The organism is Streptomyces sp. NPDC054863, from assembly GCF_053610825.1.
Window position 1 is genome coordinate 1 of record NZ_JBSGZD010000015.1, and the last position, 57,671, is coordinate 57,671.

Annotated in this window: 49 protein-coding genes and 1 pseudogene (1 of these 50 running past the window's edge); 32 read left to right on the top strand and 18 right to left on the bottom strand. The window is 71.4% G+C overall.

Annotation, left to right across the window (positions count from 1 at the left end; all coding sequences use genetic code 11):
• The 3 genes from ACWGIG_RS05245 to ACWGIG_RS05255 all read right to left on the bottom strand — a co-directional run.
• Positions 1–1,862: hypothetical protein (locus ACWGIG_RS05245; protein ID WP_453320164.1), on the bottom strand; the 1,862-nt coding region annotated here is incomplete at its 3' end.
• Positions 1,859–2,614, bottom strand: coding sequence for a TIR domain-containing protein (locus ACWGIG_RS05250; RefSeq protein WP_453320165.1), 756 nt, complete (start codon positions 2,612–2,614; stop codon positions 1,859–1,861). The genes ACWGIG_RS05250 and ACWGIG_RS05245, both read right to left, overlap by 4 nt.
• Positions 2,615–2,664: 50 nt before the next feature.
• Positions 2,665–3,924, bottom strand: coding sequence for a helix-turn-helix domain-containing protein (locus ACWGIG_RS05255; RefSeq protein ID WP_453320166.1), 1,260 nt, complete (start codon positions 3,922–3,924; stop codon positions 2,665–2,667).
• Positions 3,925–4,223: 299 nt separating this feature from the next.
• Between ACWGIG_RS05255 and ACWGIG_RS05260 the strand changes: the two genes are divergently transcribed.
• From ACWGIG_RS05260 to ACWGIG_RS05285, 6 genes are all read left to right on the top strand, one after another.
• Complete coding sequence (locus ACWGIG_RS05260; RefSeq protein WP_453320214.1) at positions 4,224–6,320, top strand: primosomal protein N'; 2,097 nt, start codon at positions 4,224–4,226, stop codon at positions 6,318–6,320.
• Positions 6,321–6,435: 115 nt separating this feature from the next.
• A complete protein-coding gene (locus ACWGIG_RS05265; protein ID WP_453320167.1) occupies positions 6,436–7,224 on the top strand; it encodes a segregation and condensation protein A in 789 nt (262 codons plus the stop codon).
• On the top strand, positions 7,194–7,844 hold the full coding sequence (gene scpB / locus ACWGIG_RS05270; RefSeq protein ID WP_453320215.1) for an SMC-Scp complex subunit ScpB: 651 nt from the start codon (positions 7,194–7,196) through the stop codon (positions 7,842–7,844). Before ACWGIG_RS05265 ends, scpB begins: the two co-directional genes overlap by 31 nt.
• The gene (locus tag ACWGIG_RS05275) at positions 7,844–9,262 is read left to right on the top strand and encodes a pseudouridine synthase (RefSeq protein WP_453320168.1); all 1,419 of its coding nucleotides are present in this window, start codon (positions 7,844–7,846) and stop codon (positions 9,260–9,262) included. Before scpB ends, ACWGIG_RS05275 begins: the two co-directional genes overlap by 1 nt.
• Positions 9,263–9,442: 180 nt before the next feature.
• Positions 9,443–10,240, top strand: coding sequence for an NUDIX hydrolase (locus ACWGIG_RS05280; RefSeq protein ID WP_453320169.1), 798 nt, complete (start codon positions 9,443–9,445; stop codon positions 10,238–10,240).
• A complete protein-coding gene (locus ACWGIG_RS05285; protein WP_453320170.1) occupies positions 10,237–11,280 on the top strand; it encodes an ADP-ribosylglycohydrolase family protein in 1,044 nt (347 codons plus the stop codon). The genes ACWGIG_RS05280 and ACWGIG_RS05285 overlap by 4 nt, the downstream gene beginning before the upstream one ends.
• A gap of 634 nt (positions 11,281–11,914) precedes the next feature.
• On the opposite strand, the gene ACWGIG_RS05290 is transcribed toward ACWGIG_RS05285, so the two are convergent.
• The 6 genes from ACWGIG_RS05290 to ACWGIG_RS05315 all read right to left on the bottom strand — a co-directional run bounded on the left by ACWGIG_RS05290 (position 11,915) and on the right by ACWGIG_RS05315 (position 17,383).
• Complete coding sequence (locus ACWGIG_RS05290; RefSeq protein WP_453320171.1) at positions 11,915–14,101, bottom strand: hypothetical protein; 2,187 nt, start codon at positions 14,099–14,101, stop codon at positions 11,915–11,917.
• A gap of 17 nt (positions 14,102–14,118) precedes the next feature.
• Positions 14,119–14,622, bottom strand: coding sequence for a hypothetical protein (locus ACWGIG_RS05295; RefSeq protein ID WP_453320172.1), 504 nt, complete (start codon positions 14,620–14,622; stop codon positions 14,119–14,121).
• 25 nt (positions 14,623–14,647) lie between these two features.
• A complete protein-coding gene (locus ACWGIG_RS05300) occupies positions 14,648–15,403 on the bottom strand; it encodes a nucleotidyltransferase domain-containing protein (RefSeq protein ID WP_453320173.1) in 756 nt (251 codons plus the stop codon).
• A 17-nt stretch (positions 15,404–15,420) separates the two neighbouring features.
• The gene (locus ACWGIG_RS05305) at positions 15,421–15,900 is read right to left on the bottom strand and encodes a Rieske (2Fe-2S) protein (protein ID WP_453320174.1); all 480 of its coding nucleotides are present in this window, start codon (positions 15,898–15,900) and stop codon (positions 15,421–15,423) included.
• Between the two features lie 124 nt (positions 15,901–16,024).
• Positions 16,025–16,621 carry a DUF6529 family protein gene (locus ACWGIG_RS05310; RefSeq protein WP_453320175.1) on the bottom strand — a complete coding sequence of 199 codons (597 nt, stop codon included), beginning with the start codon at positions 16,619–16,621 and terminating at the stop codon, positions 16,025–16,027.
• Between the two features lie 57 nt (positions 16,622–16,678).
• Positions 16,679–17,383 carry a hypothetical protein gene (locus ACWGIG_RS05315; protein WP_453320176.1) on the bottom strand — a complete coding sequence of 235 codons (705 nt, stop codon included), beginning with the start codon at positions 17,381–17,383 and terminating at the stop codon, positions 16,679–16,681.
• 240 nt (positions 17,384–17,623) lie between these two features.
• Here ACWGIG_RS05315 and ACWGIG_RS05320 point away from each other — a divergent pair, with 240 nt between their 5' ends.
• From ACWGIG_RS05320 to der, 6 genes are all read left to right on the top strand, one after another.
• Positions 17,624–18,046 (top strand): YidB family protein, encoded by a 423-nt coding sequence (locus tag ACWGIG_RS05320; RefSeq protein ID WP_453320177.1) that lies wholly within the window; start codon positions 17,624–17,626, stop codon positions 18,044–18,046.
• Between the two features lie 194 nt (positions 18,047–18,240).
• Positions 18,241–18,603, top strand: a complete 363-nt coding sequence (gene aroH, locus ACWGIG_RS05325; RefSeq protein ID WP_453320178.1) for a chorismate mutase — start codon at positions 18,241–18,243, stop codon at positions 18,601–18,603.
• Positions 18,600–19,685, top strand: coding sequence for a prephenate dehydrogenase (locus tag ACWGIG_RS05330; RefSeq protein WP_453320179.1), 1,086 nt, complete (start codon positions 18,600–18,602; stop codon positions 19,683–19,685). The genes aroH and ACWGIG_RS05330 overlap by 4 nt, the downstream gene beginning before the upstream one ends.
• Before the next feature lie 261 nt (positions 19,686–19,946).
• Positions 19,947–20,654, top strand: coding sequence for a (d)CMP kinase (gene cmk / locus ACWGIG_RS05335; RefSeq protein WP_453320180.1), 708 nt, complete (start codon positions 19,947–19,949; stop codon positions 20,652–20,654).
• On the top strand, positions 20,612–21,295 hold the full coding sequence (locus tag ACWGIG_RS05340) for a lysophospholipid acyltransferase family protein (protein WP_453320181.1): 684 nt from the start codon (positions 20,612–20,614) through the stop codon (positions 21,293–21,295). Before cmk ends, ACWGIG_RS05340 begins: the two co-directional genes overlap by 43 nt.
• A 112-nt stretch (positions 21,296–21,407) precedes the next feature.
• Entirely contained in the window at positions 21,408–22,898 is a 1,491-nt protein-coding gene (gene der, locus ACWGIG_RS05345) for a ribosome biogenesis GTPase Der (protein WP_453320182.1), read from the top strand.
• Positions 22,899–22,919: 21 nt separating this feature from the next.
• Here the strand turns inward: der and ACWGIG_RS05350 are convergent, their stop codons facing one another.
• Together ACWGIG_RS05350 and ACWGIG_RS05355 are read right to left on the bottom strand one after the other, a co-directional pair.
• Entirely contained in the window at positions 22,920–23,249 is a 330-nt protein-coding gene (locus ACWGIG_RS05350; RefSeq protein WP_453320183.1) for a hypothetical protein, read from the bottom strand.
• Positions 23,250–23,368: 119 nt separating this feature from the next.
• Positions 23,369–24,151: a hypothetical protein gene (locus tag ACWGIG_RS05355; RefSeq protein WP_453320184.1), complete on the bottom strand. Its 783-nt coding sequence runs from the start codon at positions 24,149–24,151 to the stop codon at positions 23,369–23,371.
• 500 nt (positions 24,152–24,651) lie between these two features.
• Between ACWGIG_RS05355 and ACWGIG_RS05360 the strand changes: the two genes are divergently transcribed.
• Positions 24,652–25,293 carry a LysM peptidoglycan-binding domain-containing protein gene (locus ACWGIG_RS05360; protein ID WP_453320185.1) on the top strand — a complete coding sequence of 214 codons (642 nt, stop codon included), beginning with the start codon at positions 24,652–24,654 and terminating at the stop codon, positions 25,291–25,293.
• Positions 25,294–25,479: 186 nt separating this feature from the next.
• Entirely contained in the window at positions 25,480–26,085 is a 606-nt protein-coding gene (locus ACWGIG_RS05365) for a LysM peptidoglycan-binding domain-containing protein (RefSeq protein ID WP_453320186.1), read from the top strand.
• Here the strand turns inward: ACWGIG_RS05365 and ACWGIG_RS05370 are convergent.
• The 3 genes from ACWGIG_RS05370 to ACWGIG_RS05380 are packed head-to-tail and all read right to left on the bottom strand — an operon-like array spanning position 25,994 to position 30,090.
• Positions 25,994–26,743, bottom strand: coding sequence for an ATP-binding cassette domain-containing protein (locus ACWGIG_RS05370; RefSeq protein ID WP_453320187.1), 750 nt, complete (start codon positions 26,741–26,743; stop codon positions 25,994–25,996). The two genes, ACWGIG_RS05365 and ACWGIG_RS05370, sit on opposite strands and share 92 nt — an antisense overlap.
• Entirely contained in the window at positions 26,740–29,589 is a 2,850-nt protein-coding gene (locus ACWGIG_RS05375; RefSeq protein WP_453320188.1) for an ABC transporter permease subunit, read from the bottom strand. Before ACWGIG_RS05375 ends, ACWGIG_RS05370 begins: the two co-directional genes overlap by 4 nt.
• 6 nt (positions 29,590–29,595) lie before the next feature.
• Positions 29,596–30,090, bottom strand: a complete 495-nt coding sequence (locus ACWGIG_RS05380) for a hypothetical protein (RefSeq protein ID WP_453320189.1) — start codon at positions 30,088–30,090, stop codon at positions 29,596–29,598.
• A 45-nt stretch (positions 30,091–30,135) separates the two neighbouring features.
• Between ACWGIG_RS05380 and ACWGIG_RS05385 the strand changes: the two genes are divergently transcribed.
• From ACWGIG_RS05385 to ACWGIG_RS05405, 5 genes are all read left to right on the top strand, one after another.
• Positions 30,136–30,732 (top strand): hypothetical protein, encoded by a 597-nt coding sequence (locus tag ACWGIG_RS05385; RefSeq protein WP_453320190.1) that lies wholly within the window; start codon positions 30,136–30,138, stop codon positions 30,730–30,732.
• A gap of 31 nt (positions 30,733–30,763) precedes the next feature.
• Positions 30,764–32,143 (top strand): ABC transporter substrate-binding protein, encoded by a 1,380-nt coding sequence (locus tag ACWGIG_RS05390; RefSeq protein ID WP_453320191.1) that lies wholly within the window; start codon positions 30,764–30,766, stop codon positions 32,141–32,143.
• Between the two features lie 123 nt (positions 32,144–32,266).
• Complete coding sequence (locus tag ACWGIG_RS05395; protein ID WP_453320192.1) at positions 32,267–33,538, top strand: glycosyltransferase family 4 protein; 1,272 nt, start codon at positions 32,267–32,269, stop codon at positions 33,536–33,538.
• Positions 33,535–34,401 (top strand): transferase, encoded by an 867-nt coding sequence (locus ACWGIG_RS05400; RefSeq protein ID WP_453320193.1) that lies wholly within the window; start codon positions 33,535–33,537, stop codon positions 34,399–34,401. The genes ACWGIG_RS05395 and ACWGIG_RS05400 overlap by 4 nt, the downstream gene beginning before the upstream one ends.
• A 96-nt stretch (positions 34,402–34,497) precedes the next feature.
• Complete coding sequence (locus ACWGIG_RS05405) at positions 34,498–35,556, top strand: helix-turn-helix transcriptional regulator (RefSeq protein ID WP_453320194.1); 1,059 nt, start codon at positions 34,498–34,500, stop codon at positions 35,554–35,556.
• Here ACWGIG_RS05405 and ctaD read toward each other — a convergent pair.
• A pseudogene (gene ctaD, locus ACWGIG_RS05410) lies at positions 35,462–37,132 on the bottom strand (aa3-type cytochrome oxidase subunit I); the annotation flags it as partial. The gene ACWGIG_RS05405 and the pseudogene ctaD overlap by 95 nt on opposite strands.
• Before the next feature lie 399 nt (positions 37,133–37,531).
• Here ctaD and ACWGIG_RS05415 point away from each other — a divergent pair.
• On the top strand, positions 37,532–37,747 hold the full coding sequence (locus ACWGIG_RS05415) for an I78 family peptidase inhibitor (RefSeq protein WP_453320195.1): 216 nt from the start codon (positions 37,532–37,534) through the stop codon (positions 37,745–37,747).
• Positions 37,748–37,870: 123 nt separating this feature from the next.
• On the opposite strand, the gene ACWGIG_RS05420 is transcribed toward ACWGIG_RS05415, so the two are convergent.
• Positions 37,871–38,896, bottom strand: coding sequence for a phosphatase PAP2 family protein (locus tag ACWGIG_RS05420; RefSeq protein WP_453320196.1), 1,026 nt, complete (start codon positions 38,894–38,896; stop codon positions 37,871–37,873).
• A gap of 516 nt (positions 38,897–39,412) precedes the next feature.
• Here ACWGIG_RS05420 and ACWGIG_RS05425 point away from each other — a divergent pair.
• Together ACWGIG_RS05425 and ACWGIG_RS05430 are read left to right on the top strand one after the other, a co-directional pair.
• A complete protein-coding gene (locus tag ACWGIG_RS05425; protein WP_453320197.1) occupies positions 39,413–41,110 on the top strand; it encodes an MFS transporter in 1,698 nt (565 codons plus the stop codon).
• A 123-nt stretch (positions 41,111–41,233) separates the two neighbouring features.
• Entirely contained in the window at positions 41,234–42,427 is a 1,194-nt protein-coding gene (locus tag ACWGIG_RS05430; protein WP_453320198.1) for an acyl-CoA dehydrogenase family protein, read from the top strand.
• A 50-nt stretch (positions 42,428–42,477) separates the two neighbouring features.
• Here ACWGIG_RS05430 and ACWGIG_RS05435 read toward each other — a convergent pair whose 3' ends face one another.
• A complete protein-coding gene (locus ACWGIG_RS05435; RefSeq protein WP_453320199.1) occupies positions 42,478–42,918 on the bottom strand; it encodes a cell division protein SepF in 441 nt (146 codons plus the stop codon).
• Positions 42,919–43,220: 302 nt separating this feature from the next.
• Between ACWGIG_RS05435 and ACWGIG_RS05440 the strand changes: the two genes are divergently transcribed.
• From ACWGIG_RS05440 to ACWGIG_RS05485, 10 genes are all read left to right on the top strand, one after another.
• Entirely contained in the window at positions 43,221–44,411 is a 1,191-nt protein-coding gene (locus ACWGIG_RS05440; protein WP_453320200.1) for a DUF5685 family protein, read from the top strand.
• Between the two features lie 724 nt (positions 44,412–45,135).
• Positions 45,136–46,206, top strand: coding sequence for an LLM class flavin-dependent oxidoreductase (locus tag ACWGIG_RS05445; protein WP_453320201.1), 1,071 nt, complete (start codon positions 45,136–45,138; stop codon positions 46,204–46,206).
• Positions 46,207–46,279: 73 nt separating this feature from the next.
• Positions 46,280–47,149, top strand: a complete 870-nt coding sequence (locus tag ACWGIG_RS05450; RefSeq protein WP_453320202.1) for a DUF1684 domain-containing protein — start codon at positions 46,280–46,282, stop codon at positions 47,147–47,149.
• Positions 47,150–47,425: 276 nt separating this feature from the next.
• Positions 47,426–48,337, top strand: coding sequence for a S1 family peptidase (locus ACWGIG_RS05455; RefSeq protein ID WP_453320203.1), 912 nt, complete (start codon positions 47,426–47,428; stop codon positions 48,335–48,337).
• Positions 48,338–48,492: 155 nt separating this feature from the next.
• Positions 48,493–49,491: a slipin family protein gene (locus tag ACWGIG_RS05460; protein WP_453320216.1), complete on the top strand. Its 999-nt coding sequence runs from the start codon at positions 48,493–48,495 to the stop codon at positions 49,489–49,491.
• Between the two features lie 239 nt (positions 49,492–49,730).
• Positions 49,731–50,819, top strand: a complete 1,089-nt coding sequence (locus ACWGIG_RS05465; RefSeq protein WP_453320204.1) for a S1 family peptidase — start codon at positions 49,731–49,733, stop codon at positions 50,817–50,819.
• A 370-nt stretch (positions 50,820–51,189) separates the two neighbouring features.
• Positions 51,190–52,146: an ABC transporter permease gene (locus ACWGIG_RS05470; RefSeq protein ID WP_453320205.1), complete on the top strand. Its 957-nt coding sequence runs from the start codon at positions 51,190–51,192 to the stop codon at positions 52,144–52,146.
• A gap of 47 nt (positions 52,147–52,193) precedes the next feature.
• Positions 52,194–53,966, top strand: coding sequence for an ABC transporter substrate-binding protein (locus ACWGIG_RS05475; protein WP_453320206.1), 1,773 nt, complete (start codon positions 52,194–52,196; stop codon positions 53,964–53,966).
• Positions 53,967–53,994: 28 nt separating this feature from the next.
• Positions 53,995–54,987, top strand: coding sequence for an ABC transporter permease (locus ACWGIG_RS05480; protein WP_453320207.1), 993 nt, complete (start codon positions 53,995–53,997; stop codon positions 54,985–54,987).
• The gene (locus ACWGIG_RS05485) at positions 54,984–56,657 is read left to right on the top strand and encodes a dipeptide ABC transporter ATP-binding protein (protein WP_453320208.1); all 1,674 of its coding nucleotides are present in this window, start codon (positions 54,984–54,986) and stop codon (positions 56,655–56,657) included. Before ACWGIG_RS05480 ends, ACWGIG_RS05485 begins: the two co-directional genes overlap by 4 nt.
• 63 nt (positions 56,658–56,720) lie before the next feature.
• On the opposite strand, the gene ACWGIG_RS05490 is transcribed toward ACWGIG_RS05485, so the two are convergent.
• Positions 56,721–57,671, bottom strand: partial view of a M4 family metallopeptidase gene (locus tag ACWGIG_RS05490; RefSeq protein WP_453320209.1) — the 3' end only. The gene runs 1,782 nt beyond the window's last position; 951 of the gene's 2,733 nt are visible here — the last part of the coding sequence; its start codon lies off the right edge, out of view — the gene reads right to left on this strand; it ends in the stop codon at positions 56,721–56,723.

Sequence of the window (57,671 nt, forward strand, 5' to 3'; positions counted from 1 at the left end):
CCGTACAACTGGCCGAGGAGGTCGCCACGCCTGCCACAAGCCGCGACGAGGATGTCCAGAAGGCGGTCCGAGTAGAGGCCCTCGGCGTAGGCCGCGCGCACCCACGAGGAGGCGCGCGGTTCCCAGCCAAGTGTGGGACGTTGCCGCAAAACCGCGGCCCAGCAGCGGACCAGGTGCTCACACACCTGGTGCTCGCCGAGGAGCGGGCGGGGCCGGTCGCTCTGGTCGAGAAGCGGGCCGGGCGCGGACAGGTCGAGGAAGATCTCAGGGTCGGCAGGAGGGGCGGTACTGGCCGACTGGGCGATGCGGTAGAGCATTCGGCGCAGCAGCCGGTGGTCCTCCGCGACCAACTCCAGCAGCGCCTCCCTGGCTTGTCCTGGGCGGCCTTCGCGGCGAGCCAGGTGGTGCAGACGCACGAGGGCTGCGTCAGGGTGGCGGACAGCGATCTCCACGGCGCAGATCTCGACGAGGACCTCACGAAATGCCGGCGAGAGCCCGGTACGCATCGACCAGTCGCGGACCTTGTTCAGGAAGAGCGTCCCGTGCAGTTCGTCCCGGAGTCCTTGCCGGAGGGCGTGCGCGGCGGCCTTGAGACTGCTGCGACCCCGCTGTGTGCGTGCCGGGCCGACCCAGTGCTCGACGATGTCGACCAGGTCCTCCGGGCGGTCGGCGGCCAGACTGTGCTCCGCGAACCTGCGTGCCAGGTCCTTCCGTTCGCCGTCCGACAGCTCGGGCAGACTTACCGCCTTCTCGGTCCACTGCTTCAGAGGCTCGCGCATCCCTGGAAAGTTCCTTCGCAGGTGACTGCGGGCGAGTGCGTCGGAGCCGGGGGCAGTAAAGCTGACCCTCCCGTCGGCCCCGATCTCCGCGTGCACCTGCCGCAACCGTTCAGAGAAGGGCTTGCGGTCCAGTAATGCCCGGACCTCCGTCTCCGGATGCGTCGCATCCAGCAGCAGCACGGCACCACGGTGTACGGCATCCACACGTGCGTTGTGAAGCATGGCTGTGGCAAGCAGCAGGGCCCGATGGCCGCCCTTTCGCACGTCGTCGAAGTGACCGGCCGCGTCCTTGGGCGGCACAACCGCCTCCAGAGCCCGTTGCCAGCCGTCGTCCGCGGTCACTCCCCGGGCCAGGTGCCCAGAGAACTCCTGGGCCAGCCGGGCGACCTGGCTCAGCGGTGGGGCGCCGCTGAGATAGTCGGTCACCTCCCGGGGCGGGCAGTCGGTGTGTTTCACCCCGCGACCGTCCGCGTGCAGGTACTTCCGTACGAGAGCCATCTCCATGCCTGGCAGTCGTGAGAGCCTGCACCGCATCTCACCGAGCACAGGGCTGAGGGAATCGGCCGCGAGCTGGGGCAGCACCACTACGAGTGCCGCTTTCCGGAGCTGAACCGCATTCCGGAAGGCGGACAATTCGGCGCGGATTCGGTCCCAGCGGTTTTGGTCCGCCTCTGAGAGGTCCAGCCACAGCCGATCGCCCTCGTCGACCGTGGACGGGTCCAGGAACAGACGGTCGGGACTCTCGGCCTCGTCCAGGGTTACTTCGTGCAGTGCCTTGGTGTGGGGTACGAGTCTGCTCAGCAGCATCCTCGCAGCGGCGGAGCGGCCGTCACCGGGACGGCCGTCGACGAGGACGGTACGCCACTTGTCCAGCTGGTCGCAGCCATCGCCGAACCCTTGTGGCTCTTCGAAGCGTCTGTCGAGCCAGTCGAGTTCGTCCTCGGCTTCCGCCCGTGGGGACTTGGCACGCGGTGGGCCTAGGAGAGGGTCGCTCCCAGGAGGCAGCAGGTAGTTGTTGATGTTTCCGGTACCGGTGTGTGCCTGCTGGGCGTGCCCCAGGTTGCTGTTGGTGCTTTCTGTCATCGGCTGTCACCCTTGCGCCGCTTCTTCGTGCCGAACGACTGCTGGATCCCGCCCTGGTTGTCGCCGGCGATGTACAGGGCACCGTCACCCGTGAAGTGAGGTATGTGCATGTCACCGGAGCCGGAGTGAACGGGGCCGTTGGCGCGGGCAATGTGGGTCGTCGCGGTGGGCCCGAGATGCACACCGCCCGTGACGTCCCGGGTTTGGACGGCAGTACCGCTGTTGTCGCCCATCGAGTGATGTACGGATCCCGGTTCGGGAGCCCTACTGGTGTCAGGGTGCAATTCCCTCTCTGCTTTCGCGAGTTGTGGTACGCGGCTGGCAAGGAAGTCGCCTATGTCCCGCAGTCCGCTCTCGGCGTTCTGGTTGTCGTACCGCAACGACTGTCGGGCAGCCAGCTTCTTCAGCACATCGGGGAGCGTCTCCGGCCGCAACCGTTCCGTACGTCGTCCCACCAGGATCGGCACCACGTCGACAGCGCTGTCGAACGCCTCCAGGATTTCGCTACGCACCCAGTCCTGCGCGTCGTGCAGCCTCGCTGAGGACTCCCAGTCCGGGCCTGCCAGAACGAGTAGCACGGAGCTGCGCCGCACCGACCTCAGTAGCTCCTCGTCGAAAGGGGTGCCCGGCACGATGGACTTGCTGGCGCGGAAGATCCGGTCTGTTCCGAACCGTCGGCTGAGCTCGCGCTCCAGTGTGGTGGCGAACTCGTCGCCGTCGCCGGTGCGGTAGTTGATGAAGACGTCGGCCATGAGCGGGTGCCTTTCGTCGGGCGGGTGGGGAGTCAGGACGGCGGCAGTGTTTACGGGCGTACGGCCGGGGCCAGTGCGAGGGCGAGTTGCGGGGCGAGCTCGCGAACGGCCGGGTGTGACGGGTGGCGGCCCAGGGCGCGGCCGAGCCGACGGAGGTCGAGGGCGACCGTTGCCGAGTCCACCGCGCGGACCGTCTTCAGGAGGTCCGTCGTCAGCACGCAGGCCTGGTCGAGGTCGCCCGCGAGTGCATGGGCGAGGGCCTGTCGGGTGCCGTAACGGGCCCGGGTGCGGCGGGCGCCCGCCGGGACCCCGGCCAGCTCCCGGCCCAGGGCCTCGGCGGCCCGCTGCGGGCGGCCCAGGTCGAGCAGGGACCAGCCGGTGATCATCGACACCGGGTCGGTGAGGTGCGTCGTCCCCAGTACGGGTGCGGAGGTGTCGCTCGTACCGCTGCGGGACAGCAGCTCCCTGGCCCGGTCCAGGGTCCGCATGCAGGCGCCGTAGTCTCCCGCCAGCGCATGGCCCTGGGCCTCGCGCTGGGCGGCGAGGCCACGGACTCTGGCGGGGGCGCGGCCCGAGTGGGCCTGCCGGGCGAGGGCCACGGTGCCCGCCGCGTCGCCGCGGTAGTACGCGACGAGCCCGCGCCGCACCAGCGCGTAGGACGCGAGGTCGAAGTCCCCGGCCGCCTCGGCCAGCTCCACCGCGTGGTCCGTCCAGCGCAGGGCCGCCGTCCGGTCGCCGGACTCCTGTGCCATCCAGCCCGCGAACTCGGCGAACCGGGCGCACAGGGCGAGCAGATCGCGTGCGGAGCGCGGACCGCACGTGGCGGCCAGGCGGCGCAGCGCATGCGTCTGTTCCGTGAGCGGGGGGAGCACGGCGGCGGGCGGGGCGTTCTGGCCCAGGCGGCGGTACTGGGTGAGCAGGGCGAGGTGGATGTCGAGGAGGGAGTCGTCGGCCGGGGGAAGGGGCGGTGCAGCGCTGCTCGTGGAGGCAGCCGCAGAGGTGCCCGCGAGGGCGGTCATCGTGCCCGCGAGCACGGAGGCGGCACCCGCCGTGACGACCTGGCGGCGGGCCGGGCCGTACGGGGCCGTGCCGTGTGGCCCCGGCAGCAGGGAGAGCAGGGCGCCGTCCGCGCCCAGTTCCGCGTCGCAGAGCCGGCCCAGCTCGTCGGTGGGCCGTTTGTGCCCGGTCTCGACCTTGCTGATCTGGCCCTTGCTGTAGTGCACCCGGGCAGCCAGCTCGGCCACGGTCAGGCCCGCAGCCAGACGGGCACGACGCAGCTCGCTGCCGAACGTGGACGGCTGTTCCGGCACTTTCAACCCCCTGGTGCGGTACGCGACCGGGCACCCGGCCGCGTCCGTCGTCGCGAGTCAGGTTCGGCCCGGCGGGACGGCGCGGACAAGACGGCCGGAGAAGTTTCCCGTTTCCGGAACTGGAGGCAACCCCATCCGCTTCGGGCTGTCGAGACGGCGATATCGGACAGCCCGGGGTGCCTCGGGCAGGTCGGTTGTCAGTGCTGTCTGGTAGGAATTTGGCTGTGAGCAGCGACGACGACCAGCAGCAGGGCACGCAGGGCGATCCGCAGGACGGACCGCCGGAGCAGCTTGCGCTGATGCGGGAGTTCCTGCGGCACGAGAAGCAGGTGCCGAAGGCGAAGCCGCGGACGTGGCGGGGGGCGCCGTTGGCCGAGGTACTGCCCGTGGCGCGGGTCATGGTCAACAAGGGGGTGCTGCATCTTGACCGGTACTTCGACTACGCGGTGACCGAGGAGCTGGACGCGGACGCCCAGCCGGGCGTGCGGGTGCGGGTGCGGTTCGGGGCGGGGGCGCACCGGGTGCGGGACGGGAGAAGGGAGGGGGGCGGGCTGATCGACGGGTTCATCGTGGAGCGGGTCGCGGAGTCGGACTACAACGGGCCGCTGGCCGCGTTGGCGCAGGTGGTGTCGCCCGAGCCGGTGCTCAGCGCGGAGCTGCTGGGACTGGCGAGGGCCGTGGCGGACCGGTACGCGGGGAGTCTGGCCGACGTCCTGCAGCTGGCGATTCCGCCGCGGAACGCACGGGCCGAGAAGAAGGAGTTTCCGACTGCGCTGCCCGCTCCCGCCCCGCCCGAGGTGGGGAGTTGGGGGCGGTACGAACAGGGGGCGGCCTTTCTGGAGTCGCTGGCCGGGGGTGGTGCGCCGCGGGCGGTGTGGACCGCGCTGCCGGGTCCGTTGTGGGCGGAGGAGATCGCGCGGGCGGTGGCCGCGACCCTGGCTTCGGGACGGGGGGCCGTGGTCGTCGTGCCCGACGGGCGCAGCGTCGAGCGGGTGAACGTGGCGTTGGGCGAGGTGCTGGGGGAGGGACGGCACGCCGTGCTGACCGCCGACGCCGGGCCCGAGAAGCGGTACCGGGAGTGGCTGGCCGTGCGGCGGGGGGCCGTGCGGGCCGTGGTGGGGACCAGGTCCGCGATGTTCGCGCCGGTCAGGGATCTCGGGCTGGTGGTGGTGTGGGACGACGGGGACGGGAATCTGAGCGAGCAGCACGCGCCACTGCCGCACGCGCGTGAGGTGCTGGAGCTGCGGGCCACCCAGGACAAGTGCGCGTTCCTGCTGGGGAGTACGAGCTGCACGGTCGAGGCCGCGCAGTTGGTGGAGAGCGGGTGGGCCAGGCCGTTGGCCGCGGGGCGTGAGCAGGTGCGGCTGGCTGCTCCGCTCGTACGGACCGTGGGGGACCAGGAGCTGGCGCGGGACGAGGCGGCGCGGGCCGCGCGGCTGCCGAGTCTGGCGTGGCAGACGGTGCGTGAGGGGCTGAAGAGCGGCCCTGTGCTGGTCCAGGTGCCGCGCCGGGGGTACGTACCGCGGCTGGCGTGCGAGCGGTGCCGGACGCCGGCTCGGTGCAAGAACTGTGCGGGGCCGCTGGAGGCGCCCGACGCCCGGGAGTTGCACTGCGGGTGGTGCGGGCGCGAAGAGGCGGGCTGGCGGTGTGCGGAGTGCGGGTTCAACCGGCTGCGGGCGCAGATCGTGGGGGCGCGGCGGACCGCGGAGGAGTTGGGGCGGGCGTTTCCTGCGGTGCCGGTGCGGACTTCGGGGCGGGATCACGTGCTGGACGTGGTGCCGGGGGTGCCGGCGCTGGTGGTGAGTACGCCGGGTGCCGAGCCGGTGGCCGAGGGCGGGTATGCGGCGGCGCTGCTGCTGGACGGGTGGGCCATGCTCGGGCGGCCCGACCTGCGGGCCGGGGAGGACGCGCTGCGGCGGTGGATCGCGGCGGCCTCCCTGGTGCGGGGGCAGGCGGAGGGCGGCACGGTCGTCATCGTCGCCGAGCCGACGCTGCGTCCCGTACAGGCGCTGGTGCGGTGGGACCCGGTCGGCAGCGCGCAGCGGGAGCTGGCCGAGCGTGCCGAGCTGGGGTTTCCGCCGGTGTCGCGGATGGCGGCGGTGAGCGGGCGCGGCGAGGACGTGGCGGAGTTCCTGCGGGTGGCGGAACTGCCGTTGGAGGCCCAGGTGTTGGGGCCGATTCCGCTGCCGGTGGCTGACCCGGGGCGGCCCCGGCGTCCGCAGGACCCGCCGGTGGGGGAGCAGTGGGAGCGGGCGCTGGTACGGGTGCCACCGGGGCGGGGGGCGGCATTGGCGGCCGCCTTGAAGACGGCACAGGCGGCGAGGATGGCGCGGGGCGGGAGCGGAGGGGTGGGGGACGGGGTGCGGATCCGGGTGGATCCGCCGGACATCGGGTGAGGGAGCATCGGACGGCTAGCGGGGGAGAGGAGGTTCGTCGGCCGGTGCCGGTGCCGGTGCCGAGGTAGAGGTCGAGGTCGGTGCCGGGGTCGAGGCGGCCGGTGGGCGGTTCACCGTGCGGCTGGCGAACTTCGAAGGGCCCTTCGACCTCCTTCTCCAGCTGATCGCCAAGCACAAACTGGACGTCACGGAGGTCGCGCTCTCCCGGGTCACCGACGACTTCATGGCGCACATCCGGGCCATGGGCGCCGACTGGGACCTCGACCAGACGACGGAGTTCCTGGTCGTCGCCGCCACCCTGCTCGACCTCAAGGCCGCCCGGCTGCTGCCCGCCGCCGAGGTCGAGGACGAGGCCGATCTGGCGCTGCTCGAAGCGCGTGACCTGTTGTTCGCGCGGCTGCTGCAGTACCGGGCGTACAAGAAGGTCGCGCACATCTTCGAGGAGCGCTGGGAGGCCGAGGGGCGGCGCTACCCGCGCACCGTGGGTCTTGAGGCGCAGCTGGCCGAGCTGCTGCCCGAGGTCGTCATCAGCATCGGCGCGGAGGGCTTCGCGAAGCTGGCCGTGAAGGCCATGCAGCCGAAGCCCAGGCCCGAGGTGTACGTCGACCACATCCACGCACCCCTGGTGTCCGTCCAGGAGCAGGCCCGGGTCGTGGTGCAGCTGCTGCGGGAGCGCGGGACGGCGAGCTTCCGGGAGCTGGTCGGCGACGCACCGGACACCCTGACCGTCGTCGCCCGCTTCCTCGCGCTCCTGGAGCTCTACCGGGAGAAGGCCGTCGAGCTGGACCAGGAGCACGCGCTGGAGGAGCTGACGGTGACCTGGGCGGGCGGAGAGTCGGACGAGCGGCCGGTGACGTCCCTGGTGACCGGGGAATTCGATCTCGTGGTGGAGGAGAAGGAGTGAGCGAGCAGCACCTCAGGGGCGCGCTGGAGGCCGTGCTGATGGTCGTCGACGAACCCGCGACGGCCGAGCACCTCGCCAAGGTCCTCGACGCGACCGAGCGGGACGTCACGGACGCCCTGCGCGAGCTGGCCGACGAGTACACGGTGCAGGAACGCGGATTCGAGCTGCGGCTGGTGGCGGGCGGCTGGCGGTTCTACTCGCGTGCGCGGTACGCGGAGGAGGTCGAGGCGTTCGTACTGGACGGGCAGCAGGCCCGGCTCACCCAGGCGGCTCTGGAGACCCTGGCGGTCGTCGCGTACCGCCAGCCCGTCTCCCGTTCGAGGGTCTCGGCCGTGCGAGGAGTCAACTGCGACGGGGTCATGCGGACCCTCCTGCAGCGAGGTCTGGTCGGGGAGGCGGGCACGGAACCCGAAACAGGTGCGATCCTGTACAGGACGACGAACTACTTTCTGGAGCGGATGGGCCTGCGGGGCCTGGACGAGCTCCCGGAACTCGCGCCCTTCCTCCCCGAGGCAGATGCGATCGAGGCTGAGACGCTGGAGGGTGTGCCGTCGTTCGATCCGGACGCACCGTACGCCCCGGGCACTCATGCAGCAGACGACGACAAGACGGATTTTTGATGCGAAGCAACGACAGGAACAGCAGCGGCGGCAACGACCGGAACCAGCGGGGTGCGGGTAACGGACGCGGTCCCGCCGGCGGCGGGCGCGGCGGCGCGGGCAGCGGCGGCGGACGAGGCGTGGGCTCCGGTTCGGGCTCGGCGGGCGGCGGTCGCGGCGGAGCCGGCGGTGGCCGTGGTGCCTCCGGCGGCGGACGCGGCGGCTCCGGCAGCAGCTCGGGTGGCGGGCAGGGCTTCGGCGGCGGGCGTGACGGCGGCCAGGGCGGCTTCGGCGGCAGCCGCGGTGGTTCCGGCGGCGGCCGGGGTGGCTCCGGTGGCGGGCAGGGCTTCGGCGGTGGCCGCGGTACGTCCGGCGGTGGGCGCGAGGGCGGCTTCGGCGGCCGTGACGCCCGTGATTCCCGTGACGACGAGCGTGAGCAGCGCCCGAGTCGCCCCCGTCCGGAGGAGCGGCGCTACGACGTAGGCCCCTCCGCCACCCACCAGGGCCCCCGCAGCGGTCGCGGCGATTCCGCACGCGGCGGCGCCAAGGGCGGCCCGAAGGCCCCGAAGACCCCGCAGAAGCCGGGCCGTCGCGGCAACTACAACGCCGGTGCCTCCCGGCCGCGCGAGCTCGACGCCAAGATCGAGCAGCGCAACCGGGACCGCTACGCGGGCAAGCCCGACGTACAGATCGAGAAGACCTTCCCGGGCGCCGAGCAGGAGGGCGAGCGTCTGCAGAAGATCCTCGCCCGCGCCGGCATGGGCTCGCGGCGTGCGTGCGAGGAGCTCATCGAGCAGGCTCGTGTCGAGGTGAACGGCGAGATCGTCACCGAGCAGGGCAGGCGCGTCGACCCGCACAAGGACGAGATCAAGGTCGACGGCCTCACGGTCGCCGCCCAGTCGCAGCTGTTCTTCGCGCTGAACAAGCCGGCCGGTGTCGTCGCCACCATGGGTGACCCGGACGGCCGCCAGAACCTCAACGACTACGTGAACAACCGCGAGACGCGGCTGTTCCACGTGGGCCGTCTCGACACCGAGACGGAGGGCATCATCCTGCTCACCAACCACGGTGAGCTGGCCCACCGCCTCACCCACCCCAAGTACGGCGTGAAGAAGACCTACCTCGCCGCCATCCAGGGACCGCTGCCGCGCGACATCGGCAAGCGCCTCAAGGACGGCATCGAGCTGGAGGACGGGTACGCCCGCGCCGACCACTTCCGCGTCGTCGAGAACACCGGCAAGAACTACCTGGTCGAGGTGACCCTCCACGAGGGCCGCAAGCACATCGTCCGCCGGATGCTGGCCGAGGCCGGCTTCCCGGTCGAGCGCCTGGTCCGCACGTCCTTCGGGCCGATCGCGCTGGGCGACCAGAAGTCCGGCTGGCTTCGCCGCCTCACGAACACGGAGGTCGGCATGCTGATGAAGGAGGTCGGTCTGTAGACCGGCCCGGCTTCGTCGCCCCTGCGCCTCTTTGAGGCCGCTTCGCGGTGCGCCCGGGGCCGGTACCCGCTCATGCGGGTACCGGCCCCGGGCTTTTTGCTGCCCTTGCGGGGCGGGCGCTCCGCATTTATAGTCAACCTGACCATTTAGACGAGTGGCGGTCGGTGGACGGGCGGGAACGTGACGGAAAGAGACATCCCACAGGGCTACGACCCGAAAGAATTCGAACCTTTCGCGGTCACGGTCGATCTCGCGGTCTTCACCGTGCGGGAGGCCCTGTTGCACGTGCTGTTGATCCGGCGAGGGCAGGCCCCCTTCGCCGGTGCGTGGGCGCTGCCCGGTGGCTTCGTACTGCCGCGGGAGTCCGCGGAGCGGGCCGCGCTGCGCGAACTCGCCGAGGAGACCGGGCTGTCGGAGTCACTGGCGTCCGGGCTGCACCTGGAGCAGCTGCGTACGTACAGCGATCCGGACCGGGATCCGCGGATGCGGGTGGTGTCGGTGGCGTTCGCCGCGCTCGTACCGGATCTGCCGGAGCCGCGCGGGGGCGGGGACGCGGCGGAGGCCCAATGGGTGCCGGTGGGCGGGGAGTTGGAATCCTCGCTCGCCTTCGACCACGGGCGGATTCTGGCCGATGCGCGGCGGCGGATCGGCGACAGGCTGGAGTACACGGCGCTCGCGATGGCGTTCTGCCCGCCGGAGTTCACGCTGGGCGAGTTGCAGCAGGTGTACGAGACCGTGTGGGGGGTCGCCCTGGACCGCCCCAACTTCCGGCGGAAGGTGCTGGCCACGGTGGGGTTCGTGGAGCCGGTGGGCGGGGCGCCGCGGCGTACCGGGGGGCGGGGGAAGCCGGCGGCGCTCTACCGGGCGGGGACGGCGAAGGTGCTGCATCCGCCGTTGCTGCGGCCGGTTGTGGATTCGCCGCACGGCTCGCCTTGTGAATCGACCGATGACTCGTCCCGGGAGGGGACCCACTCATGACTTCTGCCGCTGCTGCGAAGCAGGCTGCCACCGGATCCCTGCTGGGGCTCGCCCTCGGGGACGCGCTCGGCTTTCCGACCGAGTTCAACGACGTGCCGTCGATCCTCGCCAAGTGCGGGCCCTGGCGGGAGATGGAGCTGCCGGGCAAGGCGTTCGTCTCGGACGACACCCAGATGACGCTGGCGCTGGGGCGGGGGCTGCGGACCGCGATGGCGCGGGGGCCGCTGGGGCCGCGGCGGATGGAGCGGCCGGTGCGGGAGGAGTTCGTGGACTGGTACCACTCGCCGGAGAACAACCGGGCGCCCGGGCGTACGTGTCTGGTCGCGTGCCGGCTGCTCGACAGCGAACTGCCGTGGCAGAAGGCGTCGCAGATCGGGTCGAAGGGGTGCGGGGCGAACATGCGGGTGGCGCCGGTGGGGCTGGTGCCGGGGCTGAACGAGGAGGAGCGGGCGGGGGCGGCGCAGTTGCAGGCGGCGCTGACGCACGGGCACCCGACGGGGCTGGCGGCGAGCGATCTGACGGCGCGGGCGGTGTACCTGCTCGCGCAGGGGGTCGAGCCGGCCGGGCTGGTCGGGCAGTTGCGCTCGTACGCGCTGGAGAGCCGGAGCGTCTATCGGGAACGGTGGCTGGGTGATCTGTGGACGTACTCCCAGGACCCCACGCCGAAGCACTTCGTGGAGCGGGGCTGGGACGAGTGCCTGGGAGTGCTGGAGCGGGTGGAGGGGGCGTTGCGCGCCCCTTCGCTGTCGCCGGAGACGGACCCGTGTCTGGTGACGGGGGACGGCTGGATCGCGGAGGAGGCGCTGGCTACGGCGCTGCTGTGCTTCCTGATGTTCCCGGACGAACCGGTGATGGCCCTGAGGCGGGCAGCGTGCACGAAGGGCGACTCGGACTCGATCGCCTGCCTGGCGGGGGCGTTCGCGGGGGCTTATGTGGGGGTGGGGGCTTGGCCGGGGGAGTGGGTTGAGCGGGTGGAGTACCGGGGGGAGTTGGTGGGGTTGGGGGAGGGGTGGGACGGGGTGGATCGGACCGAGGTGTAGGGCGGGGTGGTCAGGAGGGTCGGGATATGGGGCTTGTTCACGCAGTGGAGTTGGGTGGCCATGGTGCGGGCCAGGGCTGCGGCAACTCGGCTGCGTAGTTGGGGGGTGAAGCCGTCGAGGTTCTTGGCATTGAGGCGCACCGAGAGCGGGATCTGCTCCTGTTGGTTGACGTGGGACCCGCTGACCTTGCACGGGAAGGCGTAACGGGAATCGTCCTCGTGCAGCCACCAGCCGGAGAGGACGTCTCCGCCCGCCCTATGCCAGTCCCTCTGCAGTACCCGGAGCGGCGCACCAAACCAGCCCACTTCCACGGTGAGAGAATTCCAGGATTCAGCTGGGCCGAAGACACAGGGTGCGGACTCACGGGCGTAGTAGTCGTCTCCCGGGCGCCACGCGCGTCCCTCGGTTGGCAGGTCAGCGAGCAGCTTCTTCAATGGAGTGCCAGTGTTGGCGTATTCGACATCCTCACCGCCCATCGACCTGACTACGGATTCCACGTTTCCCGCTCCAATGAGCGAAGCGCAGATTTCCTGCCCGGTGGATGAGTTGCTGTGAGAGGGAGGTGAGCAGGCTCCCGTGACGAGTGCGAGTGCCAAGAGGGTGCTATGGGGTGAGCGGTGTCTCTTCATGTTCCTTAGCTGACCTGACGGGCTGACTGCATTTTGTACCTGCCTAGGGAATGTGACTCCTCGATTTCCCGGTACAGTTCTCTCCGCTCCTCCTCAGAAATACCCACCGCATCCGCGTACCTGGCTACTGGACGCCACGCTTCCGCTGCGCAAGACTTCTCGATCTCCTGCATCGACTTGAGGGCCTCGCCGTCGTTCTTGACCTCGTTGTCCTTGAGGTACTGCAACGTGTGATTCCCGTACGCGGTGCCGACCGCACCCGCCCCGGCGTCCAGTGCCAAGGGCACAGCAGTCGCCACAGCCACGCCGGCAGCAGGTCCGAGAATGAGGGTGCTCCCGACGCCGGCGACTGCGGAGGCTGCGCCTTCGACGGCGTACTTGCGCCACTCGCCCTTCTTCTCCGCGCTCAGATTTGCCTGTTCCTCTGCGTCCTTGAATTCGAGTTCGACCTGTGAGATCCGCGACTGGTCCAGAATTCCGTGCACCTTGGCGGCGTTGTGCGCGAAGGCTACGCCGGAGCCTTGGTCGTCCTCGAAGGAAGCCAGCGCGCTGGATGTGTACACCTGCTGGGCCGCTGAAAGGATCTTGTAACCCTCTTCGTTGCCCGCGACCACGTTCATGAAGTTCCGTGCCTCGAACTCGCCGAAGTCCGTGCGGGGGATTCCGCCCATGCGGAAGAGCTCACCCCTGTTCAAGTCGTCGCCCCCACCGCCGAAGTTCAGCGTCGAGTAGTTCAGGTCGTCGATGTACGCCGCTCCCATGCGACCCAAGCTGTCCATGATCGAGCCCTGCGGCTTCACCTCCGACGTCGGGCTGTACAAGTCGATGACCTTCTTCATGATCGAGGCCGTTTCCTCGTCGCGATGCAAGCCCGGCCTCGCGTCGTCCCAGGGATGGCCCGTAGTTGCCGCCTCCAGGGCGTGGCCCAGTGCGTCAGGGCCGTTCTCGCGGGACTTTTCGGGTTCTGTCGAGCGGTCCAGGGTGTCTGCGGGCCATTTGAAGTCGGTGCTGGTCAGGTCGTCCAGGTGTCTGCCGCCTGCGAAGAATTGTTTGGCGGCTTCCGGGCTGTGGCCCAGCCCCTCCAGGACGCTGGTGAGGGGGTCGTAGCCCGCGCCGGAGATTCCTGACGGGTTGAAGCCGAAGTCGAAGTCCGTATTGGTGCGGGGCATGTTTGCCGTGAACATTTCGGGGTCCTCTTTGTGGAGCTTGAGGATGTCCTCGGCCAGCGGATTGATGAAGCGCGGGTCGTAGTCGCCGTAGCGGAGCAGTCCGCCCAGGACCTGGTAGCCGTAGGGGTCGTTGAAGCCGAGGGCGTCCGCGTTGAGGTGCTGGGTGCCGAGCTTGCGGAATTCGGTGGCCCAGCTCGCGGGGAGGTGCGAGCGGTTGTCGGGGTCGGTGGCCGACGCCAGGGCCGTGCCCATGCCGCGCTGGAGCTCCTTGGCCAGGGCGAGGCGTTCGGGCTGGTCGCCGACCGTGCAGTCCAGGGACATGCGGGCGTAGAAGTCCAGGGCCTGCTTCGGGCCGCCCAACCCCCGGTAGAAGGCGGCCGAGAAGTCGGAGTCCTTGGCGTTGAACTTGAGGATGTTGTTGAGTTCGGCGAACTGGGGGGCAGTCATCATCGGGCCGATCTTCGCCAGTTCGAGTGCGCGCTCCTGCTGGGCGTCGTCCAGCGAGCGGTACGTCCGGTGGCCGAAGTTCGAGGCGTCGTCGCCGTGCGACTTGCGGAGGGCGCGGGTCACCGAGGCGTCGATCTCGGCCGCGTGCGCGACCAGGACGGTCAGTCGGTGGTTCAGAGCGAGTTCGGCGGGCTTGCGGAGGTTGAGGGAGGGGGCGGGCATGCCCGGAAGGCCGGCCAGTTGCAGGCCGAGTTTGGGGGCCTCGACCTCGCGGATGTGACGTACGGCCTGCTGGATCTTGGAGAGTTCCAGGTGGGCGTCCTCCAGGACCCTGGTGATGCCGGCCGCTTCCGCGTGGGCGTCGGTGAATTCCTTGGTGGTCTTGCGGATGAAGTCCCGGGTGACGCCGGCGTTGATGCCGTTCCAGCGGGCGGCCTCCGACTTGGTGAGGAGGCCGGAACGGGCGTTCGCGGCGAGCCTCTTGAGGTGGGCGGCCGTCTGCTTCCAGTCGGCGACCGCGCGGCCGAGCCTGGTGAGGTCGACCTCGGCCACATCCGCGTGGGTGAGGGTGCTCATCGGTGTGCGCTCCCGCCCTACTTGAAGTACTCGGTGAGGCGGGACACCGGGGCCTCGGGCGCCGCAATGCCGCGGATCCTGGATTTGACCTTCGCGTCGTCCACGGCGTGCGACGCCTTGGTGTGGTCGAGGTGGTTCGAGATGTGGGCACAGGCCTGAAGGAGGGCCCGGAGCTGGGAGGTCCAGAGGGAGACGGTGGTCTCCAGGGCGGCGCCCATCGTGAAGTGGTGGGACTTGAGGGCGGCTGCCGCCTGCGTCGAGGTGCAGGCGCCGGGAGCGGGACCGGAGGCGGCGCCGGGCCCGGTCCCGGGAGCAGGCGCTGAGCCGGCCCCGGAGGCGGGCCTGTTCAGGCCGGCGCCCGCGATGTCGGCCTGCCTGAGCAGGGCATCGTGGAGGACGTACGCCTCGTGTCCCACCGCGCCCAGGTCGTCCTGGTGGGCGATCAAGTCCGCCTGCCCGCCTGTGACTTTGGTGCGGGCGGACGGCTCGGCCTTCAGTTGTTCCCACTCGTTCCAGGCCACGGGCCGGGTCCTCCCCAGAGGTGTCCTACATCGACTCCGCGTACGCGAGAGCCGACTCGCGGCGCGTACGGATCAGGAAGTCTTCCACCCGGGCACGGTCGGGGAGGGGCGGCAGCGGGCTGGTCCGCTCGGCTTCGGAGGCGGACGTGACCAGGCGGTTCAGGCGGTTTTCGATCTCCGGCCAGGGGACTTCGCCGCGTTTGACGGCGAGGAGGGACTCGCGGGCGTCACCCACGTCGAGCGTCAATTCACCCGTACGGAGAAGGGCGAGACAGCTGGTGAGGAGGCGAAGCAGGTGCATGGCGTGCTTCCAGCGCGGGGCGCCGTACCGGCGTACGTCGGCTTCGACCTTTCGGCACTGGCTCTGTGCGTACCCGACGAAGGTGGTGTGCACCTGGCGGGAGAGGAAGGCGGAGCGGAGGGAGAGGAGTTCCTCGCCGCGCGGATCCGTGTGCAGGGGGAGCGGGGAGTGCAGGCACTCCAGGATGTTGGGGTTGGCGCGCAGAGCCAGGTCGCAGAAGCGTTCCAGCTCCCACGAGAAGTGTTCCTCGGCGGGGCCGTCGACGTGCGTCGGCGGTTTGTCGAAGCGCCAGAAGAGCGGGGTGGGGGCGACGAAGACTCCCCGTACGTCCGTATCGCTCTCCTCCGTCGCCAGACCGAACGCGCGCGAGCCCATGACGCAGGAGTAGATGGTGTGGTCGCGCACCAGTGCGGCAGGGGAGGCAGGAGAGGCGGCGGAGGGACGAGGAGCAGAGGAGGCAGGGGGGACGGGTGCGGTCATGTGCGGATTCTGGCCGGTCAGGCCAGCCGGATCGACCCACTTTCCACCGTGATCGCGCGCGGCGGGAGCGGCTGCGGTGCCGGGCCGCCCGCCACCGAGGCGTCCGCGACCCGGAACTTGCTGCCGTGGCAAGGGCAGTTGATGGTGCCCCCGGCCACGTCGGCGACCGAGCAGCCCTGGTGGGTGCAGGTCGCCGAGAACGCCTTGAAGCTGCCGGCCACGGGCTGCGTGACGACGACCTTCTCCTCCTTGAAGACCTTGCCGCCGCCCACCGGAATGTCGGACGTCGCCGCCAACGGTGCGGGCTCCGGTGCCGAAGAGGCGCCCGAGGAATCGCCCGACGAGGCGCCCGAGGAGGGCGGGGCGGCCGGCTCGCCGGAGGACTTCGGGGCTTCGGGGCCGCCCTCGTCGCCGTACTTGGTGCAGCCGGTGGCCAGTACGGCAGCCGTACCTGCCGCCGCGGCGAGGACCGTTCGGCGGGTTGTGGGATTGTGCATGGAACTGGCTCCCTTACGACGAGGACGTACGAGGACGAGAGGAACGAGTGCGCCTGCGCCTCTATGACGAGTGCGCCTGCGCCTCTATGAGGTGACGGCCGGATGATGACGCCCAGGTGGACGTCTAGGTGGTGAAGCCGAAAGTACGGAAGAACCACAGCGCCGACGTCAGCCAGACCACCGTCAGGACGGTGAAGACCAGGCCACCGGCCACCGGCAGCAGCCAGCCGGGCAGCCGCTCGGCCCGCAGCAGCAGCATCTTGGCGCTGAACGCACCGAAGAAGAAACAGCCCGCCAGAGAGTGCCACATCACACGGCTGCCGAAGGACTGGAAACCGAGACCGTACAGACAGTGGACGGCCACCGGCACGGCGAGCAGGAACGCGATCCGGCCCGACCAACGGTGTGTGACCGACATCCAGGGGGCGGTACGCACCCCCGGCAGCCGCCCGTACATCGCCAGCGCGGAGAGGACCTGCGCGAGCGCGAAGACGAAGGCGGCCGTCGCCAGCCAGGACTTCACCGCGCTCGTGCTGCTGAAGCCGGCCAGGTTGAACGCCGTACCGGCCGGGTCGTGGACCTTGCCGTACGCCCCGAGGGCGACGGCGACGGCTGCCGCCACCAGCACCGGCACGAGCCAGCGGGCCGGGCCGGGGCGGCCGTGGCCGGTCGCGGGGGAGGGGAACGAGGCGGTCGGAGCGTTGGGGTCGACGTTGCTCATGTCGATCTCACTTCCCTGGGCGGTGCTCGGGGACGGTTCCCGTGTCACCCGGCGGCTCTACGGGAGGACCGGGCGGGCGGTGAGCCAGGCGTTGTCGATGGCCACGGCTCCGGTGGCCGGGTCGATCTCGGGGGCGGCGTACGGCTTGCCGTCGCGGGTGAAGATGCCGACCTGGCGGCCGTCCTGCAGCACGATCCAGCCGCCGTCGATCTTCGTGCCGCGCACCTCGTTCGTCGCGCGGTAGAGACCGGAAGGCTTGACCGCCTTCGCCGCGGTGAAGTCCTGTTTCCGGCTCTCCACTTCGACCTCTCCCGTGACCTTGCCGCCGCGGGTGGACGCTTCGAGTTCGGTGCCGTTCTTGCCGGTCAGGCGCATGCTGCCGTCCTCCTCGACATTGCCCTTCAGCCAGGATTCCTGGGTGCGGCCGTCGCAGTAGTACGCCACCGCCCTGCCGTCCCGTACGGAGATGGACACGGCGGCGGTGTCGTCGGCGGTGCGGCCCGCGTACACGGTCTCGGGACCGGCCGCCGTGGGGGACGGCGGCACCGCGGAGGGCGGCACGGAGGAGGGAGCGGGGGAGGCGGCGGGCGGGGCGGACGGCGGTGGCGGGGCCGTGGGAGCCGTCGGGCTCGGCGGCGCGGAGGCCGCGCCACCGCTTCCGTAACCCGAACTCTTCGTGCCCGTCGTCGCGTTGAGCGACAGCATGAAGACGGCGAGGACCAGCCCCGCGAGGAGTGTGTAGAGGGGACCGGAGCGCTTCATTGAGGGCCTCCCCGCGACACCGGGTAGGCGGTGCCGGATCCACCATGCAAGCGGACCGGGGGCCCGTCCGTCCATAGCCAGGACGGACGGGGTGGGTGTTCGGACAGAGGAGACAGATCCGTCTGAGTGGCAGCATGACGCCATCTGGGCGAGATTGAACGAGTCTGACGAGTCTGAGACCGGGCTCGACCTTCTCGACCGCTCGATCTCCTCGACTCGACCTCCTCGAAAGGCAGGACCATGGCGGGTAACGATCTCGGCAGTCTCCTCGGCGGCCTCCTGGGCGGCGGAAACTCCGGTTCCGGAGGCGGTGGCGCCGGCAACATCCTCGGCTCCCTGCTGGGCGCACTCGGCGGGGGCGGCAAGGAGGGCGGCAATCCGCTCGGCGGCCTCATGGAGATGCTCCAGAAGTCCGGTCTCGGCGACCAGGCCCAGTCCTGGATCGGCACCGGCGACAACCAGGCGGTCAGCGGCGAGCAGGTCGCCCAGGCCCTCCCCGACGACGCCCTGGCGCACGCCGCCGAGCAGGCCGGCGTGACCCGGCAGGAGGCCGCCGACACCCTCGCGCAGGCGCTCCCGCAGGCGGTCGACAAGCTCACGCCGGAGGGCCGGCTCCCGCAGGCCGCCTCGCTGGAGGACCTGGTCAAGCAGCAGGGCCTCTGACACGCACCGCACGTCCCTCGCACGGCTCCGGCCGCCCGCCCTCGTACGTACGACGGTGTGGGCGGCCGGAGCCGTTGTCGGTGGGGCCGACTACGCTGACCAGATCTTCTGAACACGCGGCTGCCAGTACACAGCACGTACGACGCACAGCACGCAGCACACACAGCACTGAGCACTGCACCGAGGAGTACGACGTGGCGGTACGAGCGGTCCGCGGAGCCGTCCAGTTGGAGCGGGACGAGGCCGGGCACATGGGCGAGCAGGTCGGCGCGCTGCTCACCGCGGTCCTGGAGCGCAACGGGATGACCGGCGACGACCTCATCAGCGTCTGGTTCACGGCCACACCCGATCTGCACAGCGACTTCCCGGCCGCCGCCGCGCGCGGCCTCGGCATCGTCGATGTACCGCTGATCTGCGCCCAGGAGCTCGACATCGACGGCGCCATGCCGCGCGTCGTGCGGATCCTGGCGCATGCCGAGACCGGCCTCGCCAAGCCGGACATCCAGCACGTCTACCTCGGCGCCACCGCCGCCCTGCGCAAGGACATCGCCCAGTGAGGACCGCACTCGTCATCGGCACCGGCCTGATCGGTACGTCCGCGGCCCTCGCCCTCGCCGCGCGCGGCGTCACCGTCCACCTCACCGACCACGACCCGGACCGGGCGGGCACCGCCGCCGCCCTGGGCGCCGGGACGGACGAGGCGCCCGAGGGGCCCGTGGACCTCGCCATCGTCGCCGTACCGCCCGCGCACGTGGCGGCCACGCTCGCCGACGCCATGCGGCGCGGGGTCGCCCGCGGGTACATCGACGTGGCCAGCGTGAAGGGCGGCCCCCGCCGCGAGCTGGAGGCGCTGGGCTGCGACCTCACGCCGTACATCGGTACGCACCCGATGGCCGGCAAGGAGAAGTCCGGGCCGCTCGCGGGATCGGCCGACCTCTTCGAGGGGCGCCCGTGGGTCCTCACACCCACCCGCGACAGCGACACCGAGGTCTTCAACCTGGCGCTGGAGCTGATCGCGCTGTGCCGGGCGGTCCCCGTCGTCATGGACGCCGACGCGCACGACCGCGCGGTCGCTCTCGTCTCGCACACCCCGCAGCTCGTCTCCTCGATGGTCGCCGCACGGCTCGAAGAGGCCGACGAGACGGCCGTACGACTCTGTGGCCAGGGCATTCGCGATGTGACCCGGATCGCGGCGTCCGACCCGCGGATGTGGGTGGAGATCCTCTCCGCGAACCCCGGGCCGGTGGCCGACGTCCTCGCCGGGGTGGCCGCCGACCTCGACGAGACCGTCGAGTCGCTGCGCGCCCTGCAGTCGGCGGACGAGGCGAAGCGGCGCGGCGGCGCCCACGGCATCGCGGACGTCCTGCGCCGTGGGAACGCGGGACGGGAGCGGGTGCCCGGCAAGCACGGATCGGCGCCGACCGCGTACGAAGTGGTCGCGGTCCTCATCAACGACCAGCCGGGGCAACTGGCCCGGATCTTCGCCGACGCGGGCGTGGCCGGGGTCAACATCGAGGACGTACGCATCGAACACGCCACGGGGCAGCAGGCTGGCCTCGTGCAGCTGATGGTGGAGCCGGCGGCGGCGGACCCGCTGGCGCGGAGCCTGGTGGAGCGGGGCTGGTCGCTGCGCCGGTAGGGGGCCCCGCCCGCGCTGACGGGCGGAGCCGCGGGGGCGCACGGTCGTCCGGGCGGAGCCGCAGGGGGCGCGCGGTAATCCGGGCGGAGCCGCACGAGGTGCCGCGGTCGTCCGAGCGTGGCCGCGGGGGGCCGCCGCGGTGCTCCGGGCAGGGCCGCGGGGGGCGCCGCGGCACCGGCCGTAAGGGGTACGCCATTCAGCCGGTACCGTAGATGGTTGGCAGCAGTGCAGCCTGCCTCCCCCGCCCCGTGTACCAGGAAGGTGTCCGACACCGTGGAAACCGCCGCCCGGACCGCCCCGGCCGCAGTGATTGTCGCCATCGACGGCCCCTCCGGCACGGGCAAGTCCAGCACTTCCAAGGCAGTCGCCGCCAAGCTCGGCCTCAGCTACCTGGACACCGGCGCCCAGTACCGGGCGATCACCTGGTGGATGCTGAACAACGGGGTCGACGTCGACGACGCGGCAGCAGTGGCCACCGCATCGGCCAAGCCCACCCTCGTGTCGGGCACCGACCCGTGTGCCCCGACCATCACGGTCGACGGCGTCGACGCGGCGGGCCCGATCCGCACCCAGGAGGTCACCTCCCGGGTCAGCGCGGTCAGCGCCGTCCCCGAGGTGCGCACCCGGATCACCGAGCTGCAGCGCGACATCGCCCGCGCCGCCGAGGGCGGCATCGTCGTCGAGGGCCGCGACATCGGCACCACCGTGCTGCCCGACGCCGACCTGAAGATCTTCCTCACCGCATCGGCCGAGGCCCGCGCGGCCCGCCGCAGCGGCGAGACCAAGGGCGCCGACGTCACTGCCACCAAGGAAGCCCTGATCAAGCGGGACGCGGCCGACTCCGGCCGGAAGACCTCCCCGCTCGCCAAGGCCGCCGACGCGGTCGAGGTCGACACCACCGAGCTGACCCTCGACCAGGTCATCGAATGCGTCGTCACCCTGGTCGAGGAGAAGCGGGCCGGGAAGTGACGGAGCGCAGCGAGCGCGGTGCCGCCGTCGGGCGGGGCATCGGCATCGGGCTGATGTACGGCCTGTTCAAGCCCCGGGTGCTGGGCGCCTGGCGGGTCCCGGCCTGCGGTCCTGTCGTGCTCGCCGTGAACCACGCGCACAATATTGACGGGCCGATGCTGATGGGGACCGCGCCGAGGCCGGTGCACTTCCTCATCAAGAAGGAGGCCTTCGTCGGGCCGCTCGACCCGTTCCTGCGGGGCATCGGACAGCTGAAGGTCGACCGCCACAGCGTCGACCGGAACGCGATCACCGACGCGCTGGGCGTGCTGGACGACGGCGGAGTGCTGGGGATCTTCCCCGAGGGCAGCCGCGGCGAGGGCGACTTCGCCTCGCTGCGCGCAGGGCTCGCGTACTTCGCCGTACGGTCGGGGGCGCCCATCGTCCCCGTCGCCGTGCTCGGCAGCACGGAGCGCAAGGGCCGGCTGATACCGGCACTGCCGCCGCTGCGCAGCCGGGTCGACGTCGTCTTCGGCGACGCCTTCCAGGCCGGTGACGGCAGCGGCAGGCGTACGAGGAAGGCGCTGGACGAGGCCACGGTACGGATCCAGGAGCGGCTCACCGCCCACCTGGCCGGTGCCAGGCGCCTCACCGGGCGCTGACGAAGCCTCTCCGCGGGCACGGGCGTTAGCGCCCGGCCCGCCGGTGGGCGAGACTTGAGTAGTGGGTCGCGGAGAAACGCGGCCCATCGATGATGAATGAGGAACGGACTTCATGAACGACCAGATTCACTCCGGCGACGAGCACGGACCCGAGCAGGGCACTGCCCACGGTGTGCTCGGCGACGCCGAGTACGCGGAGTTCATGGAGCTCGCCGCGCAAGAGGGCTTCGACCCCGAAGAGATCGAGGGCGCCCTCGGCGAGGCCGCAGCAGGCCCGCTCCCCGTGCTCGCCGTCGTCGGCCGCCCCAATGTGGGCAAGTCGACCCTGGTGAACCGCATCATCGGCCGTCGCGAGGCCGTCGTGCAGGACAAGCCCGGTGTCACCCGCGACCGCGTCTCGTACGAGGCCGAGTGGGCGGGCCGCCGCTTCAAGGTGATGGACACCGGCGGCTGGGAGCAGGACGTGCTGGGGCTCGACGCCGCGGTCGCCGCCCAGGCCGAGTACGCGATCCAGACCGCGGACGCGGTCGTCTTCGTGGTGGACTCCACCGTCGGCGCCACCGACACCGACGAGGCCGTCGTACGGCTGCTCCGCAAGGCCGGCAAGCCGGTCGTGCTGTGCGCCAACAAGGTCGACGGCCTGTCCGGCGAGGCCGACGCCGCCTCCCTGTGGTCCCTGGGCCTCGGCGAGCCGCACCCGGTCTCCTCCCTGCACGGCCGCGGTACGGGCGACATGCTCGACGCCGTCCTGGACGCCCTGCCGGACGCCCCCGCGCAGGTCTTCGCGAACGGCACCCCGCTCGGCGGCCCGCGCCGGATCGCCCTCATCGGCCGTCCGAACGTCGGCAAGTCCTCGCTGCTGAACAAGGTGGCGAAGGAGGACCGCGTCGTCGTCAACGAGCTGGCGGGCACCACCCGCGACCCGGTCGACGAGCTGATCGAGCTCGGCGGCATCACCTGGAAGTTCATCGACACCGCGGGCATCCGCCGCCGCGTGCACATGCAGGAGGGCGCTGACTACTACGCCTCGCTCCGTACGGCGGCCGCCGTGGAGAAGGCGGAGGTCGCCGTCATCCTGATCGACTCCAGCGAGTCCATCTCGGTGCAGGACCAGCGCATCGTCACGATGGCCGTCGAGGCCGGGCGTGCGATCGTCCTGGCCTTCAACAAGTGGGACACCCTCGACGAGGAGCGCCGCTACTACCTGGAGCGCGAGATCGAGACCGAGCTGGCCCAGGTCGCCTGGGCCCCGCGCGTCAACGTCTCCGCCATCACCGGCCGTCACATGGAGAAGCTGGTCCCGGCGATCGAGACGGCGCTGGAGGGCTGGGAGACCCGCATTCCGACCGGCCGCCTCAACGCCTTCCTCGGCGAGATCGTCGCCTCCCACCCGCACCCGGTCCGCGGCGGCAAGCAGCCCCGCATCCTGTTCGGGACGCAGGCCGGTGCCAAGCCGCCGCGGTTCGTGCTGTTCGCCTCGGGCTTCCTGGAGGCCGGCTACCGGCGCTTCGTGGAGCGCCGGCTGCGCGAGGAGTTCGGCTTCGAGGGAACGCCGATCCACATCTCGGTGCGGGTGCGCGAGAAGCGCGGCCGGAACAAGTAGCGGTACCGCCTCTTTGAGGCGTCAGAAGCCCCTGCGGGGGGCGGGCGGCAGTGCGGCGGGAAGATGGTTCCCGGTGTGCTGCCGCCCCTGGTTGTGCTGGGTGTGCAGGTTCTGCCAGGTGCTGAGGTGCTGCGGGTAGGGCGTGTGCTGCGGCGTGTGCGGGTGCCCCTGGTAGCCGCCGACGTGTCCGTGGCCCCTCCCCGGCCCCGTGCTGAAGGCCGTGAAGCCGAGGTCCTCCTCGCCGCTCCGGTCGCCGGGCAGGGCCCGGAAGGACCTGCGGTACTCGGAGTACAGCGCGTCGTAGATCGGCGTGAACGTGGGGTGCGGCGGAGCCTCCTGCGACGGCCGCATGGCAGGGATCTGGCTCTGGTACGGGCGAGTGGGGTCGTATGAGTGCACGTCTGTGCCAACGACCCCACTGCCTCTCGGATGCGGGTGAACCGGCTACGGCTGAGGAGCCGGAGCGGCTGTCAGGTGCCGGCCAGCGGCATCGTCGCCGCGACCAGGAGGCCGTTCGCCGCCGCCTTGTCCAGGGCGGTGCGCAGCAGGTCCTCGCGCGGCTGCTGGCCGATGGAGCCGATCGGGGCGGCCAGTACCAGGATCTTCTGCGACTTGTTGGCCGCGGCCCGCCAGGAGTCGGTGACCTGGAGCGGACGGTGCGCCTGCCACCAGGCGACCGGGCTGCCGCCCGCCGTGCCGGGCTGCAGCACGGCGTGCAGCTGGCCCATGGCGAGCAGCACGGACCAGCCGGGCAGCAGGGCGGGCACCGACCTCAGGTCCGGGACCGGCAGGAAGCCCTGCTCGACGAGGAGCGGCAGGAACTCGTCGCCGCTGTTCGAGCCGGGGCGGGAAACGGCAGTGGTCGGTTCGACGACGAGCGCGGGCCGCAGCTCGCCCTCGATGAGGACCAGGCCGCTGGTCACCCCGAGCACGGCCTGCTCGGACTCTCCGTCGGCGCCGCCGCCCGAGCCGTCCTGGCTCGCGGTGATGGAGCGGACCGCGCCCTGCAGCTGCTCCTCGGAGACCGGGACGACCTGGGAGGGGATGCAGGTGGCGTGCGCGAAGGCGAGGACCGCGGTCTCCTCGCCGACGAACAGCACGGTGCTGGTGGCCTCCTGCCCCGAGTCGCCGGGGGTGCGGCAGGAGGTGCAGTCGTAACCGCCGGGGGCGTTCTCGCCGGCGAGCAGCCGGTCGGCTTCTACGTCGCCGATCTCGGCGCGTACGTCGTCGCTGACGTCGAGCATGCGCGACACGGGTGGCTCCTCGAACTGGGTGCTGGCGCCGGGCGGTTCCCGGAGCGTCAACAGAACAACGGGTGATCTGTGGCAGGGGTCACGCGGGACGGGGAACGGAATCGACTCATCCGGCGCGGAGGGTGAACCGAGGCGCGGAAGCACTCACTCCACGTCAGTGCCTGCTGTTTGCAAGCAACTTGGGGCCGTGAGGTGGGTCACAGATCGACTGTCCATCGGGTCGACAAATCAATGATATTGACGAATCAATCAGGTGTCCGGAATTGGCTGTTACCGGGGGTAGTGGGCAACTGGCCTGGAATGACAAGGACTTGGTTGATAACGGGGCGTGCGGGTCCATAGATTCCACCGCCGTGTGCATCGAGCACCGCCCGGACACGCCCGCCGGAACGCACCGTCCAGCAACACCCCCGGCGGGCGGGGCGGCACGGCACGGGAGCGCCGGACGCGTTCACGGCCGTACCGCCCAGGGGGAGTCCGGGTCCTGCGAGAGGGATTCCATGACCGCATGTTCCAGTGCGATACGCCGCGGCAACCGCCGTCGTGAGACCGCAGCGCTCGTCGGGGCCGCCCTGGTGGCCCCGCTGGCTCTGATCGTCGCCACCGGCCCGCAGGCCGAGGCGGCGGACCGCGGAGTGTGGGACCGCATCGCCCAGTGCGAGAGCGGTGGCAACTGGCACATCAACACCGGCAACGGCTACTACGGCGGACTGCAGTTCTCCGCCGGGACCTGGCGCGCGCACGGCGGCGGGGCGTACGCCCGTACCGCCGACCGGGCGAGCAAGGCCCAGCAGATCGCCGTCGCCACCAAGGTCCAGCGCACCCAGGGGTGGGGCGCCTGGCCCGCCTGCTCGCGCCGGGCGGGGGCGTCGGGCGCCGCGCCCAGCACGATTGCGCCCGCCGCGCCCCAGGCCGTGAAATCCAGGACGGCGAAGGCGGACAGGGGGCCGCAGCGGGCCGACCGGGGCGCGGGCCGCACCCCCACGGCCGGGAGCGGCAGCTATGTGGTGCGGTCCGGCGACACCCTGGGCTCCATCGCCCGGGCGCACCGTACGAGCTGGCAGCGGGTGTACGCGGCCAACAGGGCCGTCGTCGGCGGCAACCCGGACCTGATCGTGCCGGGGCTGCGGCTCAACATCTGAGGCCCGGACCTTCGGAGGCAGGCCCGAGCCGTCGGAGGTCCGCGCCTGCGGGCACGCGCCGTTTCCCTGGTGCCGGCCCGAGGGCCCCGTCCGGTCGCCCGACCGGGTGGGGCCCGGTGGCGTCCCGCGCGGCACGCGCGCGCGTGGACGGGACGGTGATGGGGTGACCAGGTGCTGAAGCCACGATTGCGTCTTCTGTCCTGCGCCGTACTCGGCGCGCTGCTCGCCCTCTCCCCGGTGTCCGCCGCGACTGCCGCCCGCGCCTGCCCGACCGTCCAGCCACCGCCCGTCGAAAGGGGGTTCGGACCCTACCGGTGTGCCGCGAGCGAGTGGCCGTGGAACTGCCTGGCCGAGTGCGAGAGCGGCGGAGACTGGAAGACCAACACGGGCAACGACTACTACGGCGGTCTCCAGTTCGAGCAGCCGACCTGGGAGGAGCACGGCGGCCTCGGGTACGCGCCCCGGGCCGACCTCGCCACCCGCGAGCAGCAGATCAAGGTCGCCGAGCAGGTCCTGACGACGCAGGGATGGGCGGCCTGGCCCGACTGCTCGAAGCGGTACGGTCTCGGCGACCGGCGCATCCACATCGTGAAGGCCGGCGAGACGCTGTCGTCGATCGCCGCGAAGTACAAGGTCAAGGGCGGCTGGAAGGCCCTCTACCAGGCCAACAAGGACATGATCGGGTCCAGCCCCGACGGGCTCAACGCCGGCACCTGGCTGGTCGTCCCGGACGGCTCAGGACCGGGCCGCGCCCTTGCGGGGCCCGTGAGCTCTCCGCCGCTTCTCCTGTGAACGCGACCCGCCCCCGGTCCAGTTCGGACACGAACACCGGGCCCGGGGCGGGCAGGGCCGGCAGCCGTTGTTCCGCGAGGACGACGGCTGCCGTCGTGCTGAGGGCGGCCAGGAGTGCGTACGTACGAGCCGCCGTGTCGGGCGACATGCCGAGGGTGGGCTCGTCGACGAGCACCACGCGCGTGCGGGCCCGCGCGGCGGTGCCGGGGGCCGCGGCGGCGAGGAGGGCGCGGGAGACGGCGAGCATGCGCTGTTCGCCGCCGGAGAGCGTGCCCGCGAGGCGGCCCAGGAGCGGGCGCAGCGCGGGGTAGGCCTCCAGGGCGGGTGAAGTGGTGGCGCCCGGCGGGGTGTTGAGGGCGAGGTTGTCGGCGACCGTGAGGCCCCCGTACACCGCCTGCAGATCAGGTACGAAGCACAGGCCGCGGCGGGCCCGGCGGTGGGCGGGCAGCCGGGTGACGTCCGCTCCCCGCCAGCGGACGCGCCCGGCGCTGAGGGGGACGGTGCCCGCGAGGGCGCGCAGGGCGGTCGTACGGCCGGAACCGTTGCGGCCCAGGAGGACGGTCAGAGAGCGGGCCGGGACGGCGAGGTCGACGCCGTGGAGGGCTTCCAGGGGGCCGTAGCGGACGCGGGCCGAGCGCAGTTCGATCTCGACGGTCACCGGTGGGTCCTCCTTGCGGTCGTGGTGGCGGCAGTGCGGGCGGCGGCGGTGCCGGAGACGAGGGATCCGGCGGTCATGGTGTGGACGGTGTCGGCGATGTCCGCGACCAGGTCGAGGTCGTGCTCGACGACGAGGACCGCGGTGCCGTCGGCGGCGAGCGCCGCCAGCACGCGCGCGAGGGCGGCGGTCTCGGCGGCGTCCAGGCCCGCGGCGGGCTCGTCGAGGAGGAGGGTGTGCGGGCGGCCCGCGAGGGCGCGGGCCAGCTCGACGCGGCGGAGGGTGCCGGTGGGCAGACCGGCGGCGGGGCGGTGGCGGACGGGGCCGTCGAGGGCGAGCAGCCGGAGGGCGGGTTCGACGGCGGAACGCTCGCGCCGGTGGCCGTGCTCGGCACCCAGGAGGACGTTCTCCTCGACGGTGAGGGACGGGAAGACGGCGAGCTGCTGGAAGGTCCTGGCGACGCCGAGGCGGGTGCGGGTGTGGGCAGCGAGGCGGGTGATGTCGGTGCCGTCCAGCTCGATGCGGCCCGAGGTGGGGCGCAGGGTGCCGCAGAGGCAGTGGAACAGGGTGCTCTTTCCGGCGCCGTTCGCGCCGACGAGGGCGGTGATGCTGCCGTACGGAACGGTGAGGCCGACGGAGTCGAGGGCGAGGAAGCCGCCGTAGGAGAGACGGAGCCCGTGGGCGCGGAGGGGGCGCTGGGGCGGGCGGGGCTCCGTACGCCGGAAGCGGTCACGGGGCAGCCCCGGCGAGCGTGAGCCGTCGGGGAGCTGGGCGGGGGGAGCGGGAGGCACGCCGGGGCGAGGGGGTCCGCCCGTGCCCGCCTGCCTCCGCGACCCGGGAGGAATCCGAGACCCTGGAGGAACCCGCGCCTCTTTAGGTACCCGCGCTTCGGGAGGAACCCGCGCCTCTGTAGGTACCCGCGCTTCGGGAGGTACCCGCGCCTCGGGAAGAGCCCGCGCCGACGCGGCGGAGGGCATGAGCCGGGTGCCTGTGCCGGCTGTGCGGGCCGGGCTGCGCAGTCCGTGCAGGAGCGGGCGGAGCAGGGCCAGGAGGCCGATGAGTACCGCCGCCAGGCCGGTCGTGGCTCCCGCGTCCAGGGCCACCAGGAGGAGCGCCGCTGTGCACGCCGTCAGCAGGCTGTCCGCGCCCAGGACCAGTACCGCGGCGAACCACAGCAGGCCGCGTACCGGGTCGTACGCCGTCGGGTCGAAGGCCTGTACCGACATGGACAGCAGCCCGCCGCCGAGCGCGGCCAGGGCGGCTCCGGCGACGAAGGTGAGGACCTTGAGGGCCGGCACCCGTACGCCTGCCGCCGACGCACCCTCCTCGTGGTCGCGCAGGGCGGCCAGGGCACGTCCCGAGCGCCCTCGGCGGAGCCGGGCGACCAGGAGGAGGCAGATCAGGAGCAGGGCCAGTTCCAGTACGTAGTAGGCCCGGTCGGAGGTGAAGCCGGCCGGGCGGGAGACCGCCAGGCCCGCCGTCGCGTACGGCTGGTCGAGGACGAAGCGGCTCACCGCCACCCCGAACGCGAGCGTCGTCAGCGCCAGCGCCAGTCCGTGGCGGCGGATCGCGGGCCACCCCATGAGGAGGCCGAGAGGGGCAGTCAGCGCCACGGAGAGCGCCAGAGAGGGCAGTTCGGGCAGGGGAGGGAGTCCGGGGAGCCGGCCGTCCGCCAGCAGGGCGGTGAAGAGCGCGCCGAGCCCCGCGTACGCCGCCTGCCCCAGCGAGATCTGCCCGCCGCGTCCGCTCACCACGACCAGGGACAACAGGATCACGGCAGTCGCGGGCACCGGCAGGGCGGAGTGCAGGCCGTCGCCGGCCAGGCCGAGGGGGAGCACGAACAGGACGGCGGCGAGCAGGGGGAGGGGGCGCGGGGCCGGGAATCGTAAGGCTCGTAAGGTCTCGGCCCGCCGTGGTCGTAAGGCTGCGGCCGGCCGTGGAGGACGGGACCGCCGGGGCGGCGCGGCCGACGCTGCCGGGTGGGCGGACGGCGCTGCCGGGCCCGGGGTCGGGAACAGCAGGGCCGCCGCCAGCAGCGCCACCACGAAGAGGTTGGCGCCGACGGACTGGACCAGGGGGCCCGGCCAGCCCGCCGGATGCAGACGGGTCAGCTGGGCCTGGGCGACGCCGAGCAGCAGCGCCGCCGCGACGGCGACCGGCAGGCTGCGCATCCGGGCCAGGGCCGCGACCGCGATCACCTCCACCACCAGGAGCGGCAGGCCGTACGGGTCGAGGCGTACGTACGGGGCGAGCAGGACGCCGGTGAGGCCCGCCGTGAACGCGCCGAACGCCCAGCCCGCCGCCGCCACCCGGTCCGCGTCGATGCCGCCCAGGACGGCCAGGCGGCGGTTGTCCACCACCGCGCGCAGCGCGCGGCCGAAGCGGGTCCACCGGGTGACGGCCGCCACCGCGGCGGACAGCAGCAGCACGGCGGCAAGGGGCGGCCAGGGGGAGTCGCCGAAGAGCTCCGGCGCGTCCGCACGGGCGCCCTCGCCCCACAGCAGCGCGGCCCCGCCGATCAGCAGGACGAACACCCCGATCGACGCCACCAGGGTGCGGGCGGGATCGGTGCCGCGGACGGAGAGCGGCCGGAAGACGGCGCGGTCCAGGAGGAGACCGACGGCCGGGGCCACCAGCAGCAGAGTGGTGGCGGCGGCGAGCGGCACCGGCCAGTGCCAGTCCACCGCCAACTGCCGCACGACATAGGCGCAGAACATGGCCACCGCCCCGTGCGCCAGGTTCAGCACCCCCGTCGCCCGGTACGTGACGATCAGGCCGATGCCGGACAGGGCCGCGGCGCTGCCGATCGCCAGACCGGCCAGGGTGAGGTCGTACGTCAGGGAGGACACCGGACGTCAGGTCCCGGTCCCGCTGCCGGGTGCGGGGCTCCCGGCCCCGTCGCCGCTGCTCGCGGACCCGCCCTCAAAGAGGTGTTCGGGCTCCTCATAGAGGTGCTCGGGCTCGCAGACCGGGCACGGGGCCAGGTCGCGGACTCCCGCCGCGGGGGCGGCCTCCGGCTTGCCGATGACGAGCGGGCAGTCCTGGCGGTGGGCCAGCGTGCCGCCCGGCAGATGCAGCAACGGTCCTTCGGAGGAGGGGAACCGGCCCTCCTCCTGCGGCAGCGGCGGTTCCGGTTCGGCGTCCCTGAACCGGCCGCCGAGGTCCCGGCCGGCCAGCAGCACCGCCCCCGCCACGATCAGTGCCGCGCCGGGCAGCGTGCAGGACGCCAGGTAGGGGACCTGCCGGGCGGTGAACCGCTCGCCGGACACCCCGTACCAGCCCAGCACGCACAGCACCGCACCGCAGCAGACGGCGCCCAGTGCGGCCCACACATACGGTGCTCTGCGCATCGCGCCCCCTGTCCAACACGGACGATTCCTTGCACTATGCCCTGAGTGGGACCGACCCTGAAGGTGGTGGGCGCAATGCTCGTCGGCAGGAATTCCCGGACCGCTGCGTGCGCGGCGGCAGCAGTGCTCCTCCTGGCCTCCGGTGCCACCGCGTGCGGCGACGACGGCGGCGATCCACCGAGGACGCCCGAGAACAGCGTGAGCGCGACGCCGAGTGCCGATGCCGGTACCGGCACGGGCGGCGTCGACCCCCAGCCCTCCGACTCCGCGTCCGCCAGCGGCCCCGCCGACACCACGGCGGCCAGGCGGCAGGTCGAGAAGAACTGGACGACGTTCTTCGACCCCGCGGTCTCCACCGACGAGAAGGCGAAGGTCCTGGAGAACGGCACCCTCCTCAAACCGCTGCTGATGGCCTTCAACAACGACAAGCGCGGCGGCCAGAGCTCGGCGCAGGTCAAGGACGTGCGGTTCAACTCGGTCACCCAGGCGGAGGTGACGTACGACCTGCTCCTCGACGGCACGCCCGTGCTGCCGGGCTCCAAGGGCACCGCGGTCCTCCAGGACAACACCTGGAAGGTGTCCGTGAAGTCCCTGTGCGCCCTCGTCAAGCTGAGCGGCAATGCGGCTGCCCCGGGCTGCTGAACGGCTCCAGGGAGCTGCATCCGAACGGCCTTTGGCCCTCTTCCGGAACCCGGCGTACGCAGCCCTGGCGGCGCTCCTCGTGCTGTGCGCCGCCGCCTGCGGCAGCCGCCTGCCCGAGAGTGACTTCGAGGAGCCGTCCACCGCCGCCCCCGCAGCCCCGCCCCTGAGCGTCGGCATCGTCGCCAGCGCCACCAGCCCGGTCGGCGGCGACGCCTTCACAGGACCCGGCGACGGCGCCCGCGCCTACTTCGACCTGCTCAACTCCCGCGGCGGCATCGGTGGCCGCCAGGTCCGGGTGGAGACCTGCGACGACGGCGGCAGCGGCATCGGCAACACCGAGTGCGTGCGCCGGCTGATCGAGGAGAAGAAGGTGTTCGCCCTCGTCGCCACCACCGCCCTCGACTACGCGGGCGCCCCCCTGGTCTCGGCCGCAGGCGTCCCCGACATCGGCGGCCAGCCGATCGGCACCGCGTACGACACCCATCCGCACCTGTACGGCATCTACGGCAGCCTCGCCCCCCGCACCGGCGGGCCGGGCGCGAAGCCCGGCTGGAACGGCACCCTGTACGGCGGCACCGAGGTCTACCGCTACTTCAAGAAGGCGCACGGGGCGCGCACGGCCGCCGTCGTCTCGTACAACCAGGCGTCGTCCGCCTCGTACGCCCGTCTCACCGTGCAGGGGCTGCGGGCCGAGGGGTACACCGTCGTCGAGGAGCAGGTCGACTTCGCGCTGCCCAACTTCCGCGCCGTGGCGGCCGACCTGAAGGAGCAGGGCGCCGACCTCGTGTTCGACGCCATGGACACCCACGGCAACGCCCAGCTGTGCAAGGCGATGGACGCCGTGGGCGCCGCCGTCACCGCCAAGGTCACGAACGTACAGAACTGGTCCGCGACCGTCGCCGACGACTACAAGGACGCACCCCGCTGCCGCAACGCACTGTGGGTGACCGGCGGCAGCCGCAACCACGACGACAAGGACGACCCGCAGGTCCGCGAGTTCCGCACCGCCGTGCAGGGCCTCCTCAAGAGGAGCGGCCGGAACGAGCGGGCACTGTCGCAGTGGCAGCTCGAAGGGTGGGCGGCGGCCATGTGGTTCACCGACGCCGCCCTCTCCTGCCTGGGGAACGCTCCTGGGAATGGTCCGGGGGACGGCCCTGGGAGCGCTTCCGGGGATGCGCCCGGGAGCGCTCCCACCCGCGTGTGTGTCGAGCGGTACCTCAACCGCAAGGAGCAGCCCTACACCGCCCGCGGCCTGCTCCTTCCCGTCGAGTACAGCCCCACACCCGTACCGCCCGCAGAGCGCCGTACCTGCCTGTCCGTGGCACGCTGGAAGGATGGCGCGGGCTGGGTGACGCAGGGAGAGATGAACCGGAACTGCTTCACCGTCCCGCAGCTGCCCCACCGTCCGTAAGCAGGGCTCTGCACCTGCGCCGCCGACGAAGGGACAAGTACAGTCCTCTCACCGAGAGGAACGGCGGAGGGCCCTGCGACGGGCCGTCCGGGGCCGTCGAAGACCAGGGGGACACACCGGCGCATGCACATCTCTTTCCTGCTCCACAACGCCTATGCCGTCGGGGGCACGATCCGCACCACGTTCAACCTCGCCCAGACCCTGGCCGAGCACCACGACGTGGAGATCACGTCGGTCTTCAGGCACCGCGACGAACCCTCCATGAGCGCCCCCGCCGGAGTGCGGATCACCCCTCTCGTCGACCTGCGCAAGAAGAACCCCGGGTACGAAGGCGACCTGCCCGACCACGCCCGCCCGGCCCGCGTCTTCCCGGCCGGTGACGGCCGGCACCACCAGTACAGCCGCCTCACCGACCGGAGGATCGGCGCCCACCTCCAGGAGCTGAAGACCGACGTCGTCGTCGGCACCCGGCCGGGCCTCAACGTCCACATCGCCCGGCAGGCCCGCCGCGACACGGTGCGGATCGCCCAGGAGCACCTCACCCTCGACAGCCACCGCTTCCGGCTGCGCCGCGAGCTGCGCTACCAGTACGCACTCCTGGACGCGGTCACCACCGTCACCGAGGCCGACGCACGGTCGTACCGCACCAGGCTGAAGCTGCCCGGCGTCCGCATCGAGGCCATGGCCAACAGCATCCCGGCGGCCTCTCTGCCGCCCTCCGACGGCGACAGCAAGTGGGTGATCGCCGCCGGCCGGCTCACCCCGGGCAAGCGCTACGACCTGCTGGTGCGGGCCTTCGCCCAGGTCGTGGCCGTCCGCCCCGACTGGAAGCTGCGCATCTACGGCGGCGGCGAGAGCGCCCCCGGACTGCGCAGGCTCGTCCACGAGCTGCGCCTGCACAACCACGTCTTCCTGATGGGCATCGCCGACCCTCTTGAGGCGGAGTGGCCCAAGGGGTCGATCGCCGCCGTCACCTCCGACCTCGAAGCCTTCGGCATGACCATCGTCGAGGCCATGCGCTGCGGACTTCCCGTGGTCTCCACCGACTGCCCGCACGGCCCCCGCGAGATCATCCGCGACGGCGTCGACGGTCGCCTCGTCCCCATGGGCGACGCCGACGCCGTCGCGCGCGCCCTCCTCGCCCTCATGGAGGACGAGGCGCTGCGCAAGCGGATGGGCCGGGCGGCACTGGAGAACTCCGCGCGCTTCGACCCCGGACAGATCGCCGAACGGCACGCGGCGCTCTATGCCGACCTCGTCGCCCGCGGCACCAACGACCGCAACCGCGGCCCGCTGCGGGACAACCTTCACCGCGCGCCGAGTGTCCTCATCGACGAAGCCTTCACCCTGCGCCGCAAGGTCGTCTCCACGCTCCGGAAAGGGCGTACCGCATGACCAGCTCTCCCTCCTCCCGGCCCTCGACGGCCCCGGCCGACGGGGCAGGCACCCCGGCGGCCCCGCGCGCCGACTGCACCGCGGACTCCGCGGGCGGGGTCACCTTCGACGTGGCAGCCGCCGCGGCGCCCGACGCGGCGCTGGTGCTGCGGCGCACCGGCGGGGCGGCGGGCGGCGAGGTACGGCTGCCGCTCACCCCCGTGGCGCACGGCCGGCTGCGGGCCGTGCTGCCCAGCACCGTCGACCTTCCCGAGGGCCGCTGGGAGGCCCATGTGTACGGCGGCGGGAGCGACCTCACCGTCCGGCCGGGACTGCGCGACCTGCGCGCCCTGGTCGACCGCACGCCGGACCCGCGCACCGAGGCCGTCGCCGTCCGCATCCCGTACGCGACGTCCGACGGCCGTCTCGCCGTCCGCAGCTGGCGCCGTTCCCCGCACGCCGAGGCCGGCGACATCGTCTTCGCCCCGGACGGCGCCACGATGACCGTCGAGGGGCGGCTGTACGGGGTCGAGGCGGACGGGGACACGGCCGTCGAGGCCCGGCTGCGCGGCGACCGCGACCGGGTCCACCGGGAGCCCGTGACGGCCTCGGGGAGCGACGAAGGCGCGCACACCTTCGTGTTCACCCTGCCGTACGCCTCCCTCGACGAGGGCCGCGACGGTGCCACCTGGATCTGGGACCTCTGGCTGACCGCGTCCGACGGCACCCCGCCGATACGGTTGGCCAGGCTCCTGGACGACATCGCGGAGAAGCAGGCCGTCATCAAGTACCCGGTACTGCCCGTCGGCGACACCGGCAAGACCGTCGCCTTCCCGTACTTCACGCTCGACAACGACCTCGCCGTCCAGGTCACCACCCCCTGACGTCACCTCAAGAGGTGTCACCACCCCTGACATCGCCTCAAGAGGTCAGCACACCGCGGACCGAAGCTGTCCGCAACGCCTGGCAGACTCCGTTCCATGTTGGAGACCTCGGCCAGGCTGCTGCGTCTGCTCTCGCTGCTCCAGGCCCACCGCGAATGGACAGGACCCGGCCTCGCGGACCGGCTCGGCGTGACCCCGCGCACCGTGCGGCGCGACGTCGACCGGCTCCGTGAACTCGGCTACCCCGTCCACGCCAGCCCCGGCACCGGCGGCGGCTACCAGCTGGGCGTCGGCGCCCGGCTGCCGCCGCTGCTCCTCGACGACGACGAGGCGGTGGCCGTCGCCGTCGGTCTGCGCACCGCCGCCGGGCAGGGCATCGAAGGCATCGGGGAGACCTCGGTGCGCGCCCTCACCAAGCTGGAGCAGGTGCTCCCCGACCGGCTGCGCCGCCGCGTCGGCGCCCTGAACGCCTTCACCGTGCCGATGCTGCACGGCCGCCGCGCCGACCCGGTGGACCCCGCCGTCCTCACCGAACTCGCGGGCGCCTGCCGGGACTCCGAGCGCCTGTGCTTCGAGTACCGCGACCACGAGGGCAACGCCACCCGCCGCACCGTGGAGCCGCACCGCCTGGTGTGCACCGAGCGCCGCTGGTACCTGGTCGCCTGGGACACCGACCGCGCCGACTGGCGTACGTTCCGGGCCGACCGGATCACCCCGAAGCCGCCGCACGGGCCGCGCTTCACGCCGCGCAAGGCCCCGGCCGACGACCTCGCCGCGTACGTCTCCCAGGGCGTCTCCACGGCGGCCTACCGGGCAACTGCCGTGCTGCGCCTGCTCGTACCTCTTGAGGCGGCGCGGGAGGTGGTCGGCCCCAGCGACGGGGTGCTGGAGGCGGAGAGCGCGGAGAGCTGCCTGCTGCGCACGGGGGCACAGAGCATGGACGTCCTGGTGATCCATGTGCTGCTGACGGGCCTTGAGTTCGAGGTGGTCGAGCCGGTGGAGCTGACGGAGCGGATCACTGCGGCCCGTGATCTCCTCGGGCGCGCTCTGGATCGAGGGGCCCCGGATCGACCTGGGACATCCGCTGGATCTCGGCGACCTCCGGGTGGTGCAGATCGAACGCGGGGGACTCCGAGCGGACCTTCGGCAGGGTGACGAAGTTGTGCCGCGGCGGGGGACACGACGTCGCCCACTCCAGCGAACGCCCGTACCCCCACGGGTCGTCCAGGTCGACCTTCCTGCCGTACTTCGCGGTCTTCCAGACGTTGTAGAAGAACGGCAGCGTGGACAGCCCGAGCAGGAACGCGCCGATCGTGGAGATCGTGTTGAGCACGGTGAAGCCGTCGGCCGCCAGGTAGTCGGCGTACCGGCGCGGCATGCCCTCCGCGCCCAGCCAGTGCTGCACCAGGAAGGTGGTGTGGAAGCCCACGAACAGCGTCCAGAACTGGATCTTGCCGAGCCGCTCGTCGAGCATCTTGCCGGTGAACTTCGGCCACCAGAAGAAGAACCCGGCGAACGTCGCGAAGACCACCGTGCCGAACACCACGTAGTGGAAGTGCGCCACCACGAAGTACGAGTCGGTGACGTGGAAGTCCAGCGGCGGCGACGCCAGGATCACCCCGGTGAGACCGCCGAACAGGAAGCTCACCAGGAACCCCACCGACCACAGCATCGGCGTCTCGAAGGACAGCGAGCCCTTGAGCATCGTGCCCGTCCAGTTGAAGAACTTCACCCCGGTCGGCACCGCGATCAGGAACGACATGAACGAGAAGAACGGCAGCAGCACCGCGCCCGTCGCGAACATGTGGTGCGCCCACACCACCAGCGACAGACCGGTGATGGCCATCGTCGCGCCGATCAGCATCACGTACCCGAAGATCGGCTTCCGGGAGAAGACCGGGATGATCTCGGTGACGATGCCGAAGAACGGCAGCGCGATGATGTAGACCTCCGGATGCCCGAAGAACCAGAAGAGGTGCTGCCACAGCAGCGCACCTCCGAACTCGGCCTCGAACACCATCGACCCGAACCGCCGGTCCGCCTCCAGGACCAGCAGCGCCGCCGCGAGCACCGGGAACGCAACCAGCACCAGAATCGATGTAAACAGCACATTCCAGGTGAAGATGGGCATCCGGAACATGGTCATCCCGGGGGCGCGCATCCCGATGATGGTCGTCAGGAAGTTCACCGCACCGAGGATCGTGCCGAAGCCGGACAGGGCGAGGCCCATGATCCAGAGGTCGGCGCCGATGCCGGGGGAGCGGACCATGCTGTTGAGCGGTGCGTAGGCGAACCAGCCGAAGTTCGCCGGGCCGCCCGGCACGATCAGCGAGGCGAGCACGATCAGCCCGCCGAAGAGGAACAGCCAGTACGAGAGCATGTTCAGCCGGGGGAACGCCACGTCGGGCGAGCCGATCTGGAGCGGCATGATCTCGTTGGCGAACCCGGCGAAGGTCGGCGTTGCGAAGAGCAGCAGCATGATGGTGCCGTGCAGGGTGAACGCCTGGTTGAACTCGTTGTTGGTCATCAGCTGGAGGCCGGGGCGGGCCAGTTCGGCCCGCATCATGAGGGCCATCAGCCCGGCGATCAGGAAGAAGCCGAACGACGTGATCAGGTAGAGGTGGCCGATCTTCTTGTGGTCCGTGGTGGTCAGCCAGTCCACCACCACCCGGCCGGGTCGCTGGACCCGCGCCGGCGGTGCGCCGGCCGTCTCGACGGTCTCCGTGCCCATCGTGCCCCCTCGCAGTCCGCGGACCGGGCCAACTCGACCTCATGATGCGCGCGGGAGCCCCGGATCCGACAGAGGGCGTGCGTGATCGGATGTGCGTGCGACATGTGCTACGGGGCTGCCGGAAGTGCCGAGTTGATGTGGAATCAAGAATTCCGGATGCTTCCGAGCCAGTGGCTGATTTCTTTCCATGGCGCCGCTCCGGAATGTGGAGCGTACCCGTTCGGATCCACTGGAAAGGAAAGGAATGAGCTCGGGAAATTTATCAAATACCCAGCAGGAAATGGGCATTCATGAACAACGAGACTGCCCTATCGAGTGAAAGCGACGTAAGCAAACTCTTGTCGTGATCTTGTGACACAAGCGTGACCAGGAAGGTATCTGGCGCCTACGGTGGACCCCATGGCACCCCTACCGACACCCCCAGTCCAGCCCGACGACCACCCCGAGCGCTATGTGGGCCTTGCCGTGGAAGAGGCCGAGCGGACCGCCAGGGAGCACGGCTGGAGCACCGTCAGGACGCTTCCGCCGGGCGCGATCATCACCATGGAGTTCCTCCAGGGCCGTCTCAACTTCGAGGCGAAGGACGACGCCGTGACCCGCTGCTGGATCGGCTGAGCCCGGCCCGGCACGACGAAGGCCCCGGCCCGCTCCTCGTGAGCGGTCCGGGGCCTTCGCTGTGCGGTATCTGTGCCCTACGGGGTGTGGGGCGCATCTGTGCCCTACGGGGTGTGGGGCGCCTCAGCGCGCCGGGTGCGGCGCGTGCGACCCGCCGCCGCGGGTCTGCGGAGGCCGTCTGCTGCCCGCCGGGGTGACCGGTGCGCGTTCCGAGCGGACCCCGTGCGGCCGTGTCTGGACGTGTGCGGGAGCGGGGAGATGGGCGGGCCTGGCAGCCCCGTACCGGCTGCTGCCCGCGCCCACGGGCTCGCGGGCGGGCGCCGGGTCCGATCCCGGACGTATCGAGGGAATCGCCGCCGGGACACCGGCCGGCACCGCCGGATCGGTGGCACCGGGAAGGGCCGGAGCGAGCGCACCGCGCGTCCGCCACCGCTCGCGCACCGCGAAGACGAATGCCTCCGCCCGTGCGATCAGCGGCTCGAACCAGGGCAGCGCCAGCAGGATCAGCAGTCCGGCGGCCCAGCCGAGCAGCACGTCGCTCAGCCAGTGCGTGCCCAGGTAGACCGTCGTGGCGCCGACGCCGAGAGCGACGACGGCGGACATCACCGACAGCCAGCGCCTGGCCCGCGGGGTGGTCGCCAGATACGCGAGGATGCCCCAGGTCACGACCGCGTTGGCGGTGTGGCCGGAGGGGAATATATCGCCGCCGGCGAACATCTCGGCGGACCCGATCTCGGTCGCGTAGTGCGGCCCGAGGCGGCCCAGGCCGATCTTCACCGCGCCCACCGTCAGGTTGAGCAGCAGCAGCGCCGCGGCCAGGGCGAGCAGCGGGCGCAGCGTGTGCTGCCGCCAGGAGCGCCAGCCCAGCCACGCCGCGACCATCACCGCGGTCGGGCCGCGCTGGCCGAGCACCACGAAGTAGTCGAGGAAGGCATGCAGCTCGGGCCACTGTTCGTAGGGCCTGAAGAGCATCACCCGCCAGTCGAGCAGGACGAGCCAGGAAGTGACCAGCACGGCCCAGACGATGGCGATGTAGAACGCCACCGTCGAGCCGAAGAGAACCTTGCGGGTCCGGCTCATGCCGGGGATCTCTATCTTCGGCGGCTCCGGTTCCCGGTCCAGCCGGGCAAAGATTCGGTCGATACGCACCCAATCGACATTACAGCGGGTGAGTGACGGGCCCGACCGGTCCGGCCTCTTTGTGATGACCATGTGATGTGGGGTGTGTCTCACCGCAAGGTTTATTCCTGACTGTCCGGGAAATGGTCGGGACCTTGTGCCCTATTCATTCCGGCCCACTCCCACAACTCTCTTGAAATCTTCTGAATTTCAGCCTCGGGGGCGTCGGACGGAATTTCCCTCTCCGCCACCGGCCGGTACCGGGGGTCGGTGTGCGCCCGGCCGGGAACCGACCGTGCCGCGCCGTGCGTGGTGTTGCGTGGTACGCCGGAGCGGCTCCTCGCAGGGGTACGGGCGCGGGCGCCGCGTGGTGTACGCCACACCGGCTCGGGCATTTCCATGAGAGATGGGCCACGCACCCCGGGGGTGAACTCGCGTACGCTGACGGCTCACTCGCCCGTCGATGCCGGGCCCACCAGGACGTATCAGACACGGACGTCCCCGGCGGCCCACCGAGCGCGAGGGGATCACTGGGAGGTTACGTACATGGCAGGGACAACCACGGCCGGCGCCGAGCTGACTGCGGGAGGTCCTTGGCGACGGCTCCTCTCAGGGCACGGCACCAACCGCTGGGTGGTGCTCGCGATCCTCTGCGTGAGCCTGATCCTCGTCGCGCTCGACTCGACGATCCTGCACATCGCGGTCCCCTCGGTCACCGAGGACCTGCGCCCCGGCTCCGTGGAGCTGCTGTGGATCGTCGACTCCTACCCCCTCGTCTGCGCCTCGCTGCTGATTCTCTTCGGCACGCTGGGTGACCGCGTCGGACGCCGCCGCGTGCTGCTGCTCGGTTACGGACTGTTCGGCATCGCCTCCGCGCTGGCGGCGCTCTCCGACACTCCGCAGCTCCTGATCGCGGCCCGTGCCCTGCTCGGCGTCGGCGGCGCGATGATCATGCCCGCGACGCTGTCGATCCTGCGCCAGGTCTTCCCCGACCGCCGCGAGCGGGCGATGGCGGTCGGCATCTGGGCGGCGGTCTCCGGCATCGGCGCGGCCGGCGGCCCGGTGATCGGCGGCTTCCTGGTCGAGCACTACTGGTGGGGCTCGGTCTTCCTGATCAACATCCCGCTGATGATCGTGATCCTGCCGATCGGCCGACTGCTGCTGCCCGAATCGCGCGGCAGCGGCCAGGGCCCGTGGGACGTGGTCGGCGCGCTGATGGCCTCCGCCGGCGTGCTCGGTGTGGTGTACGGAGTGAAGCGCGCGGGCAGCGGCGACCCGGTGCTCGATGTGCTCACGCTGGCCCCGCTGCTGGTCGGAGCGGTGCTGCTGGTCCTCTTCGTACGACGGCAGAGGCGCCGCGAACACCCGTTGATCGACATGAAGCTGTTCAGCCGGGTCACCTTCACCACCTCGGTGGGCTGCCTGGTGCTCGGCATGCTGGCCCTGGTCGGCCTGGAGCTGATCGCGGTCCAGTACCTCCAGCTGGTGCTGGGTCTGAGCCCGCTGGAGACCGGCATGCGGCTGCTGCCGCTGACCTTCGCCGCGATGGCGGCGGGCGCGGTCGGGGGCTGGGCGCTCCACAAGGTCGGCCCCCGGTTCATGGTGGTGTCCGGCTTCACGCTCACCGCCGCCTCCGTCACCCTGCTGACGATGATGGGCCAGGAGGACCGGCCCTGGCTGATGGCCGGGGGGTTCGTGCTGCTGGGATTCGGCATCCAGGCGACGCTCTTCGGTTCGTACGAGTCGATGCTCAGCGAGGCCCCGGCGGATGCCGCGGGTGGCGCGGCGGCCATCGGCGAGACCTCCTACCAGCTGGGTGCGGGCATGGGCATCGCCCTGCTCGGCAGCGTCATGAACGCCGCGTACGGGCCCGGCCTCAAGGGCGTCGACGGCGTCTCGAAGGCCGACTCCACCTCCGCGTCGAACTCGCTCGGCGAGGCGTACGAGGTCGCCAAGGAGATCGGCGGTGCGGCAGGGGCCGCGCTGCGCTCCGCCGCCCGCGTCGCCTTCGTGCACGGCCTGCACGTGACCCTGCTGACCAGCGCAGGGCTGCTGCTCATCGGCGCGGTCGCCGCGCTGAGGCTGCCGCGCGGCATGGACCAGACGGCGCAGGACCCGCAGCAGGACGCCGGGCCCGAGCCGGATGCGGAGCCGGACGCCGAGCCCCCGGCCACGCCCCGGGAGGCCAAGAAGCTCCCGCCCGCGCGACGTGAACCCGCCGAGGCGTCTGCGGGTCTGGACTGACACGGCCCCGGCGGGTCTGGACCGCCGGGGCCCCGGCCCGTACCGTCGCCCCGGAAGATTAACTAACGCTGCTAGTTAATGCTGTGGTGAATCCACGCAGCCGAGAGCCGCCGGAGGGCCAGCATGTCCGCACATCCCCCGAAGCTTCCGCCGTTCGACCCCGCCGACCCGCTCGGCATCGACGACCTGCTCGGCCCCGAGGACCTCGCGATCCGCGACACGGTCCGCAGCTGGGCCGCAGACCGGGTCCTGCCGCACATCGCCGACTGGTACGAGCGCGGAGAGCTGCCCGGCATCCGCGACCTCGCCCGCGAACTCGGCTCCATCGGCGCGCTCGGCATGTCCCTGACCGGCTACGGCTGCGCGGGCGCCACCGCCGTCCAGTACGGCCTGGCCTGCCTGGAACTGGAGGCCGCCGACTCCGGAATCCGCTCGCTCGTCTCCGTACAGGGCTCGCTCGCCATGTACGCGATCCACCGCTTCGGCTCCGATGAGCAGAAGCGGCGGTGGCTCCCCGGCATGGCCTCCGGCGAGATCATCGGCTGCTTCGGCCTGACCGAACCCGACCACGGCTCCGACCCGGCGGGCATGCGCACGCACGCGAAGCGGGACGGCACCGACTGGGTGCTCACCGGCCGCAAGATGTGGATCACCAACGGTTCGGTCGCCGGTGTCGCCGTCGTCTGGGCGCAGACCGACGAGGGCATCCGCGGCTTCCTCGTGCCCACCGACGCCCCCGGCTTCTCCGCGCCGGAGATCCACCACAAGTGGTCGCTGCGCGCCAGCGTCACCAGTGAGCTCGTCCTCGACGAGGTCCGGCTGCCCGCCGACGCCGTACTCCCGGACGCGGTGGGGCTGAAGGGGCCGCTGAGCTGCCTGAGCCATGCGCGGTACGGAATCGTCTGGGGCTCGATGGGAGCGGCACGCGCCAGCTTCGAGGCGGCGGTCGGCTACGCGAAGACGCGCGAGCAGTTCGGAAGGCCCATCGGCGGCTTCCAGCTCACCCAGGCCAAGCTCGCCGACATGGCCGTCGAACTCCACAAGGGCATCCTGCTCGCCCACCACCTGGGGCTGCGCATGGACGCCGGGAGGCTGCGCCCGGAACAGGTCAGCTTCGGCAAGCTCAACAACGTGCGGGAAGCGATCGAGATCTGCCGCACCAGCCGCACGATCCTGGGCGCCAACGGGATCTCGCTGGAGTACCCCGTGATGCGGCACGCCACCAACCTGGAGTCGGTGCTGACGTACGAAGGCACCGTGGAGATGCACCAGCTGGTGCTGGGCAAGGCGCTCACCGGACTCGACGCGTTCCGGTAGGGGACCCTGTGCCGGACCCGACCGGACCGGGGCGCCGGTGAGCGCCCTGCTCAGCTCTGGTTGAAGAAGCCGCCGGTCTGACGGCCGGCGGCCTCGCCGCTCACGATGCTCGTGTCGGCGGGGGTCAGCAGGAAGACCCGGGTGGCCACGCGCTCGATGGAGCCGCGCAGTCCGAAGGTCAGGCCGGCCGCGAAGTCCACGACGCGCTTGGCGTCGCCGGACTCCATGCTCGTCAGGTTCACGATCACCGGGACGCCGTCCCGGAACAGTTCGCCGATGCCGCGTGCGTCCCGGAAGCCGTCCGGAGTGACGGTGGCGATCCGGCGGCCCTTGTCCTCGGCGGCCTCGGAGACGACACGCACCCGGGGGTCCGTGACCCAGGGCTCGGGTGTCTCGTTGTTCCCCTCGGCGTACTCGTCGTCGTAGTAGCGGTCGTCGTCGCTGTCCTCGACGAGCCCGAGCCAGGCACTCGCCTTGCGCACCGATCCCATGAACGCCTCCTTTCACCGCGGTCTACTTGTGTTCCGCTCCCCCTATGGTCGTCCATCATGCGGATTGCGCGCCAAGTGGATAGTCGGCGCGCAGGGTTTTCGTGACGGTACTGGTGCAGAAGTTGTGGTGATTTCCCCGGGCCCTGTCGTTGCGGGGGCCGCCGGGAGAGTGTAAATCGCACCATCGGGCCAGACGGGTGAGCAGGGGGACGGACGGGTGAACATACGCCGTCTGTACGATGCCTGACGGACTGTTCAGTGGGCGGCGTGATCGCACGACCCACCGCATTACGGGGGCGCAATTGTTCGGCATCGTCAGGCCCTGCACGCATCGACTCGGCGAGGGGCTCAAGACCGAATGGATGGCTCATCTCTGCGGACTCTGCCTGGCGCTTCGCAGTGACCACGGCCAGTTCTCACGGATCGTCACCAACTACGACGGGCTGATCGTCTCGGTTCTGACGGAGGCTCAGTCGCTGCGGTCCACGGACTGGCGGCGTACGGCCGGGCCCTGCCCGCTGCGGGCGATGCGCACCGCACCGGTCGCGCAGGGCGAGGGGGCCAGGCTGGCCGCCGCGGTCTCCCTGGTGCTGGCTTCGGCGAAGGTACGGGACCACGTCGCCGACCGGGACGGGCTGTTGGGCCGCCGTCCGGTCGCCGTCGCCGCCCGCCGGGTCGCGCGGAGCTGGGACCGGGCCGGAGCGAGGACCGGGGCCTCGCTCGGCTTCGACACGTCGGTTCTCGTCGACGCGGTCGACAGGCAGGGCGGCATCGAGGCCGTCGCGGGCATCGGCACCCCGCTGCTCTTCGTCACCGAACCCACCGAAACGGCCACGGCCGCCGCCTTCGCACACACCGCGGTCCTGGCCGGGCGGCCGGGCAACGCGGCGCCGCTCGCCGAGGCGGGCCGGCTCTTCGGGCGGCTCGCCCATCTGCTGGACGCCGTCGAGGACAGGGCGGCCGACGAGGCGTCGGGTGCGTGGAACCCGCTGGCCGCGACCGGGACGTCACTGGCCGAGGCGCGGCGGCTGTGCGACGACTCGGTGCGCGGGGTGCGGCTCGCGCTGCGGGACGCGGAGTTCGTGGACGCCAAGCTGGTGCACGTACTGCTGGCGCACGAGCTGGAGCAGGCGGTGAACCGGGCGTTCGGGACGACGGGGTGCGGGCACGGCGGGGCGGACCGGGGTGCGCACGGGAATGTCCCTGTGCCGGGGAATCCGTATGCGCCGGGCGCGCCAGGTACGCCGGGTGCGCCCGGGGATCTGACGCCGCCTCCGCCTCCGCCGAGGCAGCCGCGAGGGCTGTTGGCCGGGTGTCTGGCCGCGACCGGGCTGTTCTGTACCTGCCAGGTGTGCTGTGCGGACGAGTTCGAGGGGCCCTGGTCGCGGAGGCGGCGGGAGGGCTGCGGCGGCAACTGCGACTGCGGCTGTTGCGACTGCTGCGAGGGGTGCAGTTGCTGCGAATCGTGCGGGTGCTGCGACTGCAGTTGCTGACGCGTTGAGGGGGTGCGCGCAGCGGTCCGTGCGGGATACGGGGTGTGTGGGTGTGCGGGTACGCGGCTGAGCCGGCGGGGCAACGGGGCAGTGGGTGGTGGAGTCTTGGCTCAACAGGACGCGGACCACACGCGACCGAAGTCGATGTGGGAGCGCGTGACCAGCCACTGCTGTCGGTGCATGGCGCTCATGGAACAGGTGTTTTGATGATGCGTCAACAGGTGTGTGGGTGTTTCTGAGACGGCCTGCTCAGAATGTGGACATGCTTGACAGGGGGCCGAGCGGCGGCCTTAGTCTCGGTCCAGGACCGGGCTGAGGGGCCCGGTCCGGTGTGTGTGGCGTGCGGCCGGCTGTGTCCGGTGAGGGCGATTCCCGTGTGTGATCACTGTGTCCACGGAGCCTTTGCATGTCTGCCTCGGGTTGTTCTCTTCTTTCCATGTGCGTGTGCGTGTGCGTGTGCGTGTGCGTGTGCGTGTGCAGGCGCGGGTGCGTCGTGGCTGGTCGCGCAGTTCCCTGCGCCCCTGAAAGCCTGCCCCCGAGCCCTCTTGAGGCCCCTGCCCCGGGGGCGGGACGGGTGGGCAAGGGGGCGGCTCCTTGCGTGGAGGGCACCCCCTCCGCGAGCGCCGGCCCTCGCCACCGCTCGGCCCTGCCCGGCCCTGCGCCACCGGTTCGCCGTGGCGGTGGGGGCTGTTGCCGGCGGGTTCCGTTCTGGAGGGGAGTGGTCATGGGTTCGGTGGGCAGTCGGCCGTTGTACATGGGGGCCGAAGTGGGAGGCGGTGCCTCCGTCGGTGGGCTGGTGCGGCTCGCGGAGGAGGGGGTGCTGGACTTTGTGACCGTGGGTGCGTCCGGTGGGGGCGACTCCGTCGGGCTGCTGGCGCGGGTGGCGGCCGAGACCTCGTGGATAGGGCTCGTGCCCACCGTGACCGTGACCCGCGCCGAGCCGTTTCACGTGCAGGCGGCCGTCGCGACCCTGGACCGGGTGAGCAGGGGGCGGGCCGGGTGGTCGGTCGCCGTGTCGGCCTCGGGACGTGGGACGGCTCTCTTCGGGCGCGAGCCGGACCTCGCCGTCGACGCACTGTGGCGGGAAGCCGGTGAAGTGGTCGATGTGTCGACCCGGCTGTGGGACAGCTGGGAGCAGGACGACGGGGCGGGCGATACGTCGACCGGTCGCTTCGTCGACCCGGACAAGGTGCACCATGTCGACTTCACGGGGGAGTTCCTCTCCGTCAAGGGGTCTGCGAGCGTGCCCCGGCCCCCGCAGGGGTGGCCCGTCACCGTCGTCGACGTGAGTGTGTGCGGGCCCGACGGACTGGCCGTCGCCGCGCGCCACGCGGACGTCGTCATCGTCCGCGCCTTCTCCCCGGGGGAAGCCGCAGTCATGCGCGCCGACCTGCGCCGCCGCGCCGCTGCCGCCGGGCGCGACCCCGACTCGCTGCGCATCCTCGCGGCCCTCACCGTCGACCTCGCCGGGGAGCCGCCCCTCGGCGGGCCGCCGCTCGCGGAGGCGGATGCCGTACGGATGGGGAAGGACGGTGCGGCCAGATACACCGGCGGGCCCGTCGGGCTCGCCCAGGTGCTCACCCAGTGGCACGCCGCCGACGTCGTGGACGGGTTCCACCTCACGCCCCTCCTGCCCGAGCGCGACCTCGAACGGCTCGTCAACGGGACCGCGACCCTGCTCCAACACCGCTGTCTGCACCGGCACTTCTACGCAGGTGCGACCCTCCGCGACCACCTGGGGCTCGCCCGGCCCGTCAGCCGGTACGCCCGGAGCGGCGCCGCGGGACGGTCATGACCGGGGGCGGCGCACCGCGCGCGGACCCCGGGGCCCCGGGCGCCCGCCGAGACCGTATGGAAAGGTTGATCCCATGAGCAGCAGCGAAAGCAGCAGCGAAAGCAGCAGCGCGGCCCCTCAGCAGGACGCGCGGCAGGTGCGGGAGCAGGAGCAGCAGGTGCAGGAAGCGCAGCGGGACTGGCGGCGCTGGCACGAGCACCGTGTCGAGACGGTCGCCTCGCCGTACGGACCGCTCTCCCTCTGCGGCACCCACTGGCTCGCCGACCACCCGGACGGCCGTATCGACGGCGTGCCGGGGCAGTGGCAGGAGGACGGCGCCGAGGTGGTGCTGACGGCAGCGGCGGCGGACGGGATCACGGTCGACGGGCAACCGCTCGACGGCGCGGTCAGGCTCGGCGCCGACCGCGGACCGATCCCCGAATCGCGCGTCCGCGCAGGTGAGCGACGGCTCGTCGTCCTCAGCAGGGAGGGCCTGTGGGCGTTGCGGGACTTCGACCCGCAGTCCGCCGCGCGACGCGCCTTCGCGGGCATCGAGGCCGGGCCCTACGACCCCGCCTGGGCGCTGCCCGGCCGTTTCGTACCGTACGAGAAGGCCAGGAGCATCCAGGTCGAGAACGCCGACGGGCGCTCGCGCGGTCTCGGTCTCGCCGGAGAGGTCGTCTTCGCGCACGACGGGGCCGAGCACTCGCTGCACGTCGCGGTCGAGGACGACGGCTCGCTCTGGGCCGTGTTCGCCGACGCCGACAGCGGGAAGAGCAGCTACCGGTTCCGCTTCCTGCGGCCCGCCGCACCGGCCGCCGACGGTACGGTGACCGTCGACTTCAACCGGGCCGTGCTGCCCCCGTGCGCCTTCGCCGACCACTTCATCTGCCCGTTCCCGCCACCGGGCAACACCCTGCCCTTCGGAGTGCCGACGGGAGAGCTCAACAAGCAGGAGAAGTAAGGGAGTTGAGGACCATCGGCCCCGGGAGCCCCAAGGGCCCCGGGGCTGACGCATGCCCTGCCCCTCCCCGTACTCCCGTACGCCCGCACACGGCTGAAACACGCCCTTGCGCGCCCCGTTGAGGGCCCGAATACTCCCGAGACAGCGCTTGTCAGGGGCATTGCGGCGGGGTCCGTGGTCACACGGGTCGCCGCACGTCTCCGGCTGCGCCTCACGGGCCCCGGGAAAGACCCCACATCGGACCGGGCCCCCGATTCCCCTCGGGAGGAACGACAAGTGAGGAACGAGCGCACCACCACAGAGAGAAGCGGCACCGCGAGACGCGTCCGGTTCCTGGCCGTGGCGGCAGGACTCGCCGCCGCTGCCGCGATCACCATCCCCAACGCCCAGGCCCAGCCGGCCGCCGACACTTCAGCACTGAGCGCCACCCAGCTCGCCTCCGCGGGAGCCGCCGTGCTCGCGGCGGACGTCGCGGGTACCGCCTGGCACGTCGACAAGGCGACCAACACCCTTGTCGTCACCGCGGACAGCACCGTCTCCCGCGCCGAGATCGCGCGGATCACGGACGCGGCGGGCGACAACGCACGTGCCCTGCGCATCGAGCGCACTCCGGGCAAGTTCTCCAAGCTCCTGTCGGGCGGCGACGCCATCTACGCACCGACCTGGCGCTGCTCGCTCGGCTTCAACGTCCGCAAGGGCACCACCTATTACGCACTGACCGCCGGGCACTGCACCGACGGCAACCCCGCCTGGTACACCAACTCCGCCCGGACGACGAAGATCGGCCCGACCACCGGATCCAGCTTCCCGGTCAACGACTACGGCATCCTGCGCTACGACAACGCGAACGTCGCCCACCCGGGCACCGTCGGCAGCGTCGACATCACCAGCGCCGCCAACGCCACCGTCGGCATGAGCGTCACCCGGCGCGGGTCCACCACCGGCACCCACAGCGGCTCCGTCACCGGCCTCAACGCCACCGTCAACTACGGGGGCGGCGACGTCGTCTACGGCATGATCCGCACCAATGTGTGCGCCGAGCCCGGCGACAGCGGCGGCCCGCTGTACTCCGGCAGCAGGGCCATCGGCCTCACCTCCGGCGGCAGCGGCAACTGCTCGTCCGGCGGCACGACCTTCTTCCAGCCCGTCACCGAGGCACTCAGCGCGTACGGGGTCACCATCTACTGATCCCCGCCGGCACCACCGAACCGCAGCCAGCAGCAGGCAGGCCCCCGATCCGGACTCCTCCGGGCGGGGGCCTGTCGACTGTTGCCCCGCGGGGTTACCTTCTTCTCAGGACATGTCCGGAGACAGTGGGACTACTGGCACTCCAGGGGGCCGTGATGGTCGAGGAGTTGTTGACGGCGGGGGCCGCGGCCGTGGGCGCCGGAGCGGTGTATCTGATGGCGGCGGCCCGGGTGGTCAAGCAGTACGAGCGGGGGGTGGTCTTCCGCCTCGGAAGGCTCAGGGAATCGGTGCGCGGGCCGGGGTTCACGATGGTGGTGCCGTTCCTGGACCGGCTCACCAAGGTGAACATGCAGATCGTGACCATGCCGGTGCCCGCCCAGGACGGCATCACGCGCGACAACGTCACGGTGCGCGTCGACGCCGTCATCTACTTCAAGGTGATCGACGCGGCGGACGCCCTGGTGCGGGTGGAGGACTACCGGTTCGCGGTCGCGCAGATGGCACAGACCTCGCTGCGGTCCATCATCGGCAAGAGCGAACTCGACGATCTGCTGTCCAACCGCGAACGGCTCAACCAGGGCCTTGAGTTGATGATCGACAGCCCGGCGGTGGGGTGGGGCGTGCAGATCGACCGCGTCGAGATCAAGGACGTGTCGCTGCCGGAGACCATGAAGCGGTCGATGGCCAGGCAGGCGGAGGCCGACCGCGAGCGCCGGGCGCGCGTGATCAACGCGGACGCCGAACTCCAGGCGTCGAAGAAGCTCGCCGAGGCGGCGGCCGTGATGTCCGACCAGCCGGCCGCCCTCCAGCTCCGGCTGCTGCAGACGGTGGTGGCGGTCGCGGCGGAGAAGAACTCGACGCTGGTGCTGCCGTTCCCGGTGGAACTGCTGCGCTTCCTGGAACGGGCGGCGCCGACCCCTGCGGCGGCCGGGGCACCTGCGCCTGCGGCGGCTGCGGCAGCGGCGCCCCCTGCGGCTGCGGCACCCGCGCCTCCGGCAGTTGGGGAACCCGCGTCCCCTGCGGCCGTGCCGCCCGTCCCTCCGGCGGCCGGGCCGGCCGCGCCCGGGGCGGAGATCCGGGCGGACATTCCGGGGGACACCCCGGCGGAGACGTCGGGATCCGGTACCGGAGGGACCAGTACCGGACAGGAGTAGACCTCACCCAGGGGCGGTCACCGGTTGCACGCGGTGTTCGCGATTGCGACCGGGCGGTCGCAAGTCGGACACTCGCCTGGCGTGTCCCTGGCATGTCAAGAGAAAGGGGGCGTGCGGTAGTTGTCGTGTGCGCGTCCTGAAGTGGACCTTGTGTGCTCCCGGTTGCCCTGGGAATAGTGGGCCCCGACCCGGGCCCACCCCCACATTTCCGGGCCCGGACCCCCCACAGGAGGTCACTTGTGAAGCACCGACGCATACCCAAGCGGCGCGCGGCAGCGGCAGGAGCCGCAGTCGTCGCCCTGGTCGCCACGGGCATCACCTTCCAGAGCGCGAACGCGAGCGAAGGCACGGCTCCCGTGCCGACGCTGAAGACCCTCTCCGTGGCGAGCGCGGGCCAGCTCGCCTCCTCGCTCACCAAGCAGCTCGGCAGCGCTGCCGCCGGGTCGTTCTACGACGCGAAGGCGAAGTCCCTCGTCGTCAACGTCACGGACGAGGCGGCGGCGGAGACCGTGCGTACGGCCGGCGGCAAGGCCAGAGTCGTCCAGCACACCCTGGCCGAGCTGAAGTCGGCGCGTACGGCGCTGGCGGGCAAGGCGTCGATCCCGGGCACGTCCTGGGCGACCGACCCGGTCAGCAACAAGGTCGTGGTCACGGCCGACCGCACGGTGAAGGGCGCCGCCCTCGCCAAGCTGAACAAGGCGGTCAAGGACCTCGGCGCCAAGGTGCAGCTGAAGCACTCGAAGGGGGAGTTCAAGCCCCTCATCGCGGGTGGCGACGCCATCTACGGCGGGAGCTCGCGCTGCTCGCTCGGCTTCAACGTGACCAAGGGCGGCGAGGCGCACTTCCTGACGGCCGGGCACTGCACCGCGGAGATCAAGAGCTGGTCCGACAAGCAGGGCGGCTCCGCGATCGGCACCACCGCCGACTCGAAGTTCCCGGGCAACGACTACGGCCTGGTGAAGTACACGGGTGACACCCCGCACCCCAGCGAGGTCAACCTCTACAACGGCAGCACGCAGGCCATCACCAAGGCCGGTGACGCCACCGTCGGCCAGAAGGTGACCCGCAGCGGTTCCACCACCCAGCTCCACGACGGCGAGGTCACCGGCCTCGACGCCACCGTGAACTACGGCAACGGCCAGGTCGTCAACGGGCTCATCCAGACCACGGTCTGCGCCGAGCCCGGCGACAGCGGCGGCGCGCTCTTCGCGGGAGACACCGCGCTGGGCCTCACCTCCGGCGGCAGCGGCGACTGCTCGGCCGGCGGGGAGACCTTCTTCCAGCCGGTACCGGCGGCGCTCGCCGCGACGGGCACCCAGATCGGCTGACCCGCAAGCCCACCCGTACGACCCGTACCACCCGTTCGACACGGAGCCCCGGCCCGCCACCAGCAGGCCGGGCTCCGTGCTGTCCGGGTCCGGGGCCGGGCGCCGGAGCGGTTACGTGGCCGAGATCTCACGCGGCTGCCACATCACCGCCCCGTACCGAAGAATTCACCGCATTTGTCCCGACAAGGCTGTCGGGAACATTGCCGCAGCATGACGGCGCACCGTGCCCCCGCAACACTCCCTTCGCAATCAACGCACCGCGCTCATTTCCGATTTGCCGGGCCAGAATCCTCTTGTTCTGATGGCGGGCGACCCACGGCGGAGACCCCGACCGGTGGGCCCGTCACAGCAGTTCAGGAGCCCGGCACCCATGCCCGCAAGACCCACGACGTCGCCCCGCGGCCCCTTCGCCGCCGCAGTCCGCGCCTTCCGGCGCGACCGCACCGGTATGACCGCCCTCTGTGTCGTCGTCCTGTGTGTCCTGCTCGCCGTCTGCGCGCCGCTGCTCACCGCCTGGTACGGCAAGAACCCGACCGAGCACTACGGGCAGAACAGCCCAGGGCTGCTCAGCGCGGAAGGGCTGCCGATGCTGCCGAACGGCGGTATCTCGGGCGAGTTCTGGTTCGGCCTCGAACCGGGGCTCGGGCGTGACGTGCTCGCCCAACTCCTGTACGGGATGCGCACCTCGCTCCTCGTCGCCGGGTCCGCCACCCTCGTCATCGCCGTCCTCGGCATCGTGCTCGGGGTGACCGTCGGCTACCTCGGCGGGCTCGCCGACCGCGCCTTCACCTTCGTCTGCGACGTACTGCTCGCCTTCCCGACCCTCCTGCTGCTGCTCGCGCTCGGCCCGGTGATCCAGACCCGGTTCGTGGACCCGGGCGAGAACGAGCCGGTGTGGATGCAGTTCACCGTGCTCATCCTGGTGTTCGCCGCGTTCGGCTGGGTGCCGCTCGCCCTGGTCCTCCGTACGACCGTGAAGTCCCTGCGGGAGCGGGAGTTCGTGGAGTCGGCGCGGGCGCTGGGGGCGAGCAGGCGGCACATCGTGCTGCGGGAGCTGCTGCCCCACGTGTGGGCCCCGGTGCTCGTGCACATCAGCCTCGCGCTGCCCGCGGTCGTCACCGCCGAGGCCGCCCTGTCCTTCCTCGGCGTCGGCATCGGCGAACCCGTCCCCGACTGGGGGCGGATGATCTCGCGGGGCGCCGAGGTCTTCTACGACGACCCGACCTACATGCTCTTCCCCGGCGCGGCGATCCTCCTCTTCGTCCTCGCCTTCAACCTCCTCGGCGATGCCGTGCGGGACGCACTCGACCCGCGCACCGCCCGCTGAACCGTCACCCTCCCGATCAGCACCCTTCGTCCTCACCGGAGTTCGCCATGCCCAGAATCAGCGCCCGCACCGCAGCCGTCCCGGTCGCCGCCACCGTCGCCGCCCTGCTGCTCTGCTCCTGCTCGGCGGGAGCGGGCGCCGGGCAGCAGGCGAGGACGGACGGGGCCGCGGCACCGGAGTCGAAGCTCGCCGCCATCATCGGTACGGCGAAGGAGAGCGCGGGCCCCGCCCCCGAGGTCCCCGGCGCCCGCAGGGGCGGCACCCTCAAGGTCCTCAACGCCAACGACTACGCACACCTCGACCCGCAGAAGATCTACAGCGGCGAGACCTACAACACCTCGCTCCTGTGGGGCCGCCAGCTCACCCAGTACCAACTGGTCGACGGCAGGCCCAAGCTGGTCGGCGACCTCGCCACCGACCTCGGCAAGTCCTCCGACGGCGGAAGGACCTGGACCTTCACCCTGAAGGACGGCGTGGCCTGGGAGGACGGGCAGCCGATCACCTCGAAGCACGTCAAGTACGGCATCCAGCGCACTTTCGCCCCCGGCTTCGAGGCCGGACCCTCCTACTGGCCCACCTGGCTCACGGGTACGACCAACCTCACCGAGGCCCGCAAGATCTACGGCGGCCCCAAGGACGGCGACCTCAAGGCCGTCGAGACCCCGGACGACAAGACGATCGTCTTCCGCTTCCCGCAGCCGCAGGCCGACGTGGCCTTCATGGCCACCCAGTCCTCCTCCTCGCCGGTCCGCCCGGACAAGGACACCGGGTCGGCCTACGACATCAAGCCCTTCGCCTCCGGCCCGTACAAGATCGTCGAGCACAGGAAGAACCAGTCGCTCACCCTGGAGCGCAATCCGCACTGGAAGCCGGAGACCGACCCGATCCGCCACCAGTACCTCGACGGCTACGAGTTCACCTTCGGCAAGAAGGCCGTCAACTCCGGGCAGGAGATCCTCTCCGGCAACGGCGAAGGCGCCCGCACCGCATCCACCGACCGCGACGGCACCGCCCCCGAGCTCTTCAGCGCCATCGACCGCGACCCGAAGAAGAAGGAACTCCTCGTCGAGGGCCGCCGGGGCGCGTACACCGCCTCGCTCGCCATCAAGAACAGCCGGGTCAGTGACCCCGAGGTCCGCAAGGCCATCCACTACCTCTTCCCCCGCGAGCAGGCCCGCCAGGTGATGGGCGGCCCGCGCCTCGGCGACATCGCCACCACCCTCTCCTCGCCCGCCGTCGCCGGCTGGGAGAAGTACGACCTCTACCCGGTCGCCCCGCAGGGCGACATCGCCAAGGCCAAGGAGCACCTGGCCAAGGCGGAGAAGAAGGTCACCACGCTGACGTACGCCTACGAGACCAACCCGGTCAACGACCGCGTCGCCCAGGTCCTCGTCGAGGCCTTCGGCAAGGTAGGGATCACCCTGGTCACCAAGCCGATGAGCGACGCGGCCTTCACCGACCAGGTCTTCCGCGGGCCCGCCCCGTACGACCTGTGGCTCCAGACCAACTCGGTGAACTGGCCGACCCTCTCCACGCTCCTCCCGGAGGGCTACTACGGCAAGCTCGACGCCCTGGAGAACTCCATCCGGTACAACAACCCGGAAGTCGACAAGGAGATCGAGCGGGTCAGGACCATCCCCGGCATCGAGGAGAAGACCAAGGCGCTCGTCGCCCTGGAACGGACCGTGATGAAGGACGTCCCGGTCGTCCCCTTCCTCAACTCCGCGACCACGCAGGTGCACGGCAAGGACGTCGGCGGCGCGGCCATCCACCCGATCTACGGCACGGTCTCCCCGGCCTGGCTGTTCCTGAAGAAGTGACCCGTCACTCGTCCGGAGAAACGACTCCATGACCGGCTACGTCCTGCGACGCGCCCTCCAGGCGGCGGCGGTGCTCCTCATGATCACCGCCGTCACCTTCGGGCTCTTCCACGCAGCCCCCTCCGACCCCGCCCTCACCGCCTGCGGCCCGCAGTGCGACAGCGCCCAGGTCGCCGAACTGCGCATCTCGATGGGCCTCGACCAGCCGATCCTCGCCCAGTTCGCGGACTATCTGCGCGGCCTCTTCCTCGGCCGCTCCATCCGCGACCTCGACGGTACGGTCCTGGACTGCGCCGCCCCCTGCCTCGGCTACTCCTACGTCCTCCAACAGCCCGTCCTGGAAGCGGTGTTGGAGCACCTTCCGGCCACCCTGTCGCTGGCCGCCGGAGCCCTCGTGGTGATCGTCGTCCTCGGCATCGGCGTCGGCTTCACCGCCGCACTGCGCCGGGGGACCGCCACGGACCGGCTCCTCTCCGGCTTCACGCTGGTCGGCGCGAGCGTGCAGATCTACTTCCTGGGCTACGTGCTCCAGTACCTCCTCGTCTACACGACGGGCCTCCTGCCGGTCCCCGGCTACACGCCCCTCGGCGAGGACCCGGCCGCCTGGCTCGCCGGACTCCTGCTGCCGTGGCTGGTCCTGGGCTTCGTCAACGCGGCCGTCTTCGCCCGCCTCTCCCGCTCCCAGCTCCTGGAGACCATGCACGAGGGGTACGTGAGGACCGCGCGCGCCAAGGGGATGAGCGCGGTCCGCGCCCACCTGAAGTACACGGCGCGCGGCGCGTCCGGGCCGCTGGTGCAGCTCCTGGGGCTGGAGGTGGGGGCACTGTTCGGCGGGGCCTTCATTACGGAGACCGTGTTCGGGATCAGCGGGGTGGGGCGGCTCGCCGTCGATTCCGTACTCCAGAACGACCTGCCGACCGTCGTCGGCACCGTCCTGCTCGCCGCGTTCTTCGTGGTGGTGTTCGTCGCCGTCGCCGACCTGGTGGTGGCCCGTCTCGACCCGAGGGTGAGGCTCGCATGAACCCGGTGCTGGAAGCAGCCGATCTGTCCGTCTCCTTCGTCGGCAGACAGGGCGAGGTCCTTGCCGTCGACCGCGTCTCCTTCGACCTGATGCCCGGTCAGATACTCGGCCTGGTAGGGGAGTCGGGGTCCGGAAAGTCCACGGTCGCTCTCGCCGCACTGGGCCTGCACGATCCGGTGCGTACGAAGATCACCGGAAGTCTCCGGGTGGGCGGGGCCGAGGTCGTGGGTGCGTCCGAGGCCCGGCTCAGGGGGCTGCGCGGCGACCGCGTCGCCATGGTCTTCCAGGACGCCCTGGCCGCGCTCTCGCCGTTCCACCCGGTGGGGGAGCAGGTCGCCGAGGCGTACCGGCTGCACCACCCGAAGGCCTCCCGCGCGGAGGCGCGCGAGCGGGCCGTCGCGATGCTGGAGCGGGTCGGGCTTCCGGCCGCACGCGCCCGGGACTTCCCGCACCTGTGCTCCGGCGGGATGCGCCAGCGCGTCATGATCGCCATCGCGCTGGTCAACGACCCCGCCGTGGTCGTCGCGGACGAGCCGACCACCGCGCTCGACGTCCGGGTGCAGCGCCAAGTGATGGATCTGCTGGGGGAGCTGGTGGACGGCAGTGACACCGCCGTGCTCCTGGTGACCCATGACGTGGGCGTCGTCGCGGAGCGCGCCGACCGGATGCTGGTCATGCGTGGCGGCCGGTTGCTTGAGGAGGGGCCCACCGCCAAGCTCCTCACCGACGCGGAGCACCCGTACACCCGGGCCCTGATCGGGGCCGCCCCCACCCTGGACACGGTGCCGGGCACCAGGCTGCCCACGGTGGACGAGCCCTCACCCGCGCCCGTACGGGCTGCCCGTCCCGCCCCGCAGGGCGGCGCGGCGCTGGTGGACCTCGTGGACCTGCGAGTCGAATTCCCTTCCCCCAGGCCGCTGTTCGGCCGCCGTCCGGAGCCCCGGGTCGCCGTCCGTGACGTCACCCTGCACATCGCCGAGGGCGAGACCCTCGGCCTGGTCGGCGAGTCGGGGTCGGGGAAGTCCACCGCCGCCCGCGTCCTGGCCGGGCTGCAACGGCCCACCGCCGGGACCGTGCGCCTCGCCGGCCGGGACATCTCCGCCGCCGCGACCGACTCCGCACTGCGGCGCGAGCTCAGCCGGGACGTCCAGCTGGTCTTCCAGGACCCGTACGCCTCGCTCAATCCGCGCCGTACCGTCGAGCAGATCGTCACCGCCCCGCTCACCTTCCACACCTCGCTCGACGCGGCGGAGCGCCGGGAGCGGGCCGCCGAACTGCTCCGGCAGGTCGGCCTCAGCCCCGATCAACTCCCTTGCTACCCGCACGAGTTCAGCGGTGGCCAGCGGCAGCGGATCGGCATCGCACGGGCCCTCGCCGTGCGCCCCAGACTGATCGTCGCCGACGAACCGGTCTCCGCGCTCGACGTGTCCGTACAGGCACAGGTGCTGAACCTCCTGATGGACCTGCGCGACGAGTCCGGTCTCTCGCTGCTGTTCGTCTCCCACGACCTCGCCGTCGTACGGCACTTCTGCGACCGGGTCGCCGTCATGCACCACGGCGAGATCGTGGAGAGCGGCGCCCGTGACGAGGTCTTCGACCGGCCACGGGCGCCGTACACGCGGGAGCTCCTGGCGAGTGCCTCAGGTCCCTCTCACGCGTGGGGGGCTTGAGGTCCCTCTCACGCGTGGGGGGCCTGAGGCACTCCGTTTCCCCGCTGTCCGCCGCCCGAGGCGTCAGCAGCGGCCCGCCGGGCGCTCGCGCGTCACCAGGTCGGTGTGGCCCGTGGTGCCGTCGCCCCACACCACGCGCTTCCCGGTGTCGGCCGCGACGCCGTACTGCTCACCGCGCGAGCAGGACACCCGCTGCTGGTTCCTGCCGTCCGCGTCCGCCTGCACCAGCTTGGCAAGGTTCTCGTTGACGAGATCCCCTCTCGGCTTCCAGTAGGTGTACGTCACCGCGTCGTCGGTGGCGTCCAGGCTCCAGATGTACGCCCGCTCGTCCTGCTCCTCGATGAGGTCGGTCATGCTGGTGCCGTCGAGGTTCGCCCGGCGCAGGATCTGCCGGTTGTCGTCCATGATGTCGTCGACCAGCCAGAACAGGTGCTTGCCGGTGAGGACCGGGTTGCCGATGCCGATGTGGCCGCCCTTGGCCGGGAGCAGCGTCCTGCGCCCGGTCTTCAGGTTGAGGATCTCGGTGGACACCACCTGGTAGCCGTCCTCGCCGTGGTAGACCTTGCCGTACGCGAGCCGGCCGCCGTTCAGGGTCGGCAGTGCGGTGGTGACGTCGGCGTCGCCGCCGTCGGCGTAGTGCACCTTCGGGTCGTTGCCGCGGACCCAGGCGACGCGCGGCCTGCGCCCCTCGCCCTCCTCCTGCCAGGTGACGACGTCACCGGAGACGTGCACCGCGCCCGCCAGGGTCGGCAGCGAACGGACCTTCCTGACCGGTCCGCCCTTGAGGGGGCGGGACAGCACGTCGGAGCCGTTCGCGCCGACCGCCACCCACGCCACGGTCCTGCCGTCGGTGTCCGGATGGGTGTGGTAGCGCCCGTCGTTGGGGCTGATCAGCTTCGGGGCGCCCTTGCCGTCGGTGCGTCCGGCCCAGACCGAGTACGCCTCCGCGCCCGCCGCGTCGGACTTGGCGGCGGTCCACCAGCCGCCGCCCGCGCCGGGCTGCTCGCCCCGGGT

Excerpts from the sequence above, each read along its gene's own strand:
- ACWGIG_RS05250 (WP_453320165.1), bottom strand. The coding sequence starts at position 2,614 with ATGGCCGACGTCTTCATCAACTACCGCACCGGCGACGGCGACGAGTTC.
- ACWGIG_RS05260 (WP_453320214.1), top strand. The coding sequence starts at position 4,224 with ATGCGGGAGTTCCTGCGGCACGAGAAGCAGGTGCCGAAGGCGAAGCCG.
- ACWGIG_RS05275 (WP_453320168.1), top strand. The coding sequence starts at position 7,844 with ATGCGAAGCAACGACAGGAACAGCAGCGGCGGCAACGACCGGAACCAG.
- ACWGIG_RS05285 (WP_453320170.1), top strand. The coding sequence starts at position 10,237 with ATGACTTCTGCCGCTGCTGCGAAGCAGGCTGCCACCGGATCCCTGCTG.
- ACWGIG_RS05290 (WP_453320171.1), bottom strand. The coding sequence starts at position 14,101 with ATGAGCACCCTCACCCACGCGGATGTGGCCGAGGTCGACCTCACCAGG.
- ACWGIG_RS05300 (WP_453320173.1), bottom strand. The coding sequence starts at position 15,403 with ATGACCGCACCCGTCCCCCCTGCCTCCTCTGCTCCTCGTCCCTCCGCC.
- ACWGIG_RS05305 (WP_453320174.1), bottom strand. The coding sequence starts at position 15,900 with ATGCACAATCCCACAACCCGCCGAACGGTCCTCGCCGCGGCGGCAGGT.
- ACWGIG_RS05310 (WP_453320175.1), bottom strand. The coding sequence starts at position 16,621 with ATGAGCAACGTCGACCCCAACGCTCCGACCGCCTCGTTCCCCTCCCCC.
- ACWGIG_RS05315 (WP_453320176.1), bottom strand. The coding sequence starts at position 17,383 with ATGAAGCGCTCCGGTCCCCTCTACACACTCCTCGCGGGGCTGGTCCTC.
- ACWGIG_RS05320 (WP_453320177.1), top strand. The coding sequence starts at position 17,624 with ATGGCGGGTAACGATCTCGGCAGTCTCCTCGGCGGCCTCCTGGGCGGC.
- ACWGIG_RS05340 (WP_453320181.1), top strand. The coding sequence starts at position 20,612 with ATGCGTCGTCACCCTGGTCGAGGAGAAGCGGGCCGGGAAGTGACGGAG.
- der (WP_453320182.1), top strand. The coding sequence starts at position 21,408 with ATGAACGACCAGATTCACTCCGGCGACGAGCACGGACCCGAGCAGGGC.
- ACWGIG_RS05350 (WP_453320183.1), bottom strand. The coding sequence starts at position 23,249 with ATGCGGCCGTCGCAGGAGGCTCCGCCGCACCCCACGTTCACGCCGATC.
- ACWGIG_RS05360 (WP_453320185.1), top strand. The coding sequence starts at position 24,652 with ATGACCGCATGTTCCAGTGCGATACGCCGCGGCAACCGCCGTCGTGAG.
- ACWGIG_RS05380 (WP_453320189.1), bottom strand. The coding sequence starts at position 30,090 with ATGCGCAGAGCACCGTATGTGTGGGCCGCACTGGGCGCCGTCTGCTGC.
- ACWGIG_RS05395 (WP_453320192.1), top strand. The coding sequence starts at position 32,267 with ATGCACATCTCTTTCCTGCTCCACAACGCCTATGCCGTCGGGGGCACG.
- ACWGIG_RS05400 (WP_453320193.1), top strand. The coding sequence starts at position 33,535 with ATGACCAGCTCTCCCTCCTCCCGGCCCTCGACGGCCCCGGCCGACGGG.
- ACWGIG_RS05405 (WP_453320194.1), top strand. The coding sequence starts at position 34,498 with ATGTTGGAGACCTCGGCCAGGCTGCTGCGTCTGCTCTCGCTGCTCCAG.
- ACWGIG_RS05415 (WP_453320195.1), top strand. The coding sequence starts at position 37,532 with ATGGCACCCCTACCGACACCCCCAGTCCAGCCCGACGACCACCCCGAG.
- ACWGIG_RS05425 (WP_453320197.1), top strand. The coding sequence starts at position 39,413 with ATGGCAGGGACAACCACGGCCGGCGCCGAGCTGACTGCGGGAGGTCCT.
- ACWGIG_RS05430 (WP_453320198.1), top strand. The coding sequence starts at position 41,234 with ATGTCCGCACATCCCCCGAAGCTTCCGCCGTTCGACCCCGCCGACCCG.
- ACWGIG_RS05435 (WP_453320199.1), bottom strand. The coding sequence starts at position 42,918 with ATGGGATCGGTGCGCAAGGCGAGTGCCTGGCTCGGGCTCGTCGAGGAC.
- ACWGIG_RS05445 (WP_453320201.1), top strand. The coding sequence starts at position 45,136 with ATGGGTTCGGTGGGCAGTCGGCCGTTGTACATGGGGGCCGAAGTGGGA.
- ACWGIG_RS05450 (WP_453320202.1), top strand. The coding sequence starts at position 46,280 with ATGAGCAGCAGCGAAAGCAGCAGCGAAAGCAGCAGCGCGGCCCCTCAG.
- ACWGIG_RS05460 (WP_453320216.1), top strand. The coding sequence starts at position 48,493 with ATGGTCGAGGAGTTGTTGACGGCGGGGGCCGCGGCCGTGGGCGCCGGA.
- ACWGIG_RS05470 (WP_453320205.1), top strand. The coding sequence starts at position 51,190 with ATGCCCGCAAGACCCACGACGTCGCCCCGCGGCCCCTTCGCCGCCGCA.
- ACWGIG_RS05475 (WP_453320206.1), top strand. The coding sequence starts at position 52,194 with ATGCCCAGAATCAGCGCCCGCACCGCAGCCGTCCCGGTCGCCGCCACC.
- ACWGIG_RS05480 (WP_453320207.1), top strand. The coding sequence starts at position 53,995 with ATGACCGGCTACGTCCTGCGACGCGCCCTCCAGGCGGCGGCGGTGCTC.
- ACWGIG_RS05485 (WP_453320208.1), top strand. The coding sequence starts at position 54,984 with ATGAACCCGGTGCTGGAAGCAGCCGATCTGTCCGTCTCCTTCGTCGGC.